Origin of the sequence: Agrobacterium bohemicum, assembly GCF_001562555.1 — a bacterium.
In the GTDB taxonomy this organism is placed as follows: Bacteria; Pseudomonadota; Alphaproteobacteria; order Rhizobiales; family Rhizobiaceae; genus Agrobacterium; species Agrobacterium bohemicum.
In genome coordinates this window covers 1-57,671 of record NZ_KQ961033.1, presented here as the reverse complement: position 1 = coordinate 57,671, position 57,671 = coordinate 1, and the positions used below count along the sequence as shown (strand labels likewise).

Annotated in this window: 45 protein-coding genes and 1 tRNA gene (1 of these 46 running past the window's edge); 22 read left to right on the top strand and 24 right to left on the bottom strand. The window is 57.7% G+C overall.

All coding sequences use genetic code 11. The features are described 5' to 3' along the window. From ATO67_RS17240 to ATO67_RS17215, 6 genes are all read left to right on the top strand, one after another. Nucleotides 1-329: the 3' end of an efflux RND transporter periplasmic adaptor subunit gene (locus tag ATO67_RS17240; protein ID WP_067652159.1), read on the top strand. 919 nt of this gene lie to the left of the window's left edge; the window shows 329 of its 1,248 coding nt (coding positions 920-1,248); the start codon falls outside the window, past its left edge; it ends in the stop codon at nt 327-329. Continuing rightward, nucleotides 326-3,412 (top strand): efflux RND transporter permease subunit, encoded by a 3,087-nt coding sequence (locus ATO67_RS17235; RefSeq protein WP_067652157.1) that lies wholly within the window; start codon nt 326-328, stop codon nt 3,410-3,412. Before ATO67_RS17240 ends, ATO67_RS17235 begins: the two co-directional genes overlap by 4 nt. A gap of 123 nt (nt 3,413-3,535) precedes the next feature. After that, a complete protein-coding gene (locus ATO67_RS23800; protein WP_067652154.1) occupies nt 3,536-5,293 on the top strand; it encodes a GAF domain-containing sensor histidine kinase in 1,758 nt (585 codons plus the stop codon). Between the two features lie 114 nt (nt 5,294-5,407). Continuing rightward, entirely contained in the window at nt 5,408-6,127 is a 720-nt protein-coding gene (locus ATO67_RS17225; protein WP_067652151.1) for a GntR family transcriptional regulator, read from the top strand. Between the two features lie 158 nt (nt 6,128-6,285). After that, complete coding sequence (locus tag ATO67_RS17220) at nt 6,286-7,221, top strand: dihydrodipicolinate synthase family protein (RefSeq protein WP_067652148.1); 936 nt, start codon at nt 6,286-6,288, stop codon at nt 7,219-7,221. Nucleotides 7,222-7,454: 233 nt separating this feature from the next. Next, nucleotides 7,455-9,698 (top strand): heavy metal translocating P-type ATPase, encoded by a 2,244-nt coding sequence (locus tag ATO67_RS17215; protein ID WP_067652145.1) that lies wholly within the window; start codon nt 7,455-7,457, stop codon nt 9,696-9,698. A 50-nt stretch (nt 9,699-9,748) separates the two neighbouring features. Here the strand turns inward: ATO67_RS17215 and ATO67_RS17210 are convergent, their stop codons facing one another. From ATO67_RS17210 to ATO67_RS17185, 6 genes are all read right to left on the bottom strand, one after another. Then, nucleotides 9,749-11,680, bottom strand: coding sequence for a beta-galactosidase (locus ATO67_RS17210; protein WP_067652142.1), 1,932 nt, complete (start codon nt 11,678-11,680; stop codon nt 9,749-9,751). Then, entirely contained in the window at nt 11,680-12,771 is a 1,092-nt protein-coding gene (locus tag ATO67_RS17205) for an ABC transporter ATP-binding protein (RefSeq protein WP_067652139.1), read from the bottom strand. The genes ATO67_RS17210 and ATO67_RS17205 overlap by 1 nt, the downstream gene beginning before the upstream one ends. Then, a complete protein-coding gene (locus ATO67_RS17200) occupies nt 12,764-14,869 on the bottom strand; it encodes an alpha-galactosidase (RefSeq protein ID WP_067652136.1) in 2,106 nt (701 codons plus the stop codon). The genes ATO67_RS17205 and ATO67_RS17200 overlap by 8 nt, the downstream gene beginning before the upstream one ends. Next, on the bottom strand, nt 14,866-15,717 hold the full coding sequence (locus ATO67_RS17195) for a carbohydrate ABC transporter permease (RefSeq protein ID WP_067652134.1): 852 nt from the start codon (nt 15,715-15,717) through the stop codon (nt 14,866-14,868). Before ATO67_RS17195 ends, ATO67_RS17200 begins: the two co-directional genes overlap by 4 nt. Continuing rightward, nucleotides 15,717-16,625: a carbohydrate ABC transporter permease gene (locus ATO67_RS17190; RefSeq protein WP_082760314.1), complete on the bottom strand. Its 909-nt coding sequence runs from the start codon at nt 16,623-16,625 to the stop codon at nt 15,717-15,719. Before ATO67_RS17190 ends, ATO67_RS17195 begins: the two co-directional genes overlap by 1 nt. 89 nt (nt 16,626-16,714) lie before the next feature. Beyond that, nucleotides 16,715-17,944 (bottom strand): ABC transporter substrate-binding protein, encoded by a 1,230-nt coding sequence (locus tag ATO67_RS17185; RefSeq protein WP_067652131.1) that lies wholly within the window; start codon nt 17,942-17,944, stop codon nt 16,715-16,717. A gap of 152 nt (nt 17,945-18,096) precedes the next feature. Here ATO67_RS17185 and ATO67_RS17180 point away from each other — a divergent pair, with 152 nt between their 5' ends. Then, nucleotides 18,097-19,008, top strand: coding sequence for a helix-turn-helix domain-containing protein (locus tag ATO67_RS17180; protein ID WP_067652128.1), 912 nt, complete (start codon nt 18,097-18,099; stop codon nt 19,006-19,008). A gap of 1 nt (nt 19,009) precedes the next feature. Here the strand turns inward: ATO67_RS17180 and ATO67_RS17175 are convergent, their stop codons facing one another. The 7 genes from ATO67_RS17175 to ATO67_RS17145 form a co-directional block, all read right to left on the bottom strand. Further along, nucleotides 19,010-19,810, bottom strand: a complete 801-nt coding sequence (locus ATO67_RS17175) for a phosphodiesterase (protein WP_067652125.1) — start codon at nt 19,808-19,810, stop codon at nt 19,010-19,012. Nucleotides 19,811-19,878: 68 nt separating this feature from the next. After that, nucleotides 19,879-21,171, bottom strand: a complete 1,293-nt coding sequence (locus ATO67_RS17170) for an ABC transporter substrate-binding protein (protein WP_067652122.1) — start codon at nt 21,169-21,171, stop codon at nt 19,879-19,881. A gap of 41 nt (nt 21,172-21,212) precedes the next feature. Next, nucleotides 21,213-22,034 (bottom strand): carbohydrate ABC transporter permease, encoded by an 822-nt coding sequence (locus ATO67_RS17165; protein WP_067652118.1) that lies wholly within the window; start codon nt 22,032-22,034, stop codon nt 21,213-21,215. Continuing rightward, nucleotides 22,034-22,888 (bottom strand): carbohydrate ABC transporter permease, encoded by an 855-nt coding sequence (locus ATO67_RS17160; RefSeq protein ID WP_425352232.1) that lies wholly within the window; start codon nt 22,886-22,888, stop codon nt 22,034-22,036. The genes ATO67_RS17165 and ATO67_RS17160 overlap by 1 nt, the downstream gene beginning before the upstream one ends. Nucleotides 22,889-22,956: 68 nt before the next feature. Then, nucleotides 22,957-24,102 carry an ABC transporter ATP-binding protein gene (locus tag ATO67_RS17155; protein WP_067652113.1) on the bottom strand — a complete coding sequence of 382 codons (1,146 nt, stop codon included), beginning with the start codon at nt 24,100-24,102 and terminating at the stop codon, nt 22,957-22,959. Between the two features lie 203 nt (nt 24,103-24,305). Beyond that, a complete protein-coding gene (locus tag ATO67_RS17150) occupies nt 24,306-25,235 on the bottom strand; it encodes a transglycosylase SLT domain-containing protein (RefSeq protein WP_067652110.1) in 930 nt (309 codons plus the stop codon). Between the two features lie 55 nt (nt 25,236-25,290). Then, nucleotides 25,291-26,007, bottom strand: coding sequence for an SDR family NAD(P)-dependent oxidoreductase (locus ATO67_RS17145; protein ID WP_067652107.1), 717 nt, complete (start codon nt 26,005-26,007; stop codon nt 25,291-25,293). Nucleotides 26,008-26,168: 161 nt separating this feature from the next. On the opposite strand from ATO67_RS17145, the gene ATO67_RS17140 reads away from it, so the two are divergent. Continuing rightward, complete coding sequence (locus ATO67_RS17140; RefSeq protein ID WP_067652105.1) at nt 26,169-27,839, top strand: FAD/NAD(P)-binding protein; 1,671 nt, start codon at nt 26,169-26,171, stop codon at nt 27,837-27,839. On the opposite strand, the gene ATO67_RS17135 is transcribed toward ATO67_RS17140, so the two are convergent. Further along, the gene (locus ATO67_RS17135) at nt 27,840-28,583 is read right to left on the bottom strand and encodes an MOSC domain-containing protein (protein ID WP_245304016.1); all 744 of its coding nucleotides are present in this window, start codon (nt 28,581-28,583) and stop codon (nt 27,840-27,842) included. 97 nt (nt 28,584-28,680) lie between these two features. Further along, entirely contained in the window at nt 28,681-30,009 is a 1,329-nt protein-coding gene (locus ATO67_RS17130) for an aminotransferase-like domain-containing protein (RefSeq protein WP_067652102.1), read from the bottom strand. A gap of 99 nt (nt 30,010-30,108) precedes the next feature. On the opposite strand from ATO67_RS17130, the gene ATO67_RS17125 reads away from it, so the two are divergent. The 6 genes from ATO67_RS17125 (at nt 30,109) to ATO67_RS17100 (ending at nt 35,925) form a co-directional block, all read left to right on the top strand. After that, nucleotides 30,109-31,071: a substrate-binding domain-containing protein gene (locus ATO67_RS17125; RefSeq protein ID WP_067652099.1), complete on the top strand. Its 963-nt coding sequence runs from the start codon at nt 30,109-30,111 to the stop codon at nt 31,069-31,071. Nucleotides 31,072-31,125: 54 nt separating this feature from the next. Continuing rightward, nucleotides 31,126-32,016, top strand: a complete 891-nt coding sequence (locus ATO67_RS17120; RefSeq protein WP_067652096.1) for an ABC transporter substrate-binding protein — start codon at nt 31,126-31,128, stop codon at nt 32,014-32,016. Further along, entirely contained in the window at nt 32,013-32,936 is a 924-nt protein-coding gene (locus ATO67_RS17115) for an amino acid ABC transporter permease (protein ID WP_067652093.1), read from the top strand. The genes ATO67_RS17120 and ATO67_RS17115 overlap by 4 nt, the downstream gene beginning before the upstream one ends. Next, the gene (locus tag ATO67_RS17110) at nt 32,933-33,715 is read left to right on the top strand and encodes an amino acid ABC transporter ATP-binding protein (RefSeq protein WP_067652090.1); all 783 of its coding nucleotides are present in this window, start codon (nt 32,933-32,935) and stop codon (nt 33,713-33,715) included. The genes ATO67_RS17115 and ATO67_RS17110 overlap by 4 nt, the downstream gene beginning before the upstream one ends. Nucleotides 33,716-33,787: 72 nt before the next feature. After that, nucleotides 33,788-34,969: a M20 aminoacylase family protein gene (locus tag ATO67_RS17105; protein ID WP_067652087.1), complete on the top strand. Its 1,182-nt coding sequence runs from the start codon at nt 33,788-33,790 to the stop codon at nt 34,967-34,969. Between the two features lie 29 nt (nt 34,970-34,998). Continuing rightward, the gene (locus ATO67_RS17100) at nt 34,999-35,925 is read left to right on the top strand and encodes an ROK family protein (RefSeq protein WP_067652083.1); all 927 of its coding nucleotides are present in this window, start codon (nt 34,999-35,001) and stop codon (nt 35,923-35,925) included. Here the strand turns inward: ATO67_RS17100 and ATO67_RS17095 are convergent. Continuing rightward, nucleotides 35,922-37,046: a CobW family GTP-binding protein gene (locus ATO67_RS17095; RefSeq protein ID WP_067652080.1), complete on the bottom strand. Its 1,125-nt coding sequence runs from the start codon at nt 37,044-37,046 to the stop codon at nt 35,922-35,924. The two genes, ATO67_RS17100 and ATO67_RS17095, sit on opposite strands and share 4 nt — an antisense overlap. Nucleotides 37,047-37,169: 123 nt before the next feature. Then, nucleotides 37,170-38,216 carry a D-alanyl-D-alanine carboxypeptidase family protein gene (locus ATO67_RS17090; RefSeq protein WP_245304020.1) on the bottom strand — a complete coding sequence of 349 codons (1,047 nt, stop codon included), beginning with the start codon at nt 38,214-38,216 and terminating at the stop codon, nt 37,170-37,172. A 222-nt stretch (nt 38,217-38,438) separates the two neighbouring features. Between ATO67_RS17090 and ATO67_RS17085 the strand changes: the two genes are divergently transcribed. Next, the gene (locus ATO67_RS17085) at nt 38,439-39,602 is read left to right on the top strand and encodes a M20 aminoacylase family protein (RefSeq protein ID WP_067652075.1); all 1,164 of its coding nucleotides are present in this window, start codon (nt 38,439-38,441) and stop codon (nt 39,600-39,602) included. Nucleotides 39,603-39,755: 153 nt separating this feature from the next. On the opposite strand, the gene ATO67_RS17080 is transcribed toward ATO67_RS17085, so the two are convergent. After that, nucleotides 39,756-39,830 (bottom strand) — tRNA-Gly (locus tag ATO67_RS17080). Nucleotides 39,831-40,086: 256 nt separating this feature from the next. Between ATO67_RS17080 and ATO67_RS17075 the strand changes: the two genes are divergently transcribed. The 4 genes from ATO67_RS17075 to ATO67_RS17060 all read left to right on the top strand — a co-directional run bounded on the left by ATO67_RS17075 (nt 40,087) and on the right by ATO67_RS17060 (nt 42,625). Beyond that, complete coding sequence (locus ATO67_RS17075) at nt 40,087-40,596, top strand: prolyl-tRNA synthetase associated domain-containing protein (protein WP_067652072.1); 510 nt, start codon at nt 40,087-40,089, stop codon at nt 40,594-40,596. Nucleotides 40,597-40,663: 67 nt separating this feature from the next. Beyond that, nucleotides 40,664-41,641 (top strand): thioredoxin, encoded by a 978-nt coding sequence (gene trxA / locus ATO67_RS17070; protein ID WP_067652069.1) that lies wholly within the window; start codon nt 40,664-40,666, stop codon nt 41,639-41,641. 113 nt (nt 41,642-41,754) lie between these two features. Then, nucleotides 41,755-42,426: an LON peptidase substrate-binding domain-containing protein gene (locus ATO67_RS17065; protein ID WP_067652066.1), complete on the top strand. Its 672-nt coding sequence runs from the start codon at nt 41,755-41,757 to the stop codon at nt 42,424-42,426. Between the two features lie 10 nt (nt 42,427-42,436). Next, nucleotides 42,437-42,625: a Trm112 family protein gene (locus ATO67_RS17060; RefSeq protein ID WP_067652063.1), complete on the top strand. Its 189-nt coding sequence runs from the start codon at nt 42,437-42,439 to the stop codon at nt 42,623-42,625. A 31-nt stretch (nt 42,626-42,656) separates the two neighbouring features. Here ATO67_RS17060 and ATO67_RS17055 read toward each other — a convergent pair whose 3' ends face one another. Next, nucleotides 42,657-42,992: a cupin domain-containing protein gene (locus tag ATO67_RS17055; protein WP_067652060.1), complete on the bottom strand. Its 336-nt coding sequence runs from the start codon at nt 42,990-42,992 to the stop codon at nt 42,657-42,659. Nucleotides 42,993-43,003: 11 nt separating this feature from the next. Continuing rightward, nucleotides 43,004-43,846, bottom strand: a complete 843-nt coding sequence (kduI, locus tag ATO67_RS17050; RefSeq protein ID WP_067652057.1) for a 5-dehydro-4-deoxy-D-glucuronate isomerase — start codon at nt 43,844-43,846, stop codon at nt 43,004-43,006. A 285-nt stretch (nt 43,847-44,131) separates the two neighbouring features. Between kduI and ATO67_RS17045 the strand changes: the two genes are divergently transcribed. Further along, nucleotides 44,132-49,585: an alpha-2-macroglobulin family protein gene (locus ATO67_RS17045; protein ID WP_067652054.1), complete on the top strand. Its 5,454-nt coding sequence runs from the start codon at nt 44,132-44,134 to the stop codon at nt 49,583-49,585. Next, nucleotides 49,582-51,663: a penicillin-binding protein 1C gene (gene pbpC / locus ATO67_RS17040; protein WP_067652051.1), complete on the top strand. Its 2,082-nt coding sequence runs from the start codon at nt 49,582-49,584 to the stop codon at nt 51,661-51,663. Before ATO67_RS17045 ends, pbpC begins: the two co-directional genes overlap by 4 nt. 111 nt (nt 51,664-51,774) lie before the next feature. Here pbpC and ATO67_RS17035 read toward each other — a convergent pair whose 3' ends face one another. From ATO67_RS17035 to ATO67_RS17020, 4 genes are all read right to left on the bottom strand, one after another. Continuing rightward, nucleotides 51,775-52,527, bottom strand: coding sequence for an ABC transporter ATP-binding protein (locus ATO67_RS17035; RefSeq protein WP_067652049.1), 753 nt, complete (start codon nt 52,525-52,527; stop codon nt 51,775-51,777). Next, complete coding sequence (locus ATO67_RS17030; protein WP_067652046.1) at nt 52,521-53,588, bottom strand: FecCD family ABC transporter permease; 1,068 nt, start codon at nt 53,586-53,588, stop codon at nt 52,521-52,523. The genes ATO67_RS17035 and ATO67_RS17030 overlap by 7 nt, the downstream gene beginning before the upstream one ends. Next, nucleotides 53,589-54,719, bottom strand: coding sequence for an ABC transporter substrate-binding protein (locus ATO67_RS17025; RefSeq protein ID WP_103087306.1), 1,131 nt, complete (start codon nt 54,717-54,719; stop codon nt 53,589-53,591). A gap of 120 nt (nt 54,720-54,839) precedes the next feature. After that, nucleotides 54,840-55,973 carry an ABC transporter substrate-binding protein gene (locus ATO67_RS17020; protein WP_067652040.1) on the bottom strand — a complete coding sequence of 378 codons (1,134 nt, stop codon included), beginning with the start codon at nt 55,971-55,973 and terminating at the stop codon, nt 54,840-54,842. Nucleotides 55,974-56,083: 110 nt separating this feature from the next. Here ATO67_RS17020 and ATO67_RS17015 point away from each other — a divergent pair, with 110 nt between their 5' ends. After that, the gene (locus ATO67_RS17015) at nt 56,084-56,893 is read left to right on the top strand and encodes a class I SAM-dependent methyltransferase (protein ID WP_067652037.1); all 810 of its coding nucleotides are present in this window, start codon (nt 56,084-56,086) and stop codon (nt 56,891-56,893) included. Nucleotides 56,894-57,671 lie beyond the last annotated feature (778 nt).

The following is a 57,671-nucleotide window of genomic DNA, read 5'->3' as shown; positions in this document are numbered from 1 at the left end:
AAACGTTCTGGCCCGGCCAATCTTTGAATGTCACGGTCAATGCGGGTAAAATCGATAATCTGGTGACGGTTCCTCTTGTTGCACTTCAGCCTCGTGGCGATGGATATGTTTCTTATGTCGTCCATCCCGACAATACGGTTGAATTGCGCAAGGTGACGCTGGCCCTCAGTGACGGCAAGATAGCCGGTCTCTCGCAAGGCTTGGCAGATGGCGAGGCGGTCGTTGTCGAAGGGCAGGCCAGCCTGACGAATGGCAGTCATGTGACCGTCGCTGAACAAACACATGAAGCCGCTCCGAAAGCTGACGCCATCGCCGGTACTGCGCCATGAACATTTCCGAGATTTTCATCCGTCGGCCGGTTGCCACGATCCTTCTCATCATCGGCGTGCTGATCGCCGGTGCATCTGCCTACAAAAACCTGCCAGTTGCAGCACTACCTCAGGCAGACTTCCCGACTATCAATGTGAACGCACAGCTTGCGGGCGCAGCGCCTGACACCATGGCGAGTTCGGTCGCGACGCCCCTTATCAAACAATTCGAGACCATTGCTGGTATCGATACGATCACGGCCAGCTCTTCGCTCGGCAACACACAGATCACGATCCAGTTTAATCTGTCACGAAACATCGATGCCGCAGCCGCGGACGTCCAGGCGGCCATTGCGCGCGCTCAAAGGCAATTGCCTGACAATATGACGTCGCCGCCGAGCTATCGTAAGGCTAACCCCGCTGACGCTGCGGTGATCATTCTCGCGCTCACCAGCGACGGTGCCGAACTGACGAAGATGGATGATCTGGCCGAGAATGTCATTTCACCTGCCTTATCCACTATCTCAGGCGTAGCGCAGGCGCAGATTTTCGGTGCCAAGACCTATGCCGTGCGCGTGGAGGTCGATCCGTCGAAACTGTCCAGCCGTGGCTTGTCGCTCGATAGTCTTTCAACGACGCTGGCTGCCGCGAACAATCAATCACCGATTGGCACCCTGCAAAATTCGTCGCAAGCATTGACGTTGGATGCATCCACACAACGTACCAACGCGGCTGCGTTTCGCACGTTGATTATCGCTAATCCAAATGGCCGGGCCGTCCGCCTTCAGGATGTCGCCACAGTCAAGGACAGTGTGGAAGTCGTCAATCAGGGCAGCTGGCTGGATGGTACGCCAGCCATTGTCCTGGCCGTGCAGCGTCAGCCGGGCGCAAATACCGTGGCCGTCGTTGATGCCATCAAGGCGAAACTTCCGGAGTTGCAGGCGGGCTTGCCCGGGAATATGCACATCAATGTCGTCAACGATGCGTCGGTCTCCATCCGTGCCGCGGTTGCCGACGTCGAAGTGACGCTTATGGTGACACTCGGCTTGGTGATCCTGGTCATCTATCTCTTCCTGCGTCAGATATGGGCCACGCTCATTCCAGGCCTTGCCGTACCATTGTCTCTGGTTGCCACATTGGGTGCGATGTATGCGCTCGGATTTTCGATCGACAACATCTCCCTGCTCGGATTGACACTTTCAGTCGGTCTGGTGGTGGATGATGCCATCGTGATGCTGGAAAATATCGTCCGCAAAGTCGAAGAGGGCATGCCGCCGTTTCAGGCAGCCATTGAAGGCAGCAGCGAAGTCACCGGCACTATCATCTCGATGTCGATCTCGCTGGTCGCCGTCTTTTTGCCGATCCTCCTGATGGGCGGTATCGTTGGACGCGTGCTGAACGAATTCGGCGTGGTCGTCACGCTTGCCATCATGTCGTCTGCTGTCGTTTCGCTTACGGTTACGCCCATGTTGGCCGCACGGTTGCCACACCACGAGGCGCCAGAGAACCCGAAAAAGACGTTGTTCGACCGGGCAACGGATGCCTATGGCCGATCGGTCGGCTGGTGCCTTGCGCACCGCTTCGTTGTCATAATTCTGTTCGTTCTCACCTTGATCGGTTCCGGCTGGATGTTCTCGAGCCTCGCCCGCAGCTTCTTTCCGACCGAAGACATTGGCCTGTTGACGGTTTCGACGCAGGCTCGGCAGGACATATCCTATAAGGCGATGAACGCGCTTCAGACGAAGGCCGCAGATATCCTGTCGGCCGATCCCGCCGTGGCCCACGTCACCTCCACGCTGGGTTCCGGCCCTGGCGGTTCGGCGCTGAACTCAGGTACGCTTCTGGTGCAGTTGAAACCCGCCGACGACAGGCCGGCGCTTGACGTGACGCTGGGTACGTTGCGGCACTCGTTATCCAGCATTGCCGGTCTGAAAACATTCATCACTCCGCAGCAAAGTCTGCGGTTTGGCGGAAGAAGCACCCAGAGCCTTTATCAGGTCGTGCTGCAATCCATCGATGCGTCCGCTGCGCGGCAATGGTCTCAGACACTCGGAGACGCCATGCGGGCAGATAGCGCGCATTTCGTCGATGTCGCATCCGACTTGCAGGACAGTGCGCTTCAGGCCCACATCGAGGTCGATCACGATAGAGCAAACAGCCTCGGCGTGACATCACAGGCCTTGCGCACGACGCTGGAAGCAGCGTTCGGCAGCTATGTCGCAACGCAAATCCAGACGACCGGCAACAGCTATGACGTCATTCTCGAATATGATCAGTCGTTGGAATGGAACGAGCAGACGCTGGGTGCGCTCAAAGTCGGCTCGACATCCGGAACGCTCGTTCCGCTGTTGAGCTTCGCAAAAATAACGCGCGTCTCCGGTCCAGTTACCGTCAACCAGACCGGACAGCTGACAGCTGTTACCCTGTCGTTCAACCTTCCAGCAGGCGTAGCGCTGGGCACCACGACGGAGCAGCTGGATCAAATCAAGCAGCAGATACAGCTTCCCTCGACTGTAACAACCAGTCTCGCCGGTGCCGCGCAGATATTCAAACAGACCAGTGATAGCACCGGCCTGCTCATCGGCGCGGCGATCCTTACCATCTACATCGTGCTGGGCGTGTTCTATGAAAGCTTCCTGCATCCGTTGACCATCCTGTCCGGCCTGCCATCGGCGGCGTTTGGCGCGCTGCTCACCCTCAAGCTGTTCGGCTTTGACCTGTCCATCATCGCGCTGATCGGATTGCTGATGCTGATAGGTATCGTCAAGAAGAATGCGATCATGATGATCGATGTTGCCTTGACCTTGCAACGCGATGAGAAAATGCCAACGCTGGAGGCTATCCACGAAGCAGCCGTGCGGCGCCTCCGTCCGATCATGATGACGACATTCTGCGCGCTTTTCGGTGCTCTTCCCATCGCTTTGGGAACGGGCGCGAGCTCGGAGCTTCGTCAACCGCTCGGTATTGCCGTGGTCGGAGGACTTATCGTCAGCCAGATTTTGACGCTTTTCATGACGCCGGTGATATTCGTGGAGGTAGAGCGTTTCTCAGACTTCCTGAAATCGTTATGGAAGTCCAAACGGCAGGAGCCTGTCACGCAATAGGGCAACGGCCGCATCTCTGTCACGAATGGACCTGCAATATCATGCATTTGCTCTATTCGTGTACATGTGCAAAGGTGCTAATCTCTGTTGCAACACGGCCATAGTCCGGGAAAGACGACCGACATGGCATTGCGTGACTTCTCATCGATCCCGTTGACGTCGCTTTCCAGCTTGACCGAGGCAACTGCAAGAATTGCAGGCGCAAGGACACAGGACGACGTCATCGAGGCTGTTCGCGCATCGGCCCGCGCGCTCATGGGATGTCAGGGCATCGCCATTATCCGTCGGGATAACGACCTCTGCCACTATGTCGAAGAGGATGCCGTTGGTCCTCTTTGGAAAGGGAAGAGATTTCCGGCTGCCGCATGCATCAGCGGCTGGGCGATGATGAACCGGAAGACGGCTGTGATTCCGGACATCGTAAAAGATGAACGTATCCCGCACGACCTTTACGCCGACACCTTCGTCAAGGCTTTGGTTATGGCGCCGGTGGGCGCAAACAATCCCATCGGCGCAATCGGCGCTTACTGGTCTTATGTCTATGAGCCGACCCAATGGGAGATCGATGTCCTCGAGGCACTGGCCAGTGCCGCCACGTCTGCCTTTGAAACCGTGGATTTGATTGGTGCGCTATCGAGTGATCTGGCGCAGGCACGCAGCCTTCTGCCGGATTTTTCAGGCGACCAAAGCGATTTTTCGAAAGACATCGAGAGGGTAGGCGGCATCGCCGCGGTTCCCACTATTCTGGACGTCGTGCTTCGTATGACCGGCATGGGTTTTGCCGCTGTTACCAGGGTAACGAAAGACCGATGGGTTACCTGCCAGTCGCTCGATCACGTTGGGTTTGGCCTGAAGCCTGGCGATGAACTGCCGGTTGAAAGTACATTGTGCAATGAAATCCGTGATCACCGCGAAGCCGTCGTCTTCGACGATTCCGCGACCGATCCTCTTTACAAAGATCATCATACGCCGCGGATCTATGGCCTTCGGAGCTATATTTCAGTACCGATCATACTGTCCAACGGCCAGTTCTTTGGCTCGTTATGTGCGATCGATCCCAACCCTGCCAAGGTCAATAATCCGCAGGTTCTGGGTGCCTTCCGGCTTTTTGCCGAATTGATCGGCCATCATCTGGATGCAGATGAAAGGCTGAAACTGACACAGGATATGCTTGAGCGTGAGCGGCAGGTGTCGGAGCTTCGCGAGCAGTTCATCGCGGTTCTCGGCCATGACCTGCGCAATCCTATTGCTGCTGTAGACGCGGGTACATCCCGCCTCTTGAAAGAAGGCTGGACCGAGCGCAGCCCGCTGATACTGAAGCTGATGAGGTCCAGCATTGCCCGCATGGGCGGACTGGTCGACAACGTCATGGATCTGGCACGGGCGAGGCTGGGCGGCGGTATTTCTCTTGATATTGCCGAGCACGACGTTGCGACCACATTGTCCCACGTCATTGATGAACTTCTCGTTGCACATCCCGATAGAAGCATCGAGGTCGATTTCGACATTTCCAAGCCGCTGTTCATCGACCGTTTGCGGATAGCCCAGATGTTCTCCAATCTCGTGTCGAATGCCTTGACACACGGCATCACGGACGGCCCTGTCACGATCAAAGGTTACGTCGGGGATGGCCATCTGCACATTTCTGTCAGCAATGTCGGCACGCCAATTCCTGTCGAAACGTTTGATAAGCTGTTTCAGCCATTTCGCAGAGGTGATCTGCGCCCCAGCATGGAAGGGCTTGGTCTCGGGCTCTACATCGCCTCGGAAATTGCCAAGGCGCATAATGGGGCCATCGCCGTTCACTCCGACCACGTAGAAACGCGGTTTACATTTTCCATGCCGGTTTTGACCCCGGAGCATTCACTTCCAGGCGCATAAAACGTATGGAAGCGGCTTGATAGCCCGCAAGAGCGACAGTCCTTACAGAGGCATTTCGTTATCCCGCTGAATATCGTACACGAACATATCGATATGGTTGTGGGGTTGTGCGCGATGATTGAAAATCAAAAGCTGGATGACAGGGAAAAGCAGACGCATCGCCGAGGATTTGGCGTCGCCACGGTCTATGAGACCTTGCGCAACGAGATCATCGAACTCAAGCTTGCGCCCGGAAGTCCGATCGATGAAGTTCAGCTTTCCGACCGTTTCGAGCTTTCCAGAACGCCCATCCGTGAGGCTCTGGTCAAACTCTCGGCCGACGGGCTGATCACCACTTTGACAAACCGCGCAACCATCGTGTCGCAAATCGATTTTCTCGGTCTTCCCGAATTTTTTGATGCGCTGACACTAATGTACCGCGTGACAACACGGCTTGCTGCTGCAAACCACACCAAAGACGATATCGTCACCATCAGGGCGTTTCAGAAGTCGTTCGAGACGGCGGTAAACGAGCGCGATGTTCTTGCCATGATTTCCACCAACCGGGACTTTCACCTCGCAATCGCCTGGGCTGGTCGCAACCGGCACTACACGGAGCTTTTCACCCGTTTGCTTGATGAGGGACGCCGCATCCTGCGACTTTATTATTCGTCATTCAACGATGTCTTGCCACGCCACTATGTTACCGAACATGAGGATATGATCCGGGCGATTATTGAGCGGGATGTCGGGAAGTCGGACCAGATTGCCGTTGCGCACGCCGATCAGATCGTGCAGCAAATTCGCTCATACATTGCCGCCGATACCCGCCAGAGCGTGGATTTGCCGCTCTGACGTTTTAATCGACACGGATCGACTCCCCACGGTCACACACATCGCACCCGCGAAAATTCTTGTATTTTATTTGTCGACAAGTAGTAAGCGCCGTGATAATCATCGGGCAATGATTGAGACGGGTCATTACGCCCCTAAAGAAAAATGAGGTTTCAGACATGGCAGATACGATTTTTACCGGCTGCATTCCCGCGCTTATGACGCCATGCAATGCGGACCGAACGCCTGATTTTGATGGACTTGTCAAAAAGGGCAAGGACCTGATCGCGGCTGGCATGTCCGCTGTCGTCTATTGCGGTTCGATGGGTGACTGGCCGCTTTTGACGGATGAAGAGCGCCAGGAAGGCGTAAAGCGTCTGACTGACGCGGGCATTCCCGTCATTGTCGGCACCGGTGCCATCAACACGAAGTCTGCTGTCAGCCACGCCGCGCATGCCGCCAAGGTTGGTGCCAAGGGCCTGATGGTCATCCCGCGGGTTCTGTCTCGTGGTTCGTCGTCCTCGGCCCAGAAGGCGCATTTTTCAGCCATTCTGGAGGCCGCTGATGGCCTTCCAGCTGTCATCTACAACAGCCCCTATTATGGCTTTGCAACACGCGCCGAGCTGTTTTTCGATCTTCGGTCGCGTTACGCGAACCTCATCGGCTTCAAGGAATTCGGTGGCAAGGCGGATATGACCTATGCTGCCGAAAACATCACTGCTGGTGATGATGATCTGACACTGATGATCGGAGTGGATACCGGCGTCTACCATGGCTTCGTAAATTGCGGCGCAGGCGGTGCCATCACGGGCATTGGCAACGCGCTGCCAAAGGAAGTATTGCACCTCGTTTCCCTGTGCGAAAAGGCGGCAAAGGGTGACGCTACGGCGCGCCGTGACGCACGGGAGCTCGAGGAAGCACTGACTGTACTCTCTGCCTATGATGAGGGTCCGGATCTGGTGCTCCATTACAAGTATCTGATGGTGCTGAATGGTGACGCTGAGTACAGCTTGCACTTCAATGAGACGGATGAACTCAGCGCATCCCAGCGCCGCCAGCTTGAAAACCAGTATGCGCTGTTCAAGGCATGGTACGCATCGCGTTATCCGAACTGATATTGGTCGCCGCTTTTACAGGCAGACCAAAAGAAAATGCGCCCTGACGGGGCGCATTTGCGTTTTCAAGGTTTGATGTTTGACGCAGGCGATCTGCTTTTCGGCAGATTTCCAGCTGTGGTGCCGCGCATATGGTTCATCATGACCTAGCACCAAAAAAAGCAGGTTTTTAGCCTTGCACCTCTAGTTGCTAGAGGTCGTAAGACATCCCTCATAACCGAGAGGAATGTCAGATGAGAACGTCGTTGCAGACAAGATTTCGCGTCGAAGGTATGGATTGCGCGTCCTGCGCTTCCAAGATCGATACCGCTGTGCGGCGCATGCCAGGAGTGGAAGACGTTTCCGTCTCCGTCACCGCAGGCACGATGACTGTCAGTCATGATGAGAAAAGTGACCTAATCGCTATCGGGAAAAAGGTGACCAGCCTGGGTTACGAGGCCGCGCAGCTTTCAGCGGGCGTTTCCGGCAAACCGGAAGCATCCCACCACCAGGGTTCCTGCTGCACGGATGACCATGAACATCACCACGACCACGGTCACGGTCACACCTCTCAGGACGTCGGCGCTGCGGTGGTTGTTGAAGGTTTGCATGGTCATGACCACGCGCCGAACAGTGGAGCCTGGTGGAAAAGCAAAAAGGGTAAAACGACTATTCTGGCAGGCGTAGCGCTGGTCGTTGCCTATGGTGTCGGGCATCTGTTTCCCGCTATTCAAATCTACGCCTTTGCACTTGCTATGCTCGTGGGTCTGGTGCCGATTGCGCGCCGCGCGATCATGGCTGCATTTGCCGGCACGCCGTTTTCCATAGAAATGCTGATGACGATTGCGGCGCTTGGCGCTCTCGTCATCAATGCAACCGAAGAAGCGGCCGCCGTCGTCTTCCTGTTTCTTGTCGGGGAGTTGCTGGAGGGCGTGGCTGCCGGGAAAGCCAGAGACAGCATCAAATCGCTTGCCGCGCTCGTTCCCAAGACGGCATTGTTGGAAGACGCTGGCAAGACACGAGAAGTGCCGGCCGAAACGCTTGCCGTCGGCGCCATTATCCTCGTGCGTCCGGGCGACCGTATCTCGGCTGACGGTGTGATCGTTTCGGGTGATAGCAGTATCGATGAAGCACCAGTCACGGGCGAAAGCGTGCCGGTGAACAAGGGTGTGGACGATGTCGTCTTTGCCGGTACGGTCAATGGTAACGCGGCCCTTCGCGTCCGGGTCACGGCGGCAGCGCAAGACAATACTATCGCTCGCGTCGTGAAGCTGGTGGAGGAGGCGCAGGAGAAAAAGGCGCCGACCGAGCGCTTTATCGACCGTTTCTCCAAATATTACACTCCTTCAGTGGTGCTTGTCGCAGCGTTGGTTGCCATTGTGCCACCCGTCATCATGGGGGCGGACTGGAATGAGTGGATTTATAAGGGGCTGGCCATTCTGTTGATCGGCTGCCCCTGCGCGCTGGTCATTTCCACACCAGCTGCCATTGCCGCTTCCCTGTCTGCTGGTGCCCGTCGCGGGCTGTTGATGAAGGGCGGGGCGGTTCTTGAAGGGCTTGGAAAACTTACCGCCATTGCGCTGGACAAGACCGGGACGTTGACGGAAGGAAAGCCGAAGGTCACGGATATCCTGCCATTCGATTTAGCTGAAACGGATGTTCTACGCCTCGCCGCAGCACTGGAAACGGGTTCGAGCCACCCGCTTGCACTCGCCATTCTCGCCAAGGCCGAGAAAGATGGCGTCCTCGTCCCTGCCGCGCAAGACGCAAAAGCACTGGGCGGCAAAGGCGTTACCGCCGTCGTGGAGGGGCAGGAGATATTTCTGGGCTCCCCCCGCGCTGCCGCCGAGAGAGTGGCCATTCCAGACCGGCATCTCACGACAATTGCCGCATTGAACGATGAGGGTAAAACGGTTTCCGTTCTGCTGGTCGGCGGAAAACTCGCCGGTGCCATCGCCATGCGTGACGAGCCGCGTGCCGATGCCATGTCCGGCCTGTCCTTGCTGAAAGACAGGGGCATAAAGATCGTCATGCTGACGGGCGATAACAAACGCACCGCGGATGCCATCGGTCAAACCCTCGGCATCGAGGTTCGCGCCGAGTTGATGCCAGAGGACAAGCAGCGGATCGTCGGAGAGATGAAAGCCCAGGGCTTCGTTGTCGGCAAGGTCGGAGATGGTATCAACGATGCACCAGCGCTTGCCGCTGCCGATATCGGCATTGCCATGGGTGGCGGAACGGATGTCGCCTTGGAAACGGCAGACGCCGCCGTCCTGCACGGGCGTGTCGCCGATATCGCCAATATGGTCGATTTGTCCAAACGCACCATGCGCAATATTCATCAGAATATCGCGATGTCGCTGGGCCTGAAGCTGGTGTTTCTGGTGACGACAGTCATAGGCCTCACCGGCCTCTGGCCCGCCATTCTGGCCGACACGGGTGCAACTGTTCTGGTAACGCTCAATGCCTTGAGGCTGCTGCGATTGAAATCAGCTTAAAATAGAAGGGGCTGCACGATCGAATGCAGCCCCGTTTTTGACGGAGAAGCCTAATCTTTCCAGACCGACACGGCTTGTGGTTCCAGCACGTTTTTGCCAAGCACTAGCCTTGCGCCATCCGGCACGGTCCAGGTTTCAGTACCGTAATTGAAGGCGAACGTCAGATTACCGCGTCGGCGTATGCGAATGTAATCCGGCAACGGCATGGTTTTAAGACCAGCCTTTGCAGCCACCAGCGCCAGCACGTTGCTCAGCAATGTCTCGTCTGCCCAGCACGCCAGATACAGCATATTGCCCTTTTCCGTCAGCGCCGGGTCGCCATTGGCAAAGCGTGCGACCACTGTGGCAGACGTCTGCACCGTTTCACGCCAGCGAATGGCAGCGCCGGTTACCTCGCCAGACACCGCGTCGGAAAGACCGGGTCGCAGGGTGGAGACCTGTGTGACACGGTTGCCGGTGCGCTCACCCAACGGTCCCGGCGGCAGATTCTTAGGAATGACGAAGTTGCGGTCTCGCGATCCGGTGCGTGCACCGATGAGGATTTGCCCTGTTGCCCCGGCAAGAGCAGCTTCCGCTGCTACATCGACTTCCGTCATGCAGGGAACGACCACAAGTGCGTAGCCTTCGAGCGAATCGCCCGGGCGCACGAAGTCGATATCCAGACCGAGACGGCGCAGGCTTTCATACCAGCGGAAGCAAAGCTCCTCGTAACGGAAGTCTTTTGCCTGCGGCTGAATCATTGTCGTCCAGTAGCTCTGGTAATCGAAGACAAGTGCGACCTGCGCCCTGCCGCTTTCCGGCAGGCTGCCGAAGCTCTCGAGTTCCTTGCCAACCTGCTGTGCTTCCAGCCCGCCGGGAGAAAGCTCATCCAGACCTGACATGTTCAGGCCCGCATGCATCTGTTCCTGCGCAAAGGGCGCTTGCCGCCAGCGGAAATAGCTGACGACCTCAGCCCCGTGTGCCAGCGCTTCCCATGTCCATAGCCTCACCATGCCGGGCTTCGGCACCGGGTTCCACGGTGCCCAGTTCACCGGGCCGGGTTGCTGCTCCATCACCCAGAAGCGACCCTTGCCGACGCTGCGGTAGAGGTCGTGATGGTAGGGCGCGATATCGGGATGCGAGGTCTGCGCCCAGCAGTTGCGCTCTTCTTCGGTGAAGGGAAACTTCTCGACAAAGCCGATTGGATAGCTGTCCCAGGATGCAAGATCGAGATTGTCTCCGACCTTGAAGTGGTCGAAATCCGAGACGAAACCCATGAAATTATGGGTGATCCAGCGGTTTGGCGAGTGCTTCCGAATGATATCGCATTGCATCTTGTCATAGGCCGCAACCTGATCGGACTGGAACCGCCAGAAATCGAGGCGGGTTGCCGGGTTGGTTTCGGTGACTGTAAGGTTCGGTAGCGAAACATCATCGAAACTCTTCAGTTCCATCGACCAGAAGACCGAACCCCAGGCTTCGTTCAGCTGTTCCGGCGACTGATAGCGCAGGCGCAGCCATTGCTTGAAATGCTTGAGATCTTCTGGACCCCAGGATGCGGTGGTGTCGTGGCAACCATATTCGTTGTCCGTCTGCCAGCCGACGAGGCCGGGATGTGCGCCATAACGCTGCGCAATAATCTCGACAATGCGTGCGCTTTCCCGCCACCATGTTTGAGACGAAAAGGTGTAATGCCGACGCGAGCCAAAGCCGCGCACCTTGCCGTCTTCGTCATAGGGCAGAATATCGGGATGCTCATCCACCAGCCATTTGGGTGGCGTGGCGGTGGGCGTTCCCAGCACAACCTTGAGGCCAGCGGCATGGAGCACGTCCATCCCCCGGTCCAGCCAGCCGAAATCGAATTCCCCACGCGCAGGCTCAAGCCGCGACCAGGCAAATTCACCAATGCGCACAAAGGAAATGCCAAGCTCGCGCATGCGGCGTGCGTCTTCAGCCCAACGGCTTTCGTCCCAGTGCTCTGGATAATAACATACGCCCAGCATTATCGCGTCAAATCCCCATTGATGATGGCATGGCCTTGCTCGTCAAAGACGTGGCATGCCTTGGCATTGATGCCGAGTTTCAGCGTATCGCCCGGTTTGGCACTGGCCAGACCATCCGCCTTGACGGAGATTTCCGAGCCATCCGCCAGTTCCACGAAGAACAGCGTTTCCGAGCCGAGATATTCCGCAAGCCGCACCGTGCCTTCCAGCACCACGTCGCCCTCGCCAGTGGCACTCATGTGCTCGGGGCGGATGCCAACAGATGCGCCTGCCAACGAGGCACCAGCAGGACCGTCAAGGGTAAGTGGCACGTTGCCGGGCAGGGTCAGACTGATTTTGCCGCTCTGGCTCTTCGCGGGTACTTTCAGCACATTCATCTTCGGCGAGCCGATGAAGCCAGCCACGAAGAGATTTGCCGGACGGTGGTAAAGCTCAAGCGGCGTTCCAACCTGCTCGATCTTGCCCGCAGACAGAACCACGATCTTGTCGGCCATCGTCATGGCTTCCACCTGGTCATGGGTCACATAGATCATCGTTGCTTTCAGATCCTTGTGCAGCTTAGAAAGCTCGCCGCGCATCTGCACGCGCAGGGCCGCATCGAGGTTGGACAGCGGCTCATCGAAAAGGAAGACTTCCGGGTTGCGAACAATGGCACGGCCAATGGCCACACGCTGGCGCTGGCCGCCGGAAAGCTGGCCCGGCTTGCGCTGAAGCAGCGGTTCAAGCTGCAACAGTTTGGCCGCATGCGCCGTGCGCTCTGCAATCATCTCCTTGGAATGGCCGGTCATGCGAAGTCCAAAGCCGATGTTTTCAGCGACGGTCATATGCGGATAAAGTGCATAGGACTGGAAAACCATGGCCACGCCCCGTTCCGAGGGTCCAATCTTGGTCATGTCCTTGCCGCCAATGGAAAGGGCACCGGAGGTGATCTGCTCCAGACCGGCAATCATCCGCAACAGCGTGGATTTCCCGCAGCCGGAGGGGCCAACAAAGACGCAGAATTCGCCATCCTTCACGTCGAGATCGACGCCCTTGATGACGCTGAGAGCGCCAAACTCTTTCTTGACGTTGCGCAGGCTTACGTCAGCCATTGATCTTGCCTCCCTTGACAGGTTCCAGTTCGAGGAGCAGCGCGCTTTCCGGTTTCAGCATCGGCAATGGCAGGCCTGTAAGGCCCACGCTGGAAAGCTCGAAGCTGATATCGCCGGAGAGCAGCTTTGTCTGGCCCTCGGAGATGCGAATGAATTCCGGCTTTGCCGGAAGTGAATTTGTGATTTTCCATGTGCCGCCCAGCTTGGTCACGCTGGCAGGCAGTTTGAGCGGTGCCGGTTGCTCGCCCACCATCTGCGGCCCCTGCGCGACGATAACGACGATCTTGTCGGCACTTGCTGCACCCCAGACGTAACGTCCGTCCACAGGCTCTGCCTGAAAATTCGCCCCCGGCGCATGCAGCAGGGCACGAAGCCGCTTGTAGGTTTCGATGTAGAGTTTCAGCTCGCTGCGTTCCTCGTTCGTCAATTCCAGCGGATTGAGCTCGACGCCCAGATGGTAAGCCATGGCCACCAGCCCCCGAAACGCCAGCGTATGGCGGCGGCCCGTCTGATGGTTGGGCGACGCGGAAATGTGGCTGCCGAGAATTTCCGGCGGCACGAACAGCGATGCGCCGCGCTGGATTTCCAGCCGTTCCAGAGCGTCGGTGCAATCCGATGTCCAGACCCGGTGGGTGCGGGCCAAGGCACCGAAATCGATGCGGCCACCGCCGGAGGCGCAGCTTTCGATTTCGACAGTCGGATGCGCCGCGCGCACGCGGTCCATCAGCGCATAGACGGCGCGGGTCTGAGCCGAAATCTTCGCCTTGCCATCACGCCCGCCCGCATGGGTCAGGTCGCGGTTCATGTCCCACTTCACATAGGAAACGGCATGGTTGGCAAGGACAGCGTCGATCTTGGCAAACAGGTAGTCGGAAACCTCTTGCCGTGTCAGATCAAGCACAAGCTGGGTGCGCGATTGCAGCAGCGGACGACCATCGATCTGCAAGGCCCAATCCGGGTGCTTCTTGTAAAGCTCCGATACCGGGTTGATCATTTCAGGCTCGAACCAGATGCCGAACTGCATGCCAAGGCCGGTCACGTGGTCCACCAGCGGCTTCAGCCCTTTAGGATATTTGCGGGCATCGATATCCCAGTCGCCGAGGCTTGTGGTGTCGTCATCGCGCTTGCCGAACCAGCCATCATCCAGCACGAAGCGTTCGATGCCGATCTCTGCCGCAGCTGTTGCCTGCGCCTTCAGAGAGTCCATCTTGTGGTCGAAGTAGTTGCCTTCCCAGGTGTTCAGCGTCACCGGACGCGGAGCCATTTTGCCACCGGGCCAGTCCAGAAGCTCACCGCGCACGAAGGCGTGAAATGCCTCAGTATCCGGCCCGGCATAGGCAACGGGGCTCTGGTAGGTTTCGCCAGGTGGGAGAATGACTTCACCCGGCTCGAACAGTTCACCCAAATGGATCAGCCGCTGGCCATCATCCGTGCGGTCAATAACAACATGGTGGTTGCCGCTCCATCCGAGTGTCACGCCGAAACGCTGCCCAGCGGTTTCGACAAAGATCATCGGAAAACGATCATGTGATGTGCGCCCGCGACGGCTTTCCTGAGACCAGATGCCGTTGCAGAGAACTTCCTTGCGGGTCTGGAACTCACGTCCCCACATGCCGGTAAAGGTGGTCAATTCCGTTTCACCCGCCGAAGACGCAAAGGTGGCCGCCATGCAGCGGTCCAGCTGGTAGTCGGTGTCTCCACGGTTGGTCAGCGATGTGGACATGGAGATCAGGCCGGACACATGCTCGGTCAGGGTGATCGCAATATCGATTTTCACCACGTCATCATGGCCGCGCAGGATCGTCGCATGTCCTGCGGTTTCCACCTTCCACGCGCCGAACTGCAGCGTGAAATCACGCCCCTGCCGGTGGCCTGAAATGGCAGGCCAGCCGAAAAAGCCCATTCCACCCGTTGGCAGCAGCACCGAGGTGGGCACAGCCACGTCCATGCCGTTCACCCGGCTGGAACGCTCGATGTCAAACAGCGGATCGACAGAGGTTGCCGCTGTTGCAAAGGACAGGATTTCGGGCATGCCGAGTTCGGGCAGGCGAAGGTTCAGCGTGAAGCTTCCTTTGCCGATTGTGATGATATGGCTCATCCCTTGGTCGCTCCCAGTGTCAGTCCGGCAATGAAGTGCTTTTGCATGATGAAGAACATGGCAACGGGCGGCAGAGCCGCAACCAGCGAGCCTGCCGAAACCAGATGCCAGGCGGCAACCCATTGTCCGTTCAGAGAATAGAGACCGGCGGTCACCGGCATGGCGTGCTGTCCCTGCACCAGAACCGTGGCCCAGAAATAATCATTCCACACGAAGGTGAAGACGAGGACGGAGAGCGCCGCAATGGCCGGGCGCATCAGCGGCAGCACGATATGGCGGAAAATCTTCCATTCCGACACGCCTTCAACACGCGCGGATTCGATCAGCGCAAAGGGGAGCCCCTTGATGAAATTGCGCATGAACAGGGTGCAGAACCCGGTCTGGAACGCGACGTGGAACAGCACAAGGCCCATGGTCGTATCGTAAAGACCGGCCCGCAACGTCATGTCACGCACCGGCACCATCAGGATCTGGAACGGAATGAAGTTGCCAGCCACGAACATGAAGAACAGCAGCAGGTTGGCCTTGAACTTGTAGACTGCCAGCGCAAAGCCGGTGAGGCAGGACAGTGCAACAGCGCCGATGACGGTCGGGATCGTGACCTTGAACGAGTTCAGAATATAGAGCCCAATGGGCGAATCCCGGAAGACTGCCGTGTAGTTCTCAACGCCGGCAAAGCCCGAGGGAATGCCGAAGTAATTGCCGGCGGCAAAATCACCTGCCGGTCTGACGGATGTGATCGCCACGCCGATCAATGGCAAAAGCCAGAGAATGAGCGCAATCGGCAGTATGATCTTGTAGCCCCAGCGAATGAGGGGTGAGGCTGTCTGAATGGGTGCGGGGAACATCAGGAATTCCTTTCCTGGCTCAGCATGCGCACGATGAAGAGCGTAATGAAAATCATCATGATGAGGAACAGGACCACGGCGATGGCTGCGCCATAGCCCATGCGGAAGCCGTATTCCGACAGCGCCTGTTCATACATGAAATAGGAGAGCACCGAGCTGGAGCCATAGGGACCGCCAGCGGTCATGACGGAGACGAGGTCGAAGGAGCGCAGCGAGCCGATGACGGTGACGACCATGGCGATGAAGGTTGCGGGCGCCAGCTGCGGCAGAATGATGTTCCACAACAGTTTGAAACCCTTGGCGCCATCCATGCGCGCGGCTTCCACCTGCTCGGGATTGATGTTGTTGAGGCCCGTCAGATAAAGGATCATACAATAGGCTGTCTGGGGCCAGAGGCCAGCAACGATGATGCCGTAGGTCACGTAGTTTTCGTCGGCGAGGATCGCGATCTGCTGGCCGGTCAGCCGTTCCAGAAGCTTGGAAAACAGCCCGAAATCCGGTGCGTAGAACCAGGTGAACATCAAGCCGACGACGACCTGACTGATGACGAAGGGGAAAAAGAACAGCGATTTATAGAGACGGATGCCGCGCACATTCTGGTTCAGAAACAACGCCACTGCCAAGCCTGCCGGAATGGACAGGAGATACAGCACCAGCCAGATGATGTTGTTTTTTAGCGAGACATAGAATGTGTCGTCCTGAAGCAGCTCGGCATAATTGCCAAAGCCAACCCAGCTCATCTCACCCATTCCGTCCCAGTCATGAAAACTGATCCAGATGGATTGGAAAATTGGCACCAGAACATAAAGGACAAACATCAACAAGCCGGGGGCGAGAAAGAGCCAGGGGGCTAGTTTTTGCTGATTGCGTTTCCAGAAACTGGGCGGTGGTGAAACGGCGTTGCTCACGGCGGCACCTTTGGGAAAATATATATAAGAAAGCGGCCGGGTGCCTGGGCAGTGCCTCTTACGGCACCCGGAGCTGGGAGGAAGGGTTATTATTTATAGACGCGGGCGCGGACTTTTTCGAGACGTGCCAGAATGGCGTCGATCTTGTCGGGCTTGACCATGAATTCCTGGAAGCCTTCCATACCGGCCTTGGCCATTTCCGCCTGCGCATCGCGATCATAGAACTGTGCGATGGCAGTTGCCTTGGAGAGCATGTCGAAGCCAGCCTCGAGGAACGGGTCCGTGGGCTTTTCCGCCTTGTTGTTGACGGACAGCTGACCCATCGTCGCGTTCATTTTCGTCTGCGCTTGCGGTGATGCGACATAGGCGAGGAATTTCTTCGCATCGTCCTTGTTGTTCGCGCCCTTTGGAATGTGGAACGTATCGGTTGGCGCTTCCTCGGCCACGGGAAGACCAGCGGTGATTTCCGGGAAGGGCAGGAAGCCGATCTGCTCTTCTTTCAGTCCACCGTTTTTGAATGTGGCAACGGCAAAATTGCCCATCAGATACATGGCTGCCTTGCCTTGCACCAACTGCGGAACGGCATCCTGCCAGTCGATAGCGGCATGGTTTTCAATGAAATAGCCCGGCTTGACCAGCTCGGCCCATTTCTCGAACACGGCCTTCACGCGCGGGTCCGTATAGGGGACCTTGCCCGATGTCAGCTCCATGTGGAAATCATAGCCGTTGATGCGCAGGTCGAGATAGTCGAACCATCCAGCCGTTGGCCACAGTGCCTTGGTGCCGATGGTGAACGGCGTGATGCCAGCGTCTTTCAGCTTCCTCGATGCAGCCAGAAGCTCGTCCCACGTCTTGGGCGGCGTGATGCTTTGGCTCTGGAAAATGTCTTTGCGGTAGTAGATGCCCCATTGATAGTAGGTGTAGGGAACGCCCCATTTCTTGCCGTCGATTGTCATGGAAGGAGACGCGGACTTCAACTGGTCTTCCAGACTGTTCGCAGTCCAGACATCCGTCACGTCTTCAAAGAGACCAGCCTTGACGAAAGGCTCCATGCGGTTGCCTGCATACCATGCAACGACGTCAGGGGCATCTGCGGTCAGGAAATTGCGAATGGCAGACTTGTAGCCTTCGTGATCGAAGTTGTTCCACTTCACTGTCACGTCAGGATTGGCCTTCTGGAAGTCGGCGATCAGCTCTTCCATGGCCTTCTTCGGCACAGGGTCCGAGTGGTCGGAATTGATGGTGATCTCGCCCGCGAAGGCAGATGAGAACAGCGCTGCCGACAAGGCAACTCCGCTGAGGCTTTTAAAAAGGGTCATGTTTTCCTCCCTATGACCGTGACATGTCGCCGTGGAGAATGTGAACCATAAGCACGCCCTCCCAAGCCAAATCCAAGTTCGGCTTGAACATCTGACCGAAACCCGCAATAAGCTACCGAAATTCCGGATAGTTTCTCTAGGATTCTAAGATTATGGTGTCCATACAGCTTGCCCGGCGCGATGAATCCGTGCCGGTGCATCCAGAGCACGACCCACGGCATCCGCTGGTTGTCTTCGGCGATCACCGCTTTTGCGCTGGCGAAACATCATTGGTGCAGGTCATGGCCGGGCCGCACATGCACAGTCAAGTGGAGCTGAATTTCGTTCTCGAAGGGCAGATGACCTATTGGTTCGACGGGCGCGAGCTTTCCATTGGCAAGGGGCGACTGTGCCTGTTCTGGGGTATGATTCCACATCAGGTGATCGAGCGTGCGGAAGGGACGGCCTTCGTCTGCCTTTACATTCCCATGTCGTTCTTTCTTGGTCTTGCCAGCCTGACCCGTTTCAGGGATGCGGTGTTTCGTGGCGCCATGATCGAAGCGCTGGAACTGCGCTCCTACGACCAGGATATATTTCAGCGATGGCGTGATGAGTTGCGCTCTGGTGAAGAAGGTCTCATTGAGATCGTGCGCAACGAATTGAGCGCGCGCGTGCTTCGCATCGAGCGTGATGGCTGGCGCGATCTGCGCGAAGAAGGCTCGGCCATAGCGAGCCTCGGCGCCAATGACAGTGAACGCATGGAGCATGTGGAGCGCATGCTGCGCTACATCGCGGAAAATGCACTGAGCGAGATTTCCTCCGAAGATGTCGGCAGAGATGCGGGGCTGCACCCCAACTACGCCATGTCGGTGTTCAAGCGTGCTGTCGGCATGACCATCAACCAGGCCATTATCCGCCACCGTCTCGACACGGCCCAGTCCCTGCTGATTGCAACCGATCTCCCGATTACGGATGTGGCTTTTGAGTCCGGATTTGGCTCGATTTCCCGCTTTTATCAAGCATTCTCGGAGCGTTTTGCCATGCGGCCTAAGCAGTACCGCGCCAGTATGCGCAGCAAGGTTTAAGTTAAGGCCCGTCGCAGACCGGTGCCTGCCCCGTCACCACCTCACCCACTTCAATGCCGTAGGCCCGAAAGCCCTGTGCATCGAGCGTGATGATGCGGTAGCATGGATTGCCGCCGGTCCAGAAAGGCATAGGGCTGGTCAGGTCGGTAATGAAGCGATGGGCGCATGCCTGGCCCGAACTGAAGGCGATGCCTTCTGCACTTGTGCCGGCTAACGGCACATGAATATGGCCGAACACGATATGCCGAATGCCACCCTTATGGGTCGCAAGCTTACGCATGACAGCACCGTCATCGTGCATCCCGATCTTCTCGAAGTGGGCAATGCCGCAGTCCATCGGCGGATGATGGATGAAAACCGTTACCGGCAGATTGCCAGCATTTTCCAGCGCATCTGCAAGAAACGCCATGCGGTCTTCGCCATATATGCCACCGATGACGCCAGCTTCGTGGCTGTCTAGGAAGATCAGACGTCCGAAATCCGTATCCATAAAAGACTGGATGAAGCCGTTTTCGTCATGGGGATGCTCTGGAAAGGCGACCCGGAAATTCGGTCGGTCGTCATGGTTACCCAGCATCAGCCGCACGTCGAATGGGACGGACGCAAGAATATCGCGAAGAATGTCATAGGCCTCCGGGTCCCCGAAATTGCAGAGATCACCCGTCATGACCAGCAGATCCGTGTCCATGTGCTTGTCGAGAATGTCGGTCACAGCGGCACGCAACTGCTTTTCAGGATCGACGCCGTTCACGGACTGGCCGGAAAGCATGAGGTGCGTATCGGTGATCTGGATGATTTTCATGGCGGAGCTTTCAGGCAATAGGGTTGGCTGCGGGGGCACTCCCCGCAGCCATTAATCAATGTCGTCGTTTACTTCATCAAGCCGTTGGTCTGCTCGACAATCTGCTTCAGGCCGTCTTCCGGTGTCACTTCGCCGCGCATCACGGTGCCGATGATGTCGCGCTGGGTGCGCCAGATGCGAACGGAGTCACCGCCCGGATATCCAGCCCATGGAAGCGAACGCTCTGCCTGCAACGAAGCGGTCTTCACATTTGGATGCTCGGCATAATACGGTGCCAGAAAATCGGGGCCGATGGCGAGCTTGTTGGTTGGCAGGTAGCCGGTGATGCGAACGATAACGTTCTGGGCTTCAGGACCGGTGATCCACTTCATGTATTTCCAGGCAGCATCCTGCTTGGCCTTGTCCTGCGTCAACATCACAGCCGAGTTGCCGCCTGTCGGTACGCCACCCTTTTCCGGGTTGTCGAGCGGGAAGGTCGAGGTCTTCAGCTCGAAACGGTCGCCAACCAGTGCTTCGATGGTTTGAACATGCGCAGGCGTGGAGAAGATGAAGCCTGTCAGGCCAGCACCGAATTGCTGACGGGACTGGTCCCAATCTAACAGGTTCTGGCCGCCTTCGGTGACGAAACGACGGGTGAGCTTGAGGGCGTTGAGGCCGATTTCGTTGTTGAAGCCGACAGTCTTGGTTGCTTCATCCACCAGCTTGCCGCCCTGCTGGGTGATCAACGCCTGCCACAGCCAGTCATCCGGCCACAGGTTGATGTCGTAGCCCATTCCAGAGACTTTGGTATCCTGCTGGTGGATTTTGCTGGCAAGCGCAATCAAGCCGTCGAAGGTCTTCGGCATGTTGGCAGGATCACCACCTGCTTTGCGCACCAGTTCGGCATTGACGTAGATGATTGGCGATGAGGCGTTGACGGGCAGGCCGTACTGCTTGCCGTCGATCTTGCCCAGTGCCGCCATGTTCGGCGTGTAGTTTTTGTCGAGGAAGGACTGACCGCCTTCGGCTTCGATGAACGGCGCCAGGTCTGTGATCTGCTTGCGCGGAACGAGTGCATGCACCAGTTCTGCCGTCAGATTGTAACCGGAGAAATAGACATCCGGCAGATTGCCGGTCACGGCAGCGCGCAGCACCTGCTGCTGGCCGTCATTATAGCCCGGTGCCGGAGCCAGAAAGTTGATCTTGATGTCTGGGTTGTTCTTCATGAATTCATCGGCCAGCGGCTGATGGAATTTCGTGAAGCCCGGCAGATTGTAAAGGACGTTGAGGGTTACGTCGGCAGCAAAGCTCGGCGTTGAAACGCCGGCAAGAGCGATGCTAAGGGCCAGGCCGCCAAGTGCGGTCCGTCGGTTGATTTTCATGTCGTTCTCCAGAGGTGCTGTTGGGAGGAAGGAGAGGGAAGTTACTTCACGCCGGTCATGGTGATGCCTGCGATGAAATGCCGTCTGGCCAAAAGGAAGCAGATGACCATGGGTGCCGTGATGATCGTCGCTCCCGCCATCAGCGCGCCGTAGTTCGCGCCGGACTCGACGTCGGCAAAAAACAGCATTCCAAGCGGCGGCGGGGCAAGATTGGTATCGGTGACGACGATCATCGGCCAGTAGAGGTCGTTCCAGTGCGCCACCAGCGAGAAGACCGAAAACGCTGCAAGCGATGGCAAAGAGCCGCGCAGCACCAGACGCCAGCAGATTTCCAGCTCCGAAAAACCATCCATGCGGGCCGCTTCTATGACCTCGTTGGGGTAGCTGCGGAAGGACTGGTTGAACAGGAAGATCGCAAAGACCGAAAGCAGAAACGGCATCATCATTGCGAAATAGGTGTTCAGCAATTGCGCCTTCGCCAAACCGACGAACAGCGGCAGGGCGAGCGCCTGGATCGGTACGCAGAGTGCCGCAATCACCAGCGTCAGCAACAGTTTGCGACCGGGAAAACGAAGTTTTGCCAGCGCATAGGCGGCGGGAACCGCCGTCAGCACCTGAACGATGAGAATGCCGAAACAGACGATCACGCCGTTCAGCATGAAGCGCAACATCGGCACCTGGCTGGCCGCGCGCGTGTAGTTATCGATGGCCGCGAATTTCTCCGGTATCGGCCACAGCGATACGCTGAAGATTTCCGCCGGCGAACGGATCGACGTCAGGAACATCCAGTAAAACGGTAGCAGCATCACGAATGCGCCAACGGCCAGAATGAGGTGCGGCAGATATTTGCGAAGAGCGACCATCAATAATGCACCTTCCGGTCCATATGCACCGTCTGGCCGATTGAAAGAACCAGAACGATTGCCAGAAAAATCAGCGTCAGGGCTGCTGCGTAACCCGTGTTGGAGTATTCGAAACCTTCGAGATAAAGTGCAAACAAAAGCACTTCCGACCCGGACCGCCCCTTTGTCAGAACCGCCACGGTCTCGAAAACCTTGAAGGCGGAAATCGACGTGGTGACGACGACGAACATTGTCGTTGGTCCCAGCATCGGCCACGTCACCTTGAAAAAGCGGTCGATCGGGTTCTTTGCGCCGTCCAGCCGGATTGCCTCATGCAAGTCCTTGGGAATAGCTGTCAAACCGGCCAGAAACAGAACCATGTTGAAGCCGAGAACCTGCCAGATGCCGATAATGGCCATCGTCGGAATGAGCAGGGAAGGGTTTGAAAGAAAGCCCACGGGCTCAAATCCCATCCATTTGATGGCCGCATTGACCGGGCCAAGGGAGGGATGCAGCAGGAACTGAAACACGGTTGCCATGGCGACAAGTGTCGCGGTGACAGGCAGGAAGTAGGCGATTTCCCAGAAGGCGCGGCTGCGCTTGCGGTTATAAACCAGTAGTGCAATGCCGAGAGCGAGGAAGACACCAACGGGAATAACGATGACGGCATAGAGCACGGTATTGGCCATGGCGCGCAGAAAGACGGGGTCGCTGAATGCCTTGTGGAAATTTGCCAGACCAACAAAATTCGTAGAAATCGCGCCCAGTTGGTAATCCGTGACCGAGAAGACGGCAAGCACGATCATCGGAATGATATAGATCGCCAGCAGCAACAGGACTGCCGGAAGAACGAAGAAAATACCACGCCGCGCCATGCGACGCGCTGTCGATGAGCTTTTCAATTTTTCGTCTGACAGGGCCGCAGAGACTGGAACAACCGCACTCACGCCGGCACCTGCTCTTGCAACATCACTTCGCAGCGTTTCTCGTCAGCGCCGAACAAATGCACATGTGTCTTTGTAAATCCCAGCCGAACCTTGCCGTCATCGTCGGCATTGAGGGTGTCACCGGCCCTCTGGCGCATGATGAGGTTGATGGAGGTGTCGTCGATCAGTTGAAGAATGACGTAGCGGTCAGCCCCTTGCGTTTCGGTCCGAACAATACGTGCTTCAATGCCTTCCGCAGATGGGAAGATATCTTCGGCACGGATGCCGAGAGTGGCCGGACCTGCCGCAACGCTGTGCGCTCCAAGCCCAAGCTTTCGTCCAAACATCACGATCTCGCCAGATGCTCCGATTTCCACCGGCAACAGATTGATCGACGGTGTTCCGATGAAGCGGGCAACCGTCAGTGTCGCGGGCTGTTGATAAAGCTCATCCGGCGTGCCCAGTTGCTCGATGCGGCCTTCCGACATCAGGGCGATCCGGTCGGACATGGTCATCGCCTCGATCTGGTCATGCGTGACGTAAACGAAGGTCGCGCCAAGGCGGTCGTGCAGGCTGGTCAGTTCTCCACGCATATGCGCGCGCAGCTTGGCATCGAGGTTCGATAGCGGCTCATCCATCAGAAATGCAGCCGGCGAACGCACCAGTGCACGCGCAAGGGCCACGCGCTGGCGCTGGCCACCGGACAGTTGTGCCGGGCGACGGTCGAGCAGATGGCCGATCTGAAGCACCTCGACTGCATCCTTTACCGCAGCGTCGATGTCACGCAACGTTTCGGCGTTTGCGGCCATGCGTCCCACCAGCGGCAACCTTGCCCAGAAGGAGAGGCGACGCATTCTCAGTGGAGTCGCGATATTGTCGTAGACACTCATATGAGGATAAAGCGCGTAGGACTGAAAAACCATGGCGAGGTTTCGATCCGCCGGATCGACATCCGTAACATCACGGCTGCCGATTGAAACAGTGCCGCGATCCGCAGCTTCGAGACCAGCGATGATCCGGAGCAAGGTGGACTTGCCGCAACCCGACATGCCGACCAGCGACAAAAATTCGCCGGGACGAATGGACAGATCGATGCCCTTGAGCACGTCATCGGCTCCGAAACCCTTACCAATTCCAGAGAGTGTAAGTGACTGAGGCTGCATTTTGCGCTCCTTTTCAAAGGCGCGTATGAAGCGGTCAGATGACGGCCTTGCGACAGTTTTGAGAAGATTCCGTAACGAAAACAGGTCTTGATGACCTGTGGTTGCAGGTCATACCTCCTTGCGTTGCTAAATAGGAAAAAAGCAACGTCCGGCGGTGAAGTTCCGTTCGTGCAATCTTTTGAAACGGCCAAGACGCCGGTGGCTTACCGATTCCGCAAAACCGTGCAGGCAACCTTTGCAGTTCTGATCTGCTCACACAGAAGGTTGGCTTCGGCGCGTGTTTCCCGCCCTATCCTTGCCGCGTAGCGCGGGCGGTTTCCGAAGTTGCCGCCGCGCTGCCGAACGATCAAGGCGCGCTCCTCGTTGATGGGAGACGGCAGCCGGCTGATCGCTCTCGTAAACAATGTTTCCACGACCGCTGGACGGTAATGCGCCGCAAGCTGGACACCCCAGGGAGCCCAGTCTGCGGAGCCGCTGAAAACCGGTTCCTGCATGCGCCGCGTTTCGGCAAGTGCCAGACACGCATCCTGAAACGGCAGGGTATCGTCAAGTTCGGGTGCAGCGATCCCCGGTGGGGCGTCACGCCATGTTTCGATGGTATGCCCTGTGATGGCAAACACATAGTCACGCGTTTCTGTCGGCAGGCGCCCATTTGTGAGGAAACGGGCAAGCCCGTTCTCACCGGCATTGTAAGCTGCTGCAGCAAAACCGAAGTTTCCGAAGCGCCCTTCCAGTTCCTTCAAATAGGATGCGGATGCCTCCAGAGCGTCGATTACGTCGAAGCTGTTGACCAAACCGCGGCTTTTGGCGGTTGCGGGCATGAACTGGGCTATGCCTTCCGCGCCCTTGAAGCTCAAGGCCTCTGCACGAAAGAGGCTTTCGCGCCAGATCAGACGCGCGAAGAAGGCAGGCGGGACATTATTTTCTTCGGCAAAACGCGCCATTGTCCGGCACAGATCGGTATTGAACGAACTCTTGCGGATGCAGATGTTGTGCGCGCCCCGGCTTCGCTCATAAAGGCACGCTGCCTCGTCATCCTCTGCACCCACTGCTGCCTGCGTCGCAAAAATCGGTAGGCTGAGCAGAGCCCCCAGCGCGATCAATCCTGCGGTGGTCAGGTTGTTGAAGTTCATGCTGAAATTTACTCGCCTGCTTTTTCGAGATTGTCGCTATTGCGGAGGTCTGTTTCTACCAGGGGATTGCGCTGCCGTCATAGGCAATGAAACCGCCTGATGCGTCGGGGCGGAGCGTATTCAGCGTGCTGAGAATGGAGGCCGCCGCTTCGTCTGGCGAAACAGTGCGGTGACCACCGGCGTAAGGCTTCGACAAATTCGTTCTGACGGTCCCCGGATGGATCGCCGTCAGCACCATATCGGGATGCGTTCTTGCATATTCAATCGCGGTGGTGCGGACGATCTGGTTGAGGGCCGCTTTCGAAGCGCGATAGGAAATCCACCCGCCCAGCCTGTTATCCCCGATGGAGCCGACACGCGCCGACAGAAACGCGACGATGCTTCGCTCCTTGCGATCCAGTAAAGGCAGAAAATGTTTGGCGATCAGTGCGGGACCGACGGCATTGATGCTGAATTCCCGCAGCATGATGTCCGGGTCCACCTGCTTCAGAGATTTTTCCGGGGGATGTCCGTCCACGTCGAGCACCCCCGTTGCGCAGATCACAAGCTGGATAGATTTGCCCTGGAGCTGTTGTGCGGCTTTCTCGATGCTGGTTTCATCCAGAAGATCGATCTGCCCTTCGCTGCGCGACAGCGGAAAGACTTTGCCGACATGGGGCTCCCGTTGCAAATGCTGGCACAGCGCGGAGCCGATGCCGCCGCTTGCACCAATGACGACCGCGCCAAAACCGGGAGGCAGGGACGCGAGGAGTGGATCGCTGGATGTTCTCATAAAACAGGAAACGAGTTCGAACGATCTATGTTCACCATTGCAACCTCTCTTTCGAATAAAGATTATCTCATGTCCATCGCCTCTATCGAGGGAACTTCGAAGGTGTCTTCCGGTTTGTAACAGGCGTCAGTCGGCGCTGCGTCACGGGGTTTATTCTGCATATGACACCTAAAATTGCCATCATCGGCTCTGGCCCAACGGGAATATACACGTTGAAGGGCTTGGTCGGAAAATCCGAACCACTTTCCATCACTGTTTTTGAAAGTGAATCGGATCCGGGCAAAGGGACACCTTATCATCCGGCGCTCAACGACCGTGCCATGCTTTCCAATATCGCAAGTATCGAGTTGCCGCCCGTCTGCGAGACCCTGATGCAATGGCTTTTGCGCCAGACGGATGAGGAACTGCAACGTTTTGGCGTAGAGCGTGCCAGCATAGACGAGCGTGAGTTTTATCCACGCGTTGTTCTGGGCGAGTTCCTGTACGCGCAGTTTTTGCAGCTTCTGAATATCGGCAGATCCAACGGCCACACGATTGAGGTGAAGGCATCGCACCGCGTAGCCGACATCGAGCTAAGACCGACAGACATTCGCCTGAGCGTGAAAGCACCGGATGGCGAAAGTCTGGAGTTTGCTTTCGATCACGTGGTCATGGCAACCGGTCACGATTTTCCTGAGACGACCGAGATCAAGCCTGGCTATTACGTATCCCCTTGGCCAGCGCCGGTGCTGAAATCGATCAAGCCTTGCAAGGTCGGCATTTTAGGCACGTCCTTGAGCGGTATCGACGCTTTGATCACAGTTGCCACCGCGCATGGCTCATTCCTCCTCGATGAGCAGGGTGATCTGCAATATCACGCTCTTCCTGACACGGAAGGTCTGCATGTAACGATGATGTCGCGAAAGGGCGTCTTGCCGGAGGCGGATTTCTATGGCGAAATTCCCTACAGACCGCTCCAGTTTTGCACGGAAACAGCCATCCAGAATCTGATCGCCACACGCCGTCATGATCTGCTGAATGCGGTATTTGAACTGTTCAAGGCCGAGCTGGTGTTTTGCGATCCTGAGTACGCCTCACATATCGGCCTTTCGCAGCTGACCGTGGAGACCATCGCCAAGGCGTATTTCCATGATCGCGAAACCACACCGCCTTTCGCATGGGCGGCGCGCAATCTGGCTGAAGCTGAAGCCAACAAGGTGCGTAAATATACGGTGGAATGGCGCTATGCCATTTTGCGCATGCATGAAGTCATCGCCTTAGCTATCCCGCATCTGAACGAAAAAGACCTCGAACGCTTTCATACATATTTCAAGACGGTCTTCGTTGACGATTACGCCACCGTTCCGCACGCGTCGATCCGCCGCCTGCTGGCGCTTCATCGCGCCGGTAAACTCGACATTCTGGCGCTGGGCAATGAGAGCGATATCGACAACAAGGCCGTCGAACGGGGCGCTGTCGTTCACAGCAACGGCAATAGCCTTCAGTTCTATGCCTTCATCGATGCCACCGGCCAGCACACGCTGTCGGCGCGTGATATCCCATTCCCGACTCTGAAAAAACAGGGTGTCGTTCTCAAGGCGACGACCACGACAGCGTCTTCAATGGTGAGTGTTGACGATCAGTTCGTGCGGACCGGTGGTATCGATCTGGACGATAAGTTCAGGCCGATCTTCCATGACAATCTGACCAACCAGCTCTATTGCGGTTCGATTGCATTCCTGCTGCACAAACTTCCGTTCGTCCAGGGCATCACCAGCGCTCGCGATATCGGATACACGGTCTCGCAGGCCATATTGGAAACCATCGCAACTCCGGCACTCGAAGTCGCCTGATCAGGTGTCGATCAGGTGAACGCTGTCACCGATGGCAACGACACCAGCGGTTTCGATAGACCCGTATATGCCGAAATTGCGTCGGTTCTGGCGAAGAATGGTACGGAGAATTTCAGGGTTCTCTGTGATTTCCGGCTGGGCGATCAGCGTTAATCCGCATCTTTTTGTTTCCTCGGATGCCAAAGCAGCAATATGGGCCCCGATTTGTAGACGCTGGCCAATCCACGCCTTCTCACGAAACTCAGCGTCACCATGTGTTCTCAGCACGATCGTCGGGCGAAAGCGTTTGCTGTGAACTTTCTCCGTCCCTATGAGGTTGGAGAGATGGTCAAGAGAGCTGGTCGTGATCAGATGCAACGGACTTGGCTCATACCTGTTGACGGCAACGCGATGGTCTTCGCGCATTGGTGCCTTTCCCTTTTCGTAGGGCCAAACGGCAGCGGCGAAGCCGAAATGCTGCGATAGCTTCAATCCTGTTTCCGGGTCTGTTACCGCAAGCCAGCTTCCATCCGGGAAGCCAATTTCGGGAACAGTTTCAGCCAGACGCGATTGCAGGAACAGCGCGGGCCGCCAGCGCTCTTCTTTTTCGGGAGAAGCGGCGTTGCCGGATTGGGCATCAACGACACACCAGTTCCTGTCGCTCGGAATTCCGTCCGCTTCGATCTCTACCGAGGTCAATTGCTCCCCACTGAGCGAACTGACCGGATAGCGCCAGATTTCCTCGACCGTCCCCAATAATGTCAATGCAATTCCGATCTTTTCATTTCTATGTCGGACAGAAAACTGTGTTGTGGAGAGCTGGTTCCATCGTCGAAATCGACGTTCGCCATGTGCTTTACACTCACACCGCGCTGGCCAAGGCCACAGCATCCGCGACGCTGTCCCATTTCTCCTCGCTCAGCGTGGATGTGGCAATTCGGATATGGTCTCCGGGCAGAAGTGTGAACTTTCGTCCGGGGTTGATGGCAATGTTGCGGGCCGCCAGCGTGACCGTGGCAAAGGGCTCGGAAGCCACCGGCAGCCAGATGCAAAGGCCGCTGCCGGGACGTATATCGATCCCCCGCGACGTCAGGGCATCCGTCAGACCATCGCGGCGATGCTGATAGGCGGCGCGGGCTTGTGCAACGATCTCCCAGCTTTGCGGATTGCGCAAAAGCCAGGCTGTTGCTCCCTGTAGCACGCGGCTCGTCCATCCGGCGCTGAAAGCGCGGTACGACTGAATCTGCTCCACGATCGATGCTGAGCTGGACAGCACCGCAAGGCGCAGATCCGGCCCCAGCGTCTTCGAGTAGGACAGAATGTGAATGGTTCGGTCGGGAAAACGATTGCCCAAGGACTGGGCGGGGGCTGTAGAAATGTCGCCCAATCCGTCATCTTCGATGATCAGCGTTTCACTCCCTTGCAAAATGTCTCCCAGTTCCGCCATCCGGTCTGCACTGACGGTCTGTCCTGTCACGGAGTGCAGGCGCGGCTGAAAAACGAACACGGTCGGGCGCTCCCGAAGTGCTGCATGCAGGGATGCTGGCGTCGGGCCTTGTTCATCGCACATCACGGGAATAATCTTGACCCCGAAATCCTCCAGAATGTCGAGAAGCCGCATCGCTGTCGGATTTTCGATGGCAACGGCCGAGCCCGGGGAAACGAGGGCGCGGATGGCGGTGTAGACGGCATTATAGCCGCCATTCGTCACCAGAAAGGCCTCCGGCTGATAGGGCCAACGCTCGTTGACGGCTGATTGCAATTCGGGAATGATGCGGCTGCGTTCGTAATCGTTGAGTTTATCCACCGTCGCGGCATGGGCGAGAGCTTCGGCCAATGGCGGCAAAAATGCTGTATCGGGAACGGCAAGGGTCAGGTCCAGCGCATTGGGGGCATAGTTCCCGGCGCTGGCAAAGCGTTCCGGCTTGGCAATGAAGCGGTCGCCACTGACCCAGGTGCCGTTTCGTCCGCGCCCCGTTATGACCTTGTGGCGGCGCAAATCCGCCCATGCTTCGGAAAGCGTTGCGGGACTTATGCCCAGCTCATAAGCCAGATCGCGGATGGACGGCAGCCGTGTGCCCACGGGCAGAACACCAGCGCGGATGAGGGCGCTCGTCTCAAGTGCAATACCGCGAATGGTTCTGTCGGCTATTTTTTCGGCAAGCCGTGATGCCGTGAAGGTGTTGCTCAAAATTTTTGCCTTTAAATGTTCAATAACGTAATAACATTTGATGTTTGTAATTTGAACATTTAACTTTTGCTTACCGAGATTTTTTTGTGAGCATTCAGCATGACCGTGACGCTTCGCCTTGCACTCCGTGACTGGGACTATATGACCCCGCTGGTCCTTGGAGATGTGTCCTCGCCCCGCCTCGATATCAAAGTTGACCGTGTGGGAACGCTCGTCTCCAATGTCGCGACCGAGACTGCCTATGATGCTGCCGAAACATCGTTCAGCCGTTATGCGCAAATGCGTCACGACGGGGATGAAAGCGTGGTCGGCGTTCCCAATTTCATCATGCGCGGTTTCCGTCATCGCTGCATCATCACCAGCAAGGCTAGTTCCATCAGGCAATTGTCGGATCTCGCTGGCAAGAAGATCGGCGTTACCGGCTGGCGGGATTCCGGCAATACCTGGACCCGTGCAGCCGTTCGTCGCGAAGGCGTCGGCGTCGAGGACGCGATGTGGTATGCTGGACGTCTGACGAAAGATCACCCCATCACCGATCGTCTCGATGGCTTTGGCCGCTCCGGTCGTATCGAAGCTGTGCCCGGTGAGCGCCCGATGGTCGATCTGCTGGAGGATGGCGGGCTGGACGCCGTGTTCACACCCTTCATGCCCAAAGGCTTCTTCGATAAGGACTCGACCCTGCGGCAGGTGCTTGACGATTACCGCTCTGCCGAAGTCGATTATTTCAATGATGTCGGATATGTGCCGGGCATGCATTTGATTGGTTTCAAGGCCGAAATCGTGCACGAGCATCCGTGGATCATGGATGAATTGAGCGAGCTACTGGATGCGTCCCAGCGCATGTGGCTGGAAAAGCGCGAGAAATATGCCGACACGACGCCGTGGATGATCGATGAGTTGCGCCGTTGTGCTGCCGATCTTTCTCCGTCGTGGAGCGTTAATGGCTTCGAAGCCAACGAAAAAATGATCGCCGATTTCGCTCTGGAACTTCACGAGCAGAAAATCCTGCCACGCCTGCTTTCGCCTGCGGACCTTTTTCCAATGCATGCCGCTGGCCGCTGATACGAGAATTCAAACACGACGATCTTCCGAGTTAAACAAAAAAAGGGGAATGCCATGTACTCGAAATTGACCACATCCGTCGCTCTTCTGGGTTTGCTTCTTGCTACGCCAGTGCTGGCGCAGAATGCAGCCATTCCACAACAGACACTCAATAAGGAGCTGAATGCCCGCCTGCCGGAGAAAATCCGCACCGACGGCAAGATGATTTCCGTCAATAACGGTTCTTTTCCTCCCTATGAAATCGTCACGGGAACTGAACTGACCGGTGCAAGTGCCGACCTCACAGACGCTCTGGGTCAATTGCTCGGCGTGAAGATCGAACATGCCACGGTCGGCGGTCTTCCAGCACTTTTGTCTGGCGTCAATTCCGGTCGATACCAGTTCGCATTCGGCCCCGTGGGCGATTTCAAGACCCGTCAGGAAGCCAATGACTTCGTGGATTGGGTCCAGGAATTCGTCGTCTTCGCCGTACAGAAGGGCAATCCAAAGGGCATCGTCTCGCTGGACACGGCCTGCGGCACCCGCATTGCGGTCATGGCTGGCGGCTCGGCCGAAAAAGTCATTAAGGCGCAGGTCGAAAAATGCACGGCCGATGGCAAGAAACCTGTCGAGGTTAAGTCCTACACCGACCAGCCAAGCTCCATTCTGGCGGTTCGCTCCAAGCGCGCCGACGCTTTCTTCTCGTCGCAGGCACCGCTGACCTATTTTGTCTCGCAGGCCAATGGCCAACTGGAACTCACCGGCGTGGGTGAGAAAAATGGCTTCGATGACCTGTTTCAAGGTGCCGTCGTGCCCAAGGGCTCGCCATTGGGCGAAATTTTGCGGGATGGCGTCAAGGTCCTCATCGATAACGGCACCTATGGCACCATCATGAAAAAATGGGGTCTCGCAAACAACGAGATCAAAACACCGGGCATCAATCTGGTGGGAGTTGAAAAGAAATGAGTGCGGCTCAGGCTCACGCCGCATCGCCTCCCGGCGGTGCGGACCCGCGCGATGTGGCAAATGCCCATCGCCCTTTTCAAACGGGTCGGGTCACGCTCTGGCTCATCACCATCCTGATTGCCACCAACTTCGCATGGATCGTCGCCAACAACGAAAACTTCGGCTGGCCTGTTGTCGCGCAGTATTTTTTTGACCCTACCGTTATGCAGGGTCTCTCCGTCAGCCTCGGGCTGACGGTCGTGGCTATGTTGATCGGCGTCGTTCTGGGCCTTTTGCTGGCAGTCGCGCGCATGTCTCAGGACGTTCTGGCAAGCTCGCTGTCCGGGCTATTCGTCTGGTTCTTCCGTGGAACGCCTCTGCTTGTCCAGCTTATCTTCTGGTATAATCTTTCCACATTGTTTCCAGAAATCTCCATCTCCATTCCCTTCGGTCCAACGTTGATCAGCTGGGAAACCAACTCGGTCATCACGCCGATGACGGCTGCCATCGTCGGGCTGGCACTCAACGAAGCGGCCTATATGGCCGAGATCATCCGCGGCGGCCTTCTCTCCGTCGATAGAGGTCAGGCAGAAACGGCGGAAGCCTTCGGCATGACCAAGGCGCGCGCTTTGTGGCGCATCATCATTCCGCAGGCCATGCGCTCCATCGTCCCGCCAACCGGCAACCAGTTGATCAGCATGATCAAGGCGACCTCGCTGGTCAGCGTCATCGCCATGGCTGATCTGCTCTACTCGGTCCAGTCGATCTACAACCGCACCTTTGAAATCGTCCCGATGCTGATGGTCGCGGTCATCTGGTATCTGCTGATCACCTCCGTTCTTAATATTGGCCAGGGTTATATCGAGCGTTATTATGGCAGAGGCGACCGTCGCACGGCCACTGCCCAAGCACCCGCCGTTCAGCAGGAGGCGACGCCATGACCGCTGCAAATCATGAAAAACAGCCACTCGTGCGCGCCCGTAATGTCCACAAGGCCTTCGATCAGCTTGAAGTCCTCAAAGGCATCGATCTCGAGGTGTTTCCGGGAGAAGTCGTGGTCGTTCTCGGCCCTTCGGGCTCCGGTAAATCCACCTTCCTGCGCTGCATCAACCATCTGGAATCGATCAATCGCGGTTCTATCGAAGTGGGTGGGGAGCAGATCGGATATCGCTTCCGCAACAACAAGCTGGAGAAGCTGTCCGGCAATGCCATCGCCGCGCAACGTCGCAACATCGGCATGGTGTTCCAGCAGTTCAACCTCTATCCGCATATGACGGCGTTGCAGAACATCATCGAAGCGCCGGTCGGCGTGCACGGTGAAAGCAAGGCACAGGCCATGGCCTATGCACGGGAGCTGTTGCAAAAAGTCGGACTGTCCGACAAAGCGGACAACTATCCACGCCAGCTTTCCGGCGGCCAACAACAGCGGGTGGCGATTGCCCGCGCGCTTGCCATCAAGCCTAAGCTGATGCTGTTCGATGAGCCGACATCCGCGCTCGACCCTGAACTGGTCGGCGAAGTTCTGTCCACCATGCGTGACCTTGCACGCCAGGGCCTGACCATGATCGTCGTCACCCACGAAATCGGCTTTGCCAAGGAAGCGGCGGATCGCGTCGTCTTCATGGATGGCGGCCACATCGTGGAGATGGGGACGCCCGAAGAGGTGATCGGCAATCCCCAGCACCCACGTACGCAGGCTTTTCTGGCGCGCTTTCTCTGAACGACGTCAGCGCTGCCCCGGACGAGTTGGCCGGGTCAGCGTCTTCACATGCTTTTCCGAACTGGAGTTCCCATGACCGTGCTCGACAATGCCTATACCCGTGTGTCTGATTTCGCAGATATGGAATCCGAACTCATAGAGACGCGGCAATATCTTCACGCCAACCCGGAACTCTCCTTCGAGGAAGCCGAGACGGCGCGCTACGTCGCAGAAAAGCTGGAAGGCTGGGGTTATGAGGTCACGCGCAACGTTGGCGGTCATGGTGTCGTGGCACGGCTGACGGTCGGCGAAAGCAAGAAAAGCATCGGCATCCGCGCCGACATGGATGCACTTCCCATTCTAGAGGAAACCGGAGCGCCCTATGCCAGCAAGGTGCCGGGCAAGATGCACGCTTGCGGCCATGATGGCCACACCACCGTGTTGCTGGGCGCGGCGCAACATCTGGCCAGAACACGCCGTTTCAACGGCACGGTCACGCTGATTTTCCAGCCAGCGGAGGAGGGTGGCAAGCCGAGCGGCGCGCAGAAGATGATCGATGACGGCCTGTTCGAGCGCTTCCCCATCGACGCCATTTTCGGTCTGCACAATCACCCCGGTGCCGCTGAAGGCAAGCTTCTTTTGCGGTCCGGCCCGATGATGGCGTCTTCGGATACGGCAAAGATCACCATCAAGGGCAAGGGCGGCCATGCTTCGCGGCCTCATCTCACCATCGATCCCATCGTTGTTGCCTGCAATCTGGTCGTGGCGCTGCAAACCATCGTTGCCCGCAACATCGACCCCACCCAGACGGCGGTCGTCACCGTCGGCACGATCCATGCGGGAGAGGCGGTCAATGTCATACCGGAATACGCCAAGCTTGCGCTCAGCATCCGTTCTTTCGATCCTGCTATCCGCGAACTACTGCATGAGCGGATTACCAAGCTGACGCACGCCGTGGTCGATGGTTTCAGCGCATCCGTAGAGATCGATTACGAGCGCGGCTATCCCGTGGTCGTCAACTCGGAAGAGGAAACCGCGTTTGCCCGCATGGTTGCGGAAGAACTCGTCGGCGCCGACAATGTCTCGATCTGCCAGCTCATTCCCGGTAGCGAAGACTTCGCCTGTTTCCTGGAACACAAGCCCGGAAGTTTCCTGCGGCTTGGAAATGGCATGAATTCCGCAATCCTGCACAGCCCGAGATATGATTTTGCCGATGCAAGCCTCACCGTCGGCGCTGCCATGTGGGCGAGACTTGCGGAACGTTATCTGGCATAAGAGCCCCGATTTACATCGGGAGCTGTGATTTGATCGTCTGTTTCGATATTGGCGGGACCGCCATCAAGGGTGCTGGTGCCTGGGGCCTGGATGATGTGCGGCCGCTCGCACGGCGGCAGACCCCGATCCATGATTTCGATGCCTTCGTTTCGGTGTTGAAATCTGCCATCGCCGAGGTCGGCGGTTCCCCCGATTGCATCGCGCTGTCGATTACCGGCATCATCGATCCGGATACCGACAAGTCCTTCATTGCCAACATACCCTGCGCCCATGATCGCCCCTTGAAAGCCGATCTGGAGGCAGCGCTCGGCTTGCCTGTCATCATCGCCAATGATGCCGATTGCTTCGCCTTGGCTGAATATGGCGTCGGCGCAGGGCGTGGCCATCACGTGGTGTTCAGCGTCATCCTCGGCACCGGCGTCGGTGGTGCACTCGTGGTTGACGGAAAGCTCATCAACAGCGCGGGCGGCTTTGCCGGGGAGTGGGGCCATGGTCCGGTTGCCGCCACGCGCGCCGGCAATCCGCCGCTGGACCTGCCGCGCTTTCCCTGCGGTTGCGGGCTGGAGGGATGTCTCGACGCCATTTGCAGCGCTCGCGGCATGGAAAAACTGCACAGCCATCTCACAGGAAAAAGCATGTCCGCCGAGGATATCTTGAAAAGCTGGCAGTCTGGCGAAGCGGAAGCCACCCGCACATTGGACGTCTATATCGACATGCTGTCCGGCCCGCTGGCACTGGTGGTCAATGTTACCGGCGCAACCATCATCCCGGTGGGTGGGGGCCTCTCCAATTCGTCGGCACTGATTGAGGCGTTGGATGCAGCCGTGCGCGCCCGCATTCTGCGTCGGTTTTCCCGCCCTCTCGTGGTGCAGGCGCAATGCACAATCGAGCCCGGCCTTGTCGGTGCAGCCGTGCTCGGCTTCGATTTTGTCGGGCTGCGAGTGAAATCGCTCTAGAACCGCATACCCGGAACCGCAAGCGGGTTATCCATAACAGCTTGCCGGTCTGGCCTGTCGATGCGGACTGCACCGGTAAAAGCACCGAACAGATCCTTGACGAAGGCTTCCGGCAAATCATCGGTGATGAGAACCATGCGGGTCCGCCGGTCGGAAGGGTCTGGCCACGCGGCCAGCCGCTGCGGCGGGTGAAAAATGGATTGTACGCCGTGCAGCACCAGCGGCCGGTCGGGGTTATCGGAAAGCTGAACGATGGCCTTCATGCGCAACAGCTTCTCGCCGTGTGCTGACCGCAAGAGATCAACGAACATCTCGATCGCCATCGGGTCAATCGGCTGCTCATGCACAATCGAAAACGAGCGTATCGCGGCATTGTGCCGGTTCACATCATGGTGGTGATGGTGTTGCCCGTGGTCATCGTGATGATGCCCATGGTGATGATGATCGTGACCGGCTTCTTCACCCAGCCACCGGCTGACATCGCCCGTCTTTTCTGCCGCATCGTAAAGACCGTTTTCCAAAAGCGCCTCAGCCTGCCAGCCTTCGCGATCACCATCTTCGATGGTCGCACGCGGGTTGATGGCGGCTAGTCTTTCGGTCAGCGCGGCAATCTGCGCCTCCGAACTAAGCGTCTGCTTGGTCAAAACCAGACGGTCCGCGACTGCAACCTGCTTGACCGCTTCCTTGTGGTGGTCGAGCGTGGACAATCCATTCACGGCATCCACCACCGTCACCATGCCATTCAAGGAGAAATTCTGGGCAATGACCGGGTTGCCGATGATTGACTGCATCACGGGCGCAGGGTCGGCAAGGCCGGTCGTCTCGATCACGACCCGGTTGATCTTTTTCAGCTTGCCGGTCTGAATGCCGTCCATCAGTTCGGCCAGCGTGTCCACCAATTCACCGCGCACGGTGCAGCACAGGCATCCTTCGGCAAGCTCGATGATGCCGTCGCCAGACCGCTCCACCAGCAGATGGTCGATGCTGACATCACCGAACTCGTTGATGATGATGGCCGCGTCCTGCATCGCAGGGTCTTTCAGAAGCTGGTTGAGCAGCGTCGATTTTCCCGCACCGAGAAAACCCGTGATGATGGAGACCGGTATGCGATCCTGTACCATGATGCGACCTGTAGTGTTAGAACATTACATTGAAAGTTAAGCCTGAGTGCAATTCCTGCAAAGGGCGAAAAACCGATTTACGAAAAGAGAACCGGCCCGCGTCTTGGGCGGACCGTAAACCTGTCAAAATGTCGGGCGCGGAATGGGAATTGGCACATTGGCCACGCTACCCTTGCCACCGGTAGCGGCGACCACGGTCTCGCTGCCGGGAATAAGGCCCGCATAGGAGTAAACCGGTGGGCGCGTCATTTCCTGAACAAAGGGCGATTTGATGATCATACGACCGGCTTCGTCACGGCTTTCGCTGCGCACTTTAGCTGCCTTGGGGTTGCAGATATCAGCGCTGATGTCGTTGACGAACTGCGTTTCGCCGTAAGGCGCAAGCGACGCAAGCGATACGCCTTGGCCGGATGAAGACGTCAGTCCCATCTGCAACAGGTCAGCCGACTGGTCGGTGCGGCCCGCAAGGCTGTCTGCGCCCAAAACGACGCTGATGACCTGACGGCCATTGCGTGAGGCCGACGATACCTGGTTGAAACCGGAAGCACAGATGAAGCCGGTCTTCATGCCATCAGCGCCCTGGAAGCGACCGACGAGCATGTTGTAATTGGCGTAGTTCTTCTTGCCGGTGCTGACGCCTTCCAGCGCGAAATATTGCGCATATTCGGGAAACTCACGCTTCAGGATAAGTGCCAGAACGGCAAGGTCACGGGCTGTGGTATATTGGCCCTTGCCCGGCAAACCGTTCGGGTTCACGTAATGCGTGGACGACATGCCGAGGCGGGCCGCCTGCGCATTCATTTGCGCCACGAAATTCTCGTTCGTACCGGCCACCGTTTCGGCAATAGCCACGGCAATGTCATTGGCAGATTTGATCAGCAGAAGCTTCAAGGCACTATCGAGCGTCAGTTTCGATCCCGGCTTGAAATACATCTTGCTGGCAGGCTGATCCGAAGCCTTCTTGCTCATCACGACTTCGGTTTCAGGGCTCAGCCTGCCGGATTTCATGGCGCTGAACGCAATATAGGCCGTCATCAGCTTTGTCAGCGAGGCGGGATACCACTTGCGGAATGCTTCCTGATGCGAAATCACCTTGCCGGTCTTCACATCGATAACCATCTTGGGGTTGGCCTGTGCTACACAGGTCATCGCCAGAACACTGGCGGACATCGCGGCAACAGTTTTTACGAGCCGCCCCGCGGCGCGGTTGGGTCTGTATGTATCTTGCAAGGCGTATCCTCGGATTCCCGTCTTCGTTTCGGGATTTGCAATATTCACCATATATGTCCTAGCAATGGCAAAGTACATTGATTGCGTCAATTATGCGGCGCAATATCCACCGCGGAGGAGTGTGAACTATCATGTTGAGAATGGAACATCAGGGATAAGTGAATGCCAGTTTTGAACAGAGCTGCGGAATTGCAGGCGGAAGCGACCGAATGGCGACGTCACCTCCATGAAAACCCTGAACTGTTATATGACGTTGATGAGACTGCTGCCTTCGTGGCGGAGAAGCTGAAATCCTTCGGCGTTGACGAAATCGTGACGGGTATCGGCCGTAGCGGGGTGGTCGGCGTCATCCACGGCAGGCACGGCAAAGGCCGCATGATAGGGCTGCGCTCAGATATGGATGCGCTGCCGATCGTTGAGGAAACCGGCGCGTTGTGGGCCTCGAAGGTGCCGGGCAAGATGCATGCCTGTGGTCACGATGGTCACATGGCCATGCTGCTGGGTGCTGCGAAATACCTTGCCGAAACCCGCAATTTCAGCGGTTCCGTTGCCCTGATCTTCCAGCCCGCCGAAGAAGGTGGCGCTGGCGCGCTCGCCATGGTCGAAGATGGGCTGATGACACGTTTCGATATGGATGAAGTCTACGGCATGCACAATATGCCCGGCATCCCCTTGGGTTCCTTCGCCATTCGCAAGGGCGGCATCATGGCGGCACCGGACAAATTCTCCATCGTGGTCAAGGGGCAGGGGGGCCATGCCGCGCAGCCGCATCGCACGGTAGACCCCATTTCCATCGGCGCGCAGATCGTTACCAACCTGCAGATGATCGCGTCCCGCAACACAGACCCCATTCGCTCTGTCGTCGTTTCCGTCACCCGTTTTCAGGCGGGCTCCAGCCACAACATCATTCCCAATGAAGCCCTCATTGCAGGCACGGTCCGCACGCTGGACGAAAACGTCCGCGATATGGCGCAGGCGCGCATCAAGCAGATGGCAGAAGGTATAGCGCAGGCCAATGGCGCGGAAGCCGAAGCCATCTACGAGCGCTATTGTCCTGTAACCGTCAACCATGCCGACGAAACGGACCATGCCATCCGTGTCGCCCGAGATGTCGTGGGCGACAAGAACGTCGATCCTGATGTCGATCCGTCGATGGCCGGAGAGGACTTCTCCTACATGCTGAAGGAACGGCCAGGCGCATTTATCTTTCTGGGAAATGGCGAAAGCGCCGGTCTGCACAATCCCAGCTATGACTTCAACGACGAAGCCATTGGATACGGCATATCCTACTGGGTAAAGCTCGCCGAACAGCGTCTGGCTGGCTGATTCACCGGAAAAGAACGGCCGCGTCCAACAATGCGGTCGTACCTTCTCGATCAAGCCGCCCATCTCGGAAGGTCTGTGGCGAGACCATAAAAGCAAATACTTCGAGCCCTTGTTGAGGGCTTCCGTATCAATTTTCTGACTTCTAAGGAAAATTGGAGCGGGCGAAGGGATTTGAACCCTCGACCCCAACCTTGGCAAGGTTGTGCTCTACCCCTGAGCTACACCCGCTCAAATCCGCTGGTTCGGGGTAGATCGCTGAACCGCGGGTCGCTGCGTTGCGGCGACGAGGGCTATATCGCTCAACCGCTTTTTAAATGCAACAGGGAAATGACAAAAAGGCGTAGAAATTTTTCAAAAAGCACACAAGCTACGGAAAACATTCGATATTTTGATATTGAAATTCACAGGGCGATTGCAAAATCCATTCTGAGGGCTTAACGACTATGTCATCAAAAACAGAATCCGATGGCACGAGAAAGCAATCATGACAGAGCAATCCCCGAAAACGGCGCAGGAACTTTTTGCTTTGCTGGATAGGCTCGGCATCGCGCATGAAACACTTCAACACGAGCCGGTTTTCACCGTCGCCGAGTCCGAATCCCTGCGCGATCGTATTCCGGGTGGGCACACCAAGAACCTTTTCGTCAAAGACAAGAAGGATCAGTATTTCGTTCTGACGGTCGAAGAAAACGCGACGGTGGATCTGAAGACGGTGCACAAGGTTATCGATGCCTCCAGCCGGGTGTCTTTCGGCAAGCCTGAAAAGATGATGGAGTATCTTGGCGTCATTCCCGGCTCTGTCACCGTTCTCGGTGCCATAAACGATGTGACGAACGCGGTGACGTTCGTGCTCGACAGCGATCTGATGAAGCATGAACTGATCAACGCTCATCCTTTGTCCAACGACGCCACCACCACCATCGGCAACAATGATCTCATTCGTTTTCTCGAAGCGACGGGTCATACGCCGCTTGTCTTGAAAGTGACGGAGTAAAGTACGATCTTTGCGCCAGAGCGCCAGATCGAGTGGCCAGTGAATGCGCAATCAACGGAGACCTTAAATGAGCGGTACCAGCAACCCTTACGGAACGTCCTCGGGCGGATACATGACCGGCTCCGTGCAATATGGAAATGGAAGCGCGCCTGAAGAGGCTGCGGCGTCCTCCCATATCAAGGACACGACGACAGCCGGTTTCGGCAAGGACGTCATGGAAGAATCCCGCAATCAGCCGGTGCTGGTGGATTTCTGGGCTCCGTGGTGTGGCCCCTGCAAACAGCTGACGCCGGTGCTGGAAAAGGTGGTCAATGAAGCTGGCGGGCGCGTCAAGCTGGTCAAGCTCAACATCGATGATCACCCGTCCATTCCCGGGCAGCTCGGCATCCAGTCCATTCCTGCCATCGTCGCCTTTCAGGATGGCCGCCCGGTCGATGGTTTCATGGGCGCCGTGCCTGAGAGCCAGATTCGCGAGTTCATCGACAAGATTGCAGGGCCTGCAGTCGATGACCCACAGGCGGAAATCGACGCTGCTCTCGCAGAGGCCAAGCAATTGCTGGCGGATGGTGATCATCAGGGTGCCGCACAGCTCTTCGGCTTCGTCATGCAGGTGGACCCGGAAAACGCCACAGCCGTGGCCGGCATTGCAGATTGCATGATTGCGCTTGGCGAATATCAGCGTGCGACCGATCTTTTGGCGTCGGTGCCCGAAGAACTGCGTGCCGATCCGGCAATCGAGGCCGTTTTGAAAAAGCTGGCGCAATATGAAGAGGCGCGGCTACTGGGTGATCCCACGGCGCTGGAACGCGAGCTTTCCACCAATCCGGACAATCACGAAGCGCGGATAAAGCTTGCCAAAATCCTCAACGCGCAGGGCAGGCGCGATGAAGCGGCTGACCAGTTGCTGACGGTCATGCGAAAGGACCGCACCTTCGAAGATGATGGCGCGCGCAAGCAGCTTGTCGAATTTCTGGAAGGTTGGGGTTTCAAGGACCCATCGTCGGTTACAGCACGTCGCAAGCTGTCGTCCATCCTGTTTTCTTGAAAGCCGCCTTGCGATTGGTGGCCTCGGACCACATTTAAGAGAATAACAAGAGATCAAGGTTGCGACGCGAGACCCGCGTCGTGGCACCGTCTCAGAAAATCGAGGGCTCATTCATGCATGTCGGTAATGCACGATACCTGAAAAGCACCGATCTGCCGGATGTGGTGCCTGTGTTTCCACTGTCTGGCGCGTTGCTGCTGCCGGAAGGACAACTTCCGCTCAACATATTCGAACCCCGATATCTGGCGATGTTCGACGCAGCGCTTGCTGGCAACCGCCTGATCGGTATGGTTCAACCCGCGCTACAGGCGCCGGAAAGTGCGGCAGGCTCCGGGGCTCTGAGCCAGGTTGGGTGTCTCGGTCGCATTACGTCTTTTTCCGAGACCGGAGACGGGCGCTATATGGTGTCGTTAAGCGGTATTTGTCGCTTCCGGCTGCTGGAAGAGGTGACCTCCGGCAAACCTTACCGAAGCTTCAAACATGCGCCCTTCATGGCCGATCTGACCGGTGAAGAGGATGAAGACGCGGTTGACCGCGAAAATCTGCTGCGGGTGTTCCGTTCTTTCCTCGATGCCAACCAGCTGGAAGCGGATTGGGAGAGCGTGGAGCGTGCGGGTAACAGGGTGCTGGTCAATTCCCTGTCGATGATGTCGCCGTTCGGCCCTGCGGAAAAGCAAGCTTTGCTCGAAGCGCCGGACCTGAAGGCCCGCGCCGATACGCTGATTGCGATTACCGAGATCGTTCTGGCCCAAGGCGGAACCGACAACGAAATCATATTGCAGTGATGGGGCCGGCATGGACGAAAAGCTGAGCAAGGTTGATCCCAAGCTGCTCGATCTGCTGGTCTGTCCGCTGACCAAAGGCCGACTGTCCTATAACCGCGATCGTAACGAGCTGATCTCCGAAAGCGCAAGGCTTGCCTATCCTATCAGGGATGGCGTTCCCATCATGCTGGTGTCGGAAGCGCGCAAAATAGAGGATTGAAGGGCCAGCCGTTAAGCTGGCCTTCGTCATTTTACAGAAATTCCGCCCGATGCGGCGTGAAGGTGTCGATCAGACGACCCTTTTCGAGTGCTTTCACTCCATGGATAAGGTCGGGCTTGACGATGAAGCTGCCGCCTTGCGCCAGTTCCTGCGTTACGCCATCGATAGTTACTTCAAATCGGCCCTCGACCACATAGCTTGCTTGAATATGCGGATGCGAATGAAGCGAGCCGATGGCACCGGCTTCGAACACCACTTCGACCATCATCATTTCCGGCAGATAGGCCATGATGCGTCTTGAGACACCCGGCTCTGTCGGTGCCCATTGGCCGTCAGCGGCGTTTACGAATGCATTGCTCTGGCTCATCATATGGCTCCTTACTTCAGATCATCCATGCTCACGAGATCGACATCGGTATAGTCGACATTGTCACCCGCCATGGCCCAGATGAATGAATAATTCGCGGTTCCCGCACCGGAGTGGATCGACCAGCCCGGTGAAAGTGCTGCTTCTTCGTTTTTCATCACCAGATGGCGCGTCTCACCTGGTTCGCCCAGAAAGTGGAAGACGCGGGCTGTCTCGGGCAGGTCGAAATAGAGATAAGCCTCCATACGCCGGTCATGAATATGGCATGGCATGGTGTTCCACACGGAACCCGGAGCAAGGCTGGTCATGCCGACAACCAACTGGCAGGTCTTGACGCCTTCGGGGTGGATGAATTGAAAAATCGAACGCTCGTTGCTCGTTGCCTGTGATCCGAGATCGACGCGCTTGGCATCATGGATGCCGATGTGTTTTGCGGGATAAGCGGAGTGCGCTGGCGCGCTCAGCAGGTAGAACTTGGCGGGCGTTTCGGATGATGCGGACGCGAAGGATACGCTCGATCCCATTCCGGCATAGACCATGTCACGCGTACCGGTTTCAAATGCGGTGCCGTCGACGGTGACTGTGCCCTTGCCGCCGATGTTGACGACGATCAGCTCACGTCGCTCGAGAAACGACTTCGTTCCTGTCGGCTTGATGGTTTCCAGTTCCAGAGATCCAGACGCCGGCACGGCACCGCCGACGATCATGCGATCGTAATTCGTGTAATGCAGCTGAACGGTGTCGTTGACGAACAGAGGTGGCAGCAGGAAGTTTTCGCGAAGCTCCTCGGTGCCGAATGTCGCAGCGGTCTTCGGGTCGATGGCGAAGCGGTTCGTGTACTGTGTCTGGCCCATGGTTCTCCCAATCATATGTCAAACTAACTTGTCATACATATATGCAAAAGAAATCCTATGTCAATCTGCTAAAGCCTGGTCACATCGCGAGATATGACGGGTAAAATCCCTGAAAATCATGAGTTTTTTTGATGTCTGCACCTGTAAGGCAGGTTTCTTGCTTCCTATCCCAAACAGTATGGAGCCAGAGATTTGCTCTGTCTCCAGAGTTGCAGTTCACGTTGACTTTTCGTGGTGAATGCGAGCACAGTCGCGGCGCGGTCAGACGTACCGGGGGAGAGACTGATGTCCATGCGCGCCGTTTTGAAAAGCCTGTTCTTTGTCGTCGCAACGCTGGCCATCCAGCCCGCCTCGGCGCAAGGACCGTCGCGAAAGGTCGTCACCACGCAAAACGGTGACTATTTCGGGTTTGATCTGCGCACCGAACAGAATGTCTCCCTGCCGCAATGCGAAGACATCTGCATCAAGGACACTTCCTGCAAGGCCTTCACCTATAATCCCAAGGTGCAATGGTGCTTCCTGAAATCGGATTTCAACCAGCTCAATGCCTTCCCCGGCGCAGTCGCAGGCAAGGTCGTGGAGGTCGCTGCCAAGAGGGAGCCCGATATCGGCGCGCCGCAGAAACTCTCCTTTGTCGATGACAGCCTTTACCAGGAGGCACGACGTCTGAAGGCGAGCCTCTCCCCCGCCGGAGATGGCCAGTCGATGGACAATTGGCTTTCACTGGCGCGACAGCAATCTGACGCTGGCGATTTCGTCGGCGCTGTCGGGAGTTACAAGCTGGCGCTCGCGCTGGGCCTTGATGATGGTGTGGCCTGGGCCGAATTTTCACAGGCGGCCGCGAAAATTCAAAACAATTACCAGATGTCGGCACAGGCAGTTTCGGCCGCTCTCAACGCCTATTCGCTAAGCCGCACTGTGTCTGCCCGTACAAGCATACTTGATACGCTTGCGGTGGCGTTTGAAAAAACCCAGAACTACCGCGCCGCGCTCAACAGTTACAAGGCCAGTCTTGCGCTGTCGGATGTCCCTCAGACGCGCGCCGCCTACGCTGATCTGAAGACCCGCCAGGGCTTCCGCGTCATCAACAACACGGTCGATACCGATAGTGTCAGCCCGCGCGCCTGCGTTCAGTTTTCAGAGCCACTGGTGAAGAACGGCGTTGATTATTCCTCCTTCGTCACGCTGGATGGCGTGGCACCCAAGGCCATCGAGGCCAAGGGCAGCGAAATCTGCGTGGAAGGTCTGACGCACGGCCAGCGTTACAAGATTGCGCTGCGCGCCGGTCTTCCGTCATCGGTGGAAGAGCCTCTGGAAAAGCAGGTCGATCTCGACATCTACGTTCGTGACAGATCAGGCTCGGTGCGTTTCACTGGTGAGAATTTCGTGCTTCCCGGCACTGCCCGCCGTGGCATCCCGCTGGTGTCCGTCAACATCGAACGGGCCGATCTCAAACTCTACCGGGTCGGTGACCGCAGCATCGCGACATTGCTGACCAATTCGCAATTCCTGACGCAGATGGATGGCTACGGCGCGGAGCGGCTTGAAAACGAGATCGGTGAACTCGTCTGGCAGGGCGGCATCGATATCCAGAACGAGCTGAACAAGGACGTCGTCACCAGCTTTCCGGTCGATGAAGCCTTGCCGGAACGTAAGCCGGGTATCTATGTGCTCACCGCCGTACCACCGGGCACACCGGGCGAAAACTGGGATTCCCGCGCCACCCAATGGTTCCTCGTTTCAGATACGGGCATCACCACCTATGCCGGGACCGACGGCCTCAACGTTTTTGCGCGCGCGCTCAGCACGGCCAAACCGCTGAAGGGCGTTGCCCTCCAGCTTCTGGCAAAGAACAACGAAATTCTCGGCACCGCGACGACCGATGACGAAGGACGCGCGATCTTCTCGGCTGGCCTGATGCGCGGCACGGCCGGGCAAGCACCTGCTATCATCACGGCACGCAACGGCGATAAGGATTACGTCTTTCTCGACATGACCCGCGCCGGTTTCGACCTTTCCGACCGTGGCGTCACGGGCCGCGCCTCTCCCGGCGCGCTGGATGTCTTCAGCTGGACGGAACGCGGCATCTACCGCGCGGGCGAAACCGTGCATGCCGCGGCCCTGGCACGGGATATCGAAGGCAATGCGGTCGAAAACCTGCCGCTGACGTTTATTTTCTCGCGTCCCGATGGCGTGGAAGATCGCCGTTTCGTTAGTGATGGCAAGGCCTTGGGCGGTTATGCCGTCGATCTGGCCTTGCAGGAAAGCGCCATGCGCGGCACCTGGACGCTGCGCATCCATACCGATCCGAAGACGGCCGCCATCAGCGAAAAGTCCTTCCTGGTCGATGACTTCGTGCCTGACAGGACCGAGTTCGATCTGTCCAGCAAAGCCAAGGAGATCGATCCCGCCGCCGAGACTGCCATTGATGTCGATGGCCGTTACCTCTATGGCGCCCCCGCTGCCGGGCTGGAACTCGAAGGCGAAATCGCGCTGAAGGCAACACGCACCCGCGCCGGTTTCGATGGTTATGTGTTTGGCTTGGCGGATGAGGAAAGTCAGGAGGAAAGCCGCACCACGCTGGATGCCCTTCCCGCGCTCGATGAAAACGGCAAGGCGACCTTCGATGTCACGCTTGCCGATGTCCCGTCGACAACGCAGTTCCTCTCCGCCAACATCACCGTTCGCATGCGCGAAGCCGGTGGCCGCGCGGTCGAGCGTTCGCTGACATTGCCGGTCAAATCCGATAGCGCCATGATCGGTATCAAACCGGAATTCTCCGGCGATCTCGCGGAAAATTCCATTGGCCGTTTCCACGTCATCGGCCTTGCCGCAGACGGTTCCAAACAGGCCATGAGCGGGCTGACATGGAAGCTCATCAAGGTCGAGCGGAACTATCAATGGTATCGTCAGGGCAATTCCTGGCGTTATGAACCCGTCGTCTACACAAAGCAGGTTCAGGCCGGCACCCTGGCCGTGGACGCCAATGGTGGCGAAATTTCCGTGCCTGCATCCTGGGGACGGTATCGTCTCGAGGTCGAATCCGCAGACAATAACGGCCCCACTTCCAGCGTCGAATTCGATGCCGGCTGGTATGTCACTGCAAGTTCCACGGAAACACCGGACGCGCTGGAAATCGCGCTCGACAAGCAGAGCTACAAGGTCGGCGATACCGCAAAATTGCAGGTAACGTCGCGCTTTGCCGGTCAGCTTATGGTGGCTTCCGGCTCGGAAAAGCTGATTGCCGTTGAAAACGTCGAGATCGGTGAAAACGGCGGCGAAGTCGATATTCCCGTGACGGAAGAATGGGGTGCCGGTTCCTACGTCACCGTTACCCTGTTCCGCCCCGGCGATGCGCAGGAAAGCCGCATGCCCATGCGCGCCATCGGCGTCAAATGGCTGGCCGTGGACCCCGGTGAGCGCAAGCTGGGCATCGCCCTTACCCTTCCCAAGCAGACATTGCCGCGTCAGCCGCTCGAAATTCCCGTGCAGGTGTCGGGCGCTGGTGCTGGTGACAAAGCCTATGTCACGGTCGCTGCCGTCGATGTCGGCATTCTCAATCTCACCCGCTATGAGCCGCCCAAACCGGATGAATGGTATTTCGGGCAGCGCCGTCTCGGGCTGGAAATCCGCGATATCTATGGCCGTCTGATCGATGGTTCGCTCGGTGCAACCGGTCGTCTCAGAACCGGCGGTGACGGTGGTCAGGTCGCACTTCAAGGAAGCCCGCCGAAGGAAAAGCTGGTGGCGTTCTTCGCCGGTCCGGTGGAACTGGATGCTGAGGGCAAGGCGACCATTCGTTTCGATATTCCGCAGTTCAACGGCACGGCCCGCGTCATGGCCGTCGCCTGGACCAAGACCGGTGTCGGCCACGCGGTGTCGGATGTCGTCATCCGTGATCCCGTCGTCATCACCGCCAGCGCACCAAAATTCCTCAGCCCGGGCGATGTCTCGCAAATGCGCGTCGATATCGCCAATACAGACGGAGATGCAGGCGATTACACATTGGATATCGCCAGCAACACCGCGCTCACGGTCGATCAAGGCGAGGTTTCGCAGGTCGTATCGCTGCAAAAGGGCGGCAAGACTTCGTTGACGGTGCCTTTGACCGGTGAATATCCGGGTAATGGCGCGATAATGATCAAGCTCAGCAACGCCAGCGGTGTCTCTCTGGAACAGGCCGTCAATATCCCCGTGCGGCCCTCGGTGCTGCCGGTCACGACGCGTCGAAACATTAAGATCGCGCCCAACAGCAGTCTCACGGTAGATGGCGCATTGCTGGCTGATAGCATGTTGCTGGGGTCGTCTGTCGCGGTCAACGTCACGCGTTCACCGGCCTTTGATGTTCCGGGTCTGGTCATGATGCTGGATAAATATCCCTATGGCTGCGCCGAGCAGACAACCAGCCGCGCTCTTCCGTTGCTCTATGTTTCCGAGCTGATGAAGCAGCGCGGGGGCGCAGACGATGTGGGCCTGCGCAAGCGGGTGCAGGATGCAATCTACCGCGTCCTGTCGTTCCAGTCCTCGTCCGGCGGCTTCGGTCTGTGGGGTCCCGGCGAAGGTGATCTCTGGCTGGATGCCTACATCACCGACTTCCTGACACGTGCGCGGGAGCAATCCTATGATGTGCCTGAGACGGCCATGGTGCAGGCACTCACCAACCTGCAAAACGGGCTGGCCTATGACAACAACGTCAAGGATCGCGGCAACCAGATTGCCTATTCGCTCTATGTTCTTGCCCGCAATCGCAAGGCTGCCGTCAACGATCTGAGATATTATGCCGACACTGCCCTGGGCGATTTCCCGACACCGCTTGCCAAGGCGCAACTGGCCTCGGCCCTGTCGCTCTATGGCGATGTGGCGCGGTCCAAGACGGTCTTCGGCGCGTCGCTCAGCATGGCCTCGGCGACCACCAAGGTCAGTCTCTCCCGCGCGGATTACGGATCGGTGCTGCGCGATGGCGCGGCCTCGCTTGCTCTTGCCGCCGAAAGCCGCCCGGTGCCTGCGGTGGTACCGCAACTGGCCAGTGCCGTTGCCAAGGCATGGGACGCCAAAGCCTATACCAGCACACAGGAGCAGGCCTGGATGCTGCTGGCCGCCCGCGCCTTGAAGGGTGAGGACAAGGACGTCAAGCTTGATATCAACGGTTCCTTGGAACAGGGCGGTTACAGCAAGGGCATGAGCGGCGATGAGCTGCTGCAATCGCCCATCAAGATCACCAATGCTTCGAAAGATACGGTCACGGCAGTCGTCACCACCGTCGCTCCACCCGCTCAGCCTCTGGCAGCGGGTGGTGAAGGCTTCGATATCAAGAAAACCTATTATTCGATGGATGGCGAAGAGGTGAATATCAGCGAGGCCACTCAGAATGAGCGGTATGTCGTCGTCTTGACTGTCACGCCCAAGAACCAATGGGAATCGCGCATTATCATGACCGATCTTCTGCCCTCGGGCTTTGAGATCGATAATCCGAGCCTCGTCAACAGCGCAGCACTTTCCAATTTCGATTGGTTGCCGGAAACGGAAGCTGCTCACACCGAGTTCCGCTACGACCGTTTCGTTGCGGCTTTTGATCAGGCTGCGGGCGATAATTCGGACATTACGCTGGCCTATGTTGTCAGGGCCGTAACACCCGGCACCTACGATAACCCGGCTGCATCGGTGGAAGATATGTACCGCCCGCAGTTTTCGGCGCGCACGGCGACCGGTCGCATGGAGGTCCTTGCGGCGCAGCAATGATCAGGTGGCGAGCGTTCATCAGCGGTTTCTTCGTGGCGGCAGTCCTGACTGCCGCCTGTGTTTATACGCTGAACCGTCTGGACCATGCCTACCCGCCACCTCTGCAAAATGCCAGAATCGTCTCGCAGGAAGTGCTGGACAGGGACGGTAAGCTGCTGCGCGCTTTCGCTACCCCGCAGGGGCGCTGGCGGCTTCACACCGATGCCACAGAAGTCGATCCGCAATTCATCAACATGCTGGTCGCCTATGAGGATCAGCGGTTTTTCGACCATGGCGGCGTGGATTTTCAGGCCTTGGGGCGTGCCGCCTGGCAATTGCTGACCAATGGTCGCATTGTCTCCGGTGCCTCCACGCTGTCCATGCAGGTGGCGCGGTTGATAGAGCCGCGGACGGACCGTTCGCTCAGTGCCAAATTTCTTCAGATGGTGCGGGCATGGCAAATCGAGCGGCGCTTGACCAAGCCTGAGATCATCGACCTTTATCTGAACATCGCTCCCTATGGCGGCAATCTCGAAGGCGTGCGCGCAGCAAGTCTCGCCTGGTTTGGCAAGGAGCCGAAACGTCTCGATACGACAGAGGCCGCATTGCTGGTTTCCCTGCCACAACTGCCGGAAAAGCGACGTCCGGATCGCTTTCCCACTGCGGCGAAAGAAGCGCGCGAGCGCGTGTTGCAACGGCTCGCCGTCTCCCGCGTGGTCGGTGAGGGGGAAGCCGCCCGGGCCGCAGTCGCGGCCATTCCCGCAAAGCGCATCGATCTCCCTTCCTACGCGCCGCATCTGGCGCAGGCGGCGCGCGTCCGTTTTCCGCAGTCCTTGACCATAGGCTCGACGCTGCGTCTGCCCGTTCAAAAAGAGCTGGAAGAGCTGGCACAGCGCTCTGCTAAAAAGCTTGGAGACAAGGTCTCGGTCGCCATCGTCATGGCCGATAGCACGACGGGTGAGATCGTCGCGGAGGTCGGTTCGTCTGATTTTCTCGATAGTAACCGCCGTGGCTGGGTGGAAATGAGCCGCGCGGTGCGCTCCCCCGGCTCGACGCTCAAACCCTTCATTTATGGCCTTGCCTTCGAAAACGGCTTGATTGCGCAGGAAACCGTGATCGAAGATCGCCCGGCGGATTTTTCCGGCTACCGGCCACGCAATTTCGATATGCAATATCAGGGTGATGTCAGCGTTCGCCAGGCCCTGCAGCTCTCCCTCAACGTTCCCGCCGTGCGCCTGCTGGATGCCGTCAGTCCCGCTGCCCTGATGGTCCGGTTTCGCCGGGCCTCGGTTAAACTCACGCTGCCGAAGGCGGAAGCGCCGGGGCTGGCCATTGCGCTTGGCGGTGCCGGTCTCTCTCTCGTCGATCTCGTCCAGCTCTACGCAGCGCTGGCCAACAGCGGTCAGCCGGTGCAGTTGGGAGATGGGGTGCGCGGTAAACCGCAGATCCTCGATGTCGACCCGCTGTTTTCCAAGGCTGCGATCTGGAACATCAGCGATGTCCTGTCCGGCGTGTTGCCGCCGCTGGGCATGAAGCAGCGCGGCATCGCCTATAAAACCGGAACCAGCTATGGTTATCGCGACGCATGGTCTGTCGGTTTTGATGGTCGCTATGTCATCGGCGTATGGGCGGGGCGTGCCGATAACGGCTCGGTTCCCGGTCTTGCGGGCTATGTTTCCGCCGCACCCATCCTGTTCGAAGCCTTCACGAAATCCGGCGTTGCCATAACGCCATTCCCCCCTGCACCGGCTGGTACCTCCCGGCTGGCCTACAAGGATCTGCCCGCCAACCAGCGACGCTTCAGCGTCACCAGCAGCGGCCTCCTTTCAGCGTCGAGGCGCGAGCCATCACCGCAGATCGTCTATCCCCCGGAAGGCGCGCGGATAGAACTCTCCAGCCAGAGCGGCGATCTCTCGCCACTGGTCCTCAAGCTGCAAGGGGGACGTGCACCCTTCCACTGGCTCGCCAACGGCAAACCCTTGCCCGAACCCTCTCGCCGTCGAAGCAGCGAGTGGTTGCCGGAGGGGCAGGGTTTCTCGACGCTGACGGTGATCGATGCGGATGGACGGGCGTCCAGCGTTAGGATTTTTGTGGAATAAGGGTTGGTGCGGTGAAGATGGACGGGAGGTCGCGCCCAGCGAATCTCCCCACCTGAGGGGGAGATGCCCGGCAGGGCAGAGGGGGGTAAGCCACACCCTCTGACATATCCCTCAAGCCGTCCCGTCCACCAAAATAAACGGCTGCCCGCGAGAGCACATCTCGATCCGCGCATCGACTTTATAGATGTTCCGCAGCATATCAGGCGTAATCACGGCAGATGTCTGGCCACTGACGGCCATCTCGCCACCGGCGATGACGATCGTATGTTCGCAGTAGCGCAGCGCATGGTTCAGGTCGTGCAGGGCGATCAGAACGATCATGCCTTCGCGGCGGGCGAGGTTGGTGATGAAATCCAGCACCTCGACCTGCCGGTGAAGGTCGAGCGCCGAAGTCGGCTCGTCCATCAATAGGACTTCCGGTTTGCGCACCAGCGCTTGTGCGAGCGATACCAGCTGGCGTTGGCCGCCGGATAGTTCGCCAAGCCCGCGAAATGCCAGATCGTGGATGTTGAGCGCTTTCAGGATGGCGTCGATCTCGGCCAGCTCATCATCATGCACTTTCCAGCCGCTGCCCTGTTTGGCCGACAGAAGAATGGATTCGTAGACCGTCAGAACGGCATTGGCGCCGGTGTCCTGCGGCATGTAGCAGATGGTGCGTGGTCCTTGCTCTGTCTGCGACAGTGTCACGACGCCGGGGCCTTTGATCAGGCCTGCGATGCGTTTGAACAGGGTGGACTTGCCAGCCGCGTTCGGGCCGATGACGGCGGTTATGCTGCCAGCTTCCAGCATGTCCATGGTGACATTGGACAGCACCGTCGCACGCCCGTATTTGGCGCCGACATCCTGAAGGGCGAGGGCTACCATGCGCGTCTCCTGTTGGAGAAGATGAGAACAAAGAAGAAGGGCACGCCGACAAGCGCCGTGATGACGCCGATGGGCAGGATCGCACCGGGTATCAGCACCTTGCTGACAACAGATGTCACCGACAGCAGCAGCGCGCCACAAATAATCGAACCGGGCAGGAAGAACCGCTGGTCTTCACCCACCACCATGCGGGCAATATGCGGGCCGACGAGGCCGATAAAGCCGATGGTGCCGACGAAGGAAACGGGAATGGATGCCAGCAGGCTGACGGTCAGCATGGTGTGCAGGCGCAGGCGGCGCACATTGATGCCCATGCTGGCTGCCTTGTCATCGCCCAGGCGAAGCGCCGTCAAAGCCCATGCGTTCTTCATGAACAGCGGCACGGTCAGGACGAGGATGGCGCCTGTCACATAGACCTTGGCCCATGTCGCCTTGGTCAGGCTGCCCATGGTCCAGAACACGACGGCGGCCAGCGCCTGTTCGGAGGCCAGATATTCCAGCATCGAAAGGGCGGCGTTGAAGGTGAAGACGAGAGCGATTCCCAGCAGCACGATGGTCTCGACCGTCACGCCCCGCATGGTGGAGGCGAAGTGGATGAAAAGGGCGGCCACCATCGCCATGACGAAGGCGTTGATCGGCACCATATATTCGACGGCACCGGGAAAAAGCGCGACACCGCCAACCAGCGCAAGCGCTGCGCCAAAGCTGGCGGCGGCCGAAATACCGAGCGTGAACGGGCTGGCGAGCGGGTTGGCGAGAATGGTCTGCATCTGCGCGCCCGCAACCGACAGCGATGCGCCAACCGTCACGGCCATCAGCGCTATCGGCATGCGGATGTCCCAGATGACGACGCGCAGCTGGTTGGCCACGCCGGCGGGATCGAGGACGGCGCTGATCACCTGAGACAGGGTGTAGCGTGCCGGGCCAAGCGCCATATCGGTGGCAAGGCTGAGACACAGGGCGACGACGAGCCCGACCAGTATCAGAATGCGGCGGGCTGCCAGAGCGCGATATTGCGCGCCCCCGGTCTTCTCGACATGGGTTTCCACAATGGATGCCATTCAATTCGAGCCTTTTTCAAGTGAAACAAAGTATCCGGGCTTGTAGGTCACAGGCAGAAATTTCCGGTGAAATTCCTCGAAATTCTGTTCCGGGTTCAGGTCCGCAAAAAGCTCAGGGTGAAACCACTTGGCAAATTGCTGGATGGGATAGAACTCGTAGGGCGCGCCATAAAACTGGTGCCACACGGCGTGAACGTTACCGTTCTTCACGGCGTCCAGCTCGGGAAACGGCGTGCGTTCCATCAGCTTGGCCAGCCGTTCACGCGATAGGTCCATATCGGCACCACGTCCAACCGGCACGAACTGGTTGATGTCGGATTCAGCTGCCCAGTTGGAGCCGGTGACGATGACATGCTCCGGGTTGGAAACGATAAGCTGTTCGGGATTGAGGTCGCCGAAGGTGGTCTTGATGACGTCAGACGCGATATTGTGTCCACCTGCCTGCTCGACCATCGCGCCAAAATTGACGGGACCGAAGGTGCGGCAGCAATTGTTTTCGCCCGAAATCCCCGGTGCACGCTCGATGAAGACACCCGGCCGTGTCAGGTCCTTGACGGATGCCAGCCTGTCGGTCACCAGCGCGATCTGGTCATGACGATAGGCAATGAATTCTTCTGCGCGCGGCACCGCGCCGAAAATCTGGCCGAGAACGCGAATGGAATTTTCGCTGTTCTTGTCCGGGTCGAGACGGAAATCAAGATAGACGACCTTGATGCCAGCCGCCGCCGCCTTCTCCTCGAAGCCGCTTTCCTTGGCGGTCTTTTCGACTTCCAGATTGAGCGTGATGACATCGGGTGTCAGCGCAATCGCCGCTTCGAGGCTGAAATCGCCCTGCGGTAGATAACCGAACAGCGGTAGCTTTTCGATCTGCGGGAAACGCTCGATGTAGGCCTTATAGCTGTCGGGGTCTTTCTTCACGAGATCGTCGCGCCAGCCGACGATGGTATCGAAAGTCTTTTCACCAAGCAGGGCCGCGATGACGTGAATTTGGCGCGCTTCACCCACGATAACGCGTTTGGCCGGTACGTCGATCTCGACCTTGCGGCCTGCGGAGTCGATGATTTCCGTTGCCGACGCCGACGTCGCAATGATGACAGGCGTTGCAATGAGGGCGAGTATGAAGGCAGCGATCCGTTTTAAATTCCTGTGCGGCACGGGCGGTCCTTTCCATCTGAAAATGTATTTTGGCGAAGCCGTCAATACGGCTCCGCCAGATGTCGGATCGGCGCTCCCCCTTCGCCGTTCTGATATTTACTTGTCGTCCTTCAGGGACACGAAGTAGCCGGGCTTGTAGTCAAGCGGCAGGAAGCGGGCATGCAGTTCCCTAAAGGTCGCTTCCGGGTCCAAGTCTTTAAACAGCTCCGGGTGCAGCCACTTGGCAATTTCCTGAATGGCCACGAACTGGTACGGGTTGTTGTAGAACTGATGCCAGATGGCGTGAACATTGCCGTCCGCGACAGCCTTGACGCCGGTAAAGGCCGGACGCTTTGTCAGGTTCTCAAGCTTGCGACGGGCTTCCTTGAGGTCTGCGCCGTAACCGACACCAACCCAGTCGCCGCCGGGAACGTAAGCATCCCACTTGCCGCCGGTGATGATGATTTGGTCCGGGTTGGAAGCGATCACCTGTTCCGGGTTCACGGTGCCGAATGTGCCGGGAATGATGTCCTTGGCCATGTTGATGCCACCGGCAATCTCGACCATCTTGCCGAAGTTCTCGTTGCCGAAGGACATGCAGCAATCGTCGGAATAACCACCTGCGCGCTCAACGAAGACGACCGGGCGTTTCGGCTTGTCCTTGTCCAGCACGTCGGTCACGCGCTTGATGCTGTCAGAGCGGAACTTGATGAACTCTTCGGCAATGTCCTGCTTGCCCATCAACTGGCCCATGACGCGCATGCTCGGCTCGGTGTTTTCCATAGGCTTTTCGCGGAAGTCGACATAAACCAGGGGAATGCCGACCTTGCCGAGCTTCTCGATGTAACCGGCCTCTTCGGTCGCGGTCTTGGCATCGATGTTCATCAGAATGACGTCGGGCTTCAAGGCTACCGCCTGTTCGATATCGAATGTGCCGTCCTTCATGCCGCCGAAGGTCGGCAGTTTGGCAATGTCAGGATATTTCGCCAGATAGGCCTGGTAGGATTCCGGGTCTGCCTTTGGCAGGTCATCGCGCCAGCCGACGACGTGTTCGAACGGGTTTTTCTTGTCGAGCGCGGCAAGGAAATAGATCTGTCGGCCTTCGCCGAGAATGACGTGCTTGACCGGCACGTTGACCTCCACATCGCGGCCCGTCACATCCTTGATTGTTACCTTTTCGGCAAAGGCGGGAAAGACGGTGGAAACGAGAAGACCCATTGCAAGAGCGGCGGATTTGCCTGTAATGCGCATCGAAATTGTTCTCCGGTAAAACTAAATGCGCTTTATTGTTTTATGACTATCAAAGTCAAGTTTTATCTTTTAGAGCATTTCGAAGGTAAAGATCGCGAAGGTTGGATGTCATGGACGGCGCAAAAGAATACGGCAGTAATTTCGGTCTTCGGGATGAAATAAAGGCCTATTGGTCCAGCCGCGCCGCCACCTTCGACCTGTCTCCCGGCCATGAGATTTTCTCCGAAGAAGAGCGTGCCGCCTGGCATCGACTGGTCGAAAAACATCTGGGGCAAGGCGAGGGTAAAAGCGCGCTGGACCTGGCGTCAGGCACCGGCGTCATCTCCCATCTGATGGATGATCTCGGCTACCGGGTCACCGGGCTGGACTGGGCGGAGCCGATGCTGGAACGGGCCAAAGCCAAGGCGAAAACCCGCAATCGGGCCATTTCCTTCCGCATGGGCGATGCGGAAAACACCATGGAGCCAGATGGCGCCTATGACGTCATCATCAACCGCCATCTGGTCTGGACACTGGTTGATCCCAAGGCGGCGTTTCACGAATGGCTTCGGGTCCTGAAACCCGGCGGCAGGGTGCTGATTGTCGATGGCGATTTCGTCAATGTCAGCCTTGCCGAGAGGTTCCTGAAAAGCCTTGCTGCACGGCTGATCAAACTCGGCGTTTTGAAACCGGAACCGGTGCATATGCCCGCCGATATGGCGGGGGTGCACAACAGCATTCTCTCCCGTGTCTACTTCTCTCAAGGCGCCCGTGCCGAGGCGGTGGCTGGTCTGTTGCGGGACGCCGGGTTCGAAGACGTGGTGATCGATCGGAATATGCGTGACATCCACAAGTCCCAGGCAAAAAACTGGAACGTCCTCAAAGCCGCTGCCCGCGGTATCCAGCATCGCTACGCCGTGTGTGGACGTAAACCGGCTTAAAATCTCACGCCGATCTTGAGCGGTGCCGATAGTGCGCGGAGCAAGCCTCTTCCCGATCTAGACTGATTTTGAAGAGGCGCGGGGTTGCAGGCAGACTTTTCAAGGGCGCTGTGCGCCAATTCAGCATGAGGTTGGAGCAAGCCGCTCACCCCCCCTCTGTCCTGCCGGACATCTCCCCCTCAGGTGGGGAGATTGGTAAAAGGCACGCTGACTGCTCCAATCGTAGCCGTCAGAGGGATGCACCGGCAAAACAGGCTGTCGTCCCCGCCGCAACGTTCAAGATGTCCGGTGAGCCCGCCCCCAGCCAATCTCCCCACCTGAGGGGGAGATGCCCGGCAGGGCAGAGGGGGGTGAGCCACACCCGCCAACGCAACAATGAAAATACTTCCCAACCAAATCAATCCCTTACCAAAAATCCGCACGAAACTGCAAAAAATCCCCCCACACTTTTCTCCACCTCCCGCGAATCACCCGCACAATTGTCCCGTTCCGCCCTCGGATACACCGCAAGGCGTTGCGGCGAGGCGGGACCGGCGCTGGTGACAGGGAGGTTACGCATCCTCTCTGTCACCGGGGTCCGGCAGCAATCCCCCCGGCGGCAACGGGAGGAGGAGGACACCGGTTTCGGACCGGCCAGTGTCATTCTCCCGATGCCCGACCTGGCCGCGTCGTGAGGTAAAGACTGAACGTCTTCGCCATATCGATGCATCCGCCAGGAGCTTGGTCGCCGGGTGTACCGACAGCTCATCGTCCCCCAGGTCGAACGCGACCACGGGGA

What these genes read in the sequence shown, in the direction of transcription:
- ATO67_RS17235 (WP_067652157.1), top strand. Translation starts at nt 326, where the DNA reads ATGAACATTTCCGAGATTTTCATCCGTCGGCCGGTTGCCACGATCCTT.
- ATO67_RS23800 (WP_067652154.1), top strand. Translation starts at nt 3,536, where the DNA reads ATGGCATTGCGTGACTTCTCATCGATCCCGTTGACGTCGCTTTCCAGC.
- ATO67_RS17225 (WP_067652151.1), top strand. Translation starts at nt 5,408, where the DNA reads ATGATTGAAAATCAAAAGCTGGATGACAGGGAAAAGCAGACGCATCGC.
- ATO67_RS17220 (WP_067652148.1), top strand. Translation starts at nt 6,286, where the DNA reads ATGGCAGATACGATTTTTACCGGCTGCATTCCCGCGCTTATGACGCCA.
- ATO67_RS17215 (WP_067652145.1), top strand. Translation starts at nt 7,455, where the DNA reads ATGAGAACGTCGTTGCAGACAAGATTTCGCGTCGAAGGTATGGATTGC.
- ATO67_RS17210 (WP_067652142.1), bottom strand. Translation starts at nt 11,680, where the DNA reads ATGCTGGGCGTATGTTATTATCCAGAGCACTGGGACGAAAGCCGTTGG.
- ATO67_RS17205 (WP_067652139.1), bottom strand. Translation starts at nt 12,771, where the DNA reads ATGGCTGACGTAAGCCTGCGCAACGTCAAGAAAGAGTTTGGCGCTCTC.
- ATO67_RS17200 (WP_067652136.1), bottom strand. Translation starts at nt 14,869, where the DNA reads ATGAGCCATATCATCACAATCGGCAAAGGAAGCTTCACGCTGAACCTT.
- ATO67_RS17195 (WP_067652134.1), bottom strand. Translation starts at nt 15,717, where the DNA reads ATGTTCCCCGCACCCATTCAGACAGCCTCACCCCTCATTCGCTGGGGC.
- ATO67_RS17185 (WP_067652131.1), bottom strand. Translation starts at nt 17,944, where the DNA reads ATGACCCTTTTTAAAAGCCTCAGCGGAGTTGCCTTGTCGGCAGCGCTG.
- ATO67_RS17180 (WP_067652128.1), top strand. Translation starts at nt 18,097, where the DNA reads ATGGTGTCCATACAGCTTGCCCGGCGCGATGAATCCGTGCCGGTGCAT.
- ATO67_RS17175 (WP_067652125.1), bottom strand. Translation starts at nt 19,810, where the DNA reads ATGAAAATCATCCAGATCACCGATACGCACCTCATGCTTTCCGGCCAG.
- ATO67_RS17170 (WP_067652122.1), bottom strand. Translation starts at nt 21,171, where the DNA reads ATGAAAATCAACCGACGGACCGCACTTGGCGGCCTGGCCCTTAGCATC.
- ATO67_RS17165 (WP_067652118.1), bottom strand. Translation starts at nt 22,034, where the DNA reads ATGGTCGCTCTTCGCAAATATCTGCCGCACCTCATTCTGGCCGTTGGC.
- ATO67_RS17160 (WP_425352232.1), bottom strand. Translation starts at nt 22,888, where the DNA reads ATGGCGCGGCGTGGTATTTTCTTCGTTCTTCCGGCAGTCCTGTTGCTG.
- ATO67_RS17155 (WP_067652113.1), bottom strand. Translation starts at nt 24,102, where the DNA reads ATGCAGCCTCAGTCACTTACACTCTCTGGAATTGGTAAGGGTTTCGGA.
- ATO67_RS17150 (WP_067652110.1), bottom strand. Translation starts at nt 25,235, where the DNA reads ATGAACTTCAACAACCTGACCACCGCAGGATTGATCGCGCTGGGGGCT.
- ATO67_RS17145 (WP_067652107.1), bottom strand. Translation starts at nt 26,007, where the DNA reads ATGAGAACATCCAGCGATCCACTCCTCGCGTCCCTGCCTCCCGGTTTT.
- ATO67_RS17140 (WP_067652105.1), top strand. Translation starts at nt 26,169, where the DNA reads ATGACACCTAAAATTGCCATCATCGGCTCTGGCCCAACGGGAATATAC.
- ATO67_RS17125 (WP_067652099.1), top strand. Translation starts at nt 30,109, where the DNA reads ATGACCGTGACGCTTCGCCTTGCACTCCGTGACTGGGACTATATGACC.
- ATO67_RS17120 (WP_067652096.1), top strand. Translation starts at nt 31,126, where the DNA reads ATGTACTCGAAATTGACCACATCCGTCGCTCTTCTGGGTTTGCTTCTT.
- ATO67_RS17115 (WP_067652093.1), top strand. Translation starts at nt 32,013, where the DNA reads ATGAGTGCGGCTCAGGCTCACGCCGCATCGCCTCCCGGCGGTGCGGAC.
- ATO67_RS17110 (WP_067652090.1), top strand. Translation starts at nt 32,933, where the DNA reads ATGACCGCTGCAAATCATGAAAAACAGCCACTCGTGCGCGCCCGTAAT.
- ATO67_RS17105 (WP_067652087.1), top strand. Translation starts at nt 33,788, where the DNA reads ATGACCGTGCTCGACAATGCCTATACCCGTGTGTCTGATTTCGCAGAT.
- ATO67_RS17095 (WP_067652080.1), bottom strand. Translation starts at nt 37,046, where the DNA reads ATGGTACAGGATCGCATACCGGTCTCCATCATCACGGGTTTTCTCGGT.
- ATO67_RS17090 (WP_245304020.1), bottom strand. Translation starts at nt 38,216, where the DNA reads ATGTCCGCCAGTGTTCTGGCGATGACCTGTGTAGCACAGGCCAACCCC.
- ATO67_RS17085 (WP_067652075.1), top strand. Translation starts at nt 38,439, where the DNA reads ATGCCAGTTTTGAACAGAGCTGCGGAATTGCAGGCGGAAGCGACCGAA.
- ATO67_RS17075 (WP_067652072.1), top strand. Translation starts at nt 40,087, where the DNA reads ATGACAGAGCAATCCCCGAAAACGGCGCAGGAACTTTTTGCTTTGCTG.
- trxA (WP_067652069.1), top strand. Translation starts at nt 40,664, where the DNA reads ATGAGCGGTACCAGCAACCCTTACGGAACGTCCTCGGGCGGATACATG.
- ATO67_RS17065 (WP_067652066.1), top strand. Translation starts at nt 41,755, where the DNA reads ATGCATGTCGGTAATGCACGATACCTGAAAAGCACCGATCTGCCGGAT.
- ATO67_RS17060 (WP_067652063.1), top strand. Translation starts at nt 42,437, where the DNA reads ATGGACGAAAAGCTGAGCAAGGTTGATCCCAAGCTGCTCGATCTGCTG.
- ATO67_RS17055 (WP_067652060.1), bottom strand. Translation starts at nt 42,992, where the DNA reads ATGAGCCAGAGCAATGCATTCGTAAACGCCGCTGACGGCCAATGGGCA.
- kduI (WP_067652057.1), bottom strand. Translation starts at nt 43,846, where the DNA reads ATGGGCCAGACACAGTACACGAACCGCTTCGCCATCGACCCGAAGACC.
- ATO67_RS17045 (WP_067652054.1), top strand. Translation starts at nt 44,132, where the DNA reads ATGTCCATGCGCGCCGTTTTGAAAAGCCTGTTCTTTGTCGTCGCAACG.
- pbpC (WP_067652051.1), top strand. Translation starts at nt 49,582, where the DNA reads ATGATCAGGTGGCGAGCGTTCATCAGCGGTTTCTTCGTGGCGGCAGTC.
- ATO67_RS17035 (WP_067652049.1), bottom strand. Translation starts at nt 52,527, where the DNA reads ATGGTAGCCCTCGCCCTTCAGGATGTCGGCGCCAAATACGGGCGTGCG.
- ATO67_RS17030 (WP_067652046.1), bottom strand. Translation starts at nt 53,588, where the DNA reads ATGGCATCCATTGTGGAAACCCATGTCGAGAAGACCGGGGGCGCGCAA.
- ATO67_RS17020 (WP_067652040.1), bottom strand. Translation starts at nt 55,973, where the DNA reads ATGCGCATTACAGGCAAATCCGCCGCTCTTGCAATGGGTCTTCTCGTT.
- ATO67_RS17015 (WP_067652037.1), top strand. Translation starts at nt 56,084, where the DNA reads ATGGACGGCGCAAAAGAATACGGCAGTAATTTCGGTCTTCGGGATGAA.